Below are 49,475 nucleotides of genomic sequence, written 5' to 3'. Positions count from 1 at the left end.
GCCTCCGCGTTTCTTATTGTCTAGTTTCGCCTCCTAGAAACTCCGAAACTTCAACTCCGCCGGCAGAAGCAAAAAGCGCTTCTTTGTCGGAGTCTCCAGTTTCTGCGTTTCTGGGCAGTCGGCTATACTTTTCGTTTTCGGGGCTGAACGAGGCGCTTGCGCTTTTTGTTCTTATCCAAATTATTTTGCAAGCATGTCCGCTGAGCCCGTTACATCACGGATCGCTCCACGGTCGTATGTAAGACGGCTTCCATCGCCACACTTAATGACAACAGTTCCTTCGTCAATTGCATCGACGATACCGTGCAAACCGCCGATCGTCACAACCTTGTCACCCTTTTTAAGGTCGCTCTGCATTTGCTGAACCGCTTTTTGCCTCTTCTGCTGAGGGCGGATCAACAAGAAATAAAACAATGCAAACATTAGCAGCAGCGGGAATACTGTACCTATTAGTCCTTCCATTCATTTCCCCTCCTTTCAAGCCTGAAAACAGATCATTAGAAATTTTTAGCGTTAGGCTTGTTGAAGCCATATTGCTCAAAGAATTCATCCCTGAAGTCACCGAGGCGGTCTTCGCGGATCGCCTGTCTGACCTGCTCCATTAAGTTTATCAGAAAATAGAGATTATGGTAAGAAGTTAATCTAATTCCAAAGGTTTCATCCGTTTTGATCAGATGGCGGATATATGCCCTGCTGTAGTTTCGGCAAGTGTAGCAATCGCAATTTGGATCAAGCGGTCCGAAATCCCTTGCGAACTGCGCGTTTTTAACTACAAGCCTTCCCTGGCTTGTCATCAATGTGCCATTACGGGCAATACGGGTTGGCAAAACGCAGTCAAACATATCGATTCCGCGGATGGCGCCATCAATCAATGAATCCGGTGACCCAACTCCCATTAAATACCTCGGCTTATCAGAAGGAAGCCAAGGAGTTGTAAATTCAAGAACCCTGTTCATGACGTCTTTTGGTTCCCCGACGGATAATCCGCCAACGGCATAGCCTGGGAAGTCCATTGATACCAGGTCCTTAGCACTTTGCTTTCTTAATTCTTCATATTCACCGCCCTGGACGATGCCGAATAATCCCTGGTCCTGCGGACGCTTGTGTGCAGTCAGGCAGCGCTCAGCCCAGCGGGAAGTCCTTTCCACTGATTTTTTCATATAATCAAATTCAGCTGGATACGGCGGGCACTCGTCAAACGCCATCATAATATCGGAACCAAGTGCATTTTGGATTTCCATCGCTTTCTCAGGAGACAGGAACAGCTTGTCCCCATTTAAATGATTGCGGAAGTGGACACCTTCCTCCTCGATCTTCCTGAACTCACTCAAAGAAAACACCTGGAATCCTCCAGAATCAGTAAGAATAGCGCGGTCCCAATTCATGAACTTATGCAGGCCTCCAGCCTCCTGGACAATTTCATGCCCTGGTCTCAGCCAAAGATGGTAGGTATTGCTGAGAATGATCCCGGCTCCCATTTCGACTAGCTCTTCAGGTGCCATCGTTTTGACAGTAGCAAGAGTCCCTACTGGCATAAAAACAGGCGTTTCAAAGGAACCATGAGGCGTATGGACGCGTCCAAGCCTTGCTCCGGTTTGCTTACAGGTTTTAATTAATTCGTATCGTATTGCTGACAATAGTTATATGCCCCTTCCATTGATAAATCATGGCAGTATTTATAAAAAATATTTACTTCTAGAGATATATGTTGATTTCCAATCCAGGCGCTTCGCTTTCCTCTGAAAAATTATGAAAGCCCAATTGCCGGCTTTTTCAAGAGCGAACTTTTCTTGGGGAGTCCGGTGAGCCTACTCGTCGCTTTGCTCCTGCGGGGTAAATTGGCCCCTTCTTTCGGGCCATTCCTGCCTAGGTCTCACCTGTCCCGCTGCATCCCGAAGGAGTCTGCGCGCCTTCCGCTACTATCAACGGTTTTACAATCAACATCTATAACTGAGCCCTTTTATTATATCGCAGTGTTAAAATAAATACCTACAACAAACTATAATATCAGCATTGCATCGCCAAAGCTGAAGAAACGGTATCTTTCCTGGACTGCTGTATTATAGGCATGAAGGACATTTTCACGTCCTGCCAGTGCACTTACCAGCATGATCAATGTTGATTTCGGCAAATGAAAATTTGTGATCATTCCATCAATCGCCTTGAATTCATAGCCTGGATAAATGAAAATATTGGTCCAGCCATTTTCCGGGACGAATTTGCCATCATTTGCTGTCGCGATTGTCTCAAGCGTCCTCGTTGAAGTAGTCCCAACGGTAATAATTCTGCCGCCTTCTTCCCGGACCTTGTTCAAAAGCAAGGCAGTTCCTTCTGTTACCTGGTAAAACTCCGAATGCATATCATGTTCTTCAACAGAATCAACACTTACCGGCCTAAAGGTCCCAAGGCCAACATGCAAAGTGATGAAGGCAATGTGGATTCCCGATTCCTTCAGCTCTTCAAGCAATTCTTCGGTAAAATGAAGTCCCGCGGTTGGAGCTGCTGCAGAACCCCGCTCCCTGGCGTATACAGTCTGATACCGGTCGCGGTCATCCAGCTGCTCCTTGATATACGGAGGGAGGGGCATTTCGCCAAGCTGCTCAAGAACCTCATAAAATATTCCTTCATAAGAAAACTTCATGGTCCTTCCCCCATGATCCGCTTCCCCAGTGCAAACTGCTGTCAATAATCCATCGCCGAAGACAATTTTTGTTCCTTCCTTGATCCGCTTTGCAGGCTTGACAAGCGTTTCCCACTCATCTTCTTCCCCCTGTTTCAACAAAAGGACTTCAATCTTTGCGCCTGTGTCTTCCTTTAAGCCAAATAGTCTGGCAGGAAGCACCTTTGTATCGTTTAAAACAAGGCAATCCCCCGGCTTAAGATATTCTTTGATATTTTTAAATGTACTGTGTGCAATATTTCCCGATTGTTTATCCAAAACCATCAGTCTGCTTTCGGCCCGCTGTTCAAGCGGAGTCTGAGCAATTAATTCCTCTGGCAAATGAAAATCAAATAATTCTACCTTCATGATGTCACCCTTACTTTTATTCAGTTTCAGCGAAATCTGCCAATAAAATAGAAAATCGCCGATAATATGATGCTTACAACAATAGATGTAACGATTGGGAAGTAAAATGTGGCATTGCCCTTCTTGATGACAACATCGCCAGGCAGCCTGCCCAAATTGATGAATTGCATGATAAAGCCAATGATAAAAATGACCACTCCAGCAATCATGATGAACTTTGCCGCACCTGTCATTCAGGCACCTCCATCTGGAAATGTCGATATACAGCCTCCGTTACTATCCTTCCCCTTGGCGTGCGCTGCAAAAACCCGATCTGCAATAAATAGGGCTCGTACACATCTTCTATTGTCTGGGATTCTTCACCGATCGTAGCAGCGATTGTATCAAGCCCGACTGGCCCTCCCCGGTATTTTTCAATGATCCCTTTAAGTAATTTATGGTCAATATGATCGAGCCCTAAACGGTCTACCTGCATCAATTCAAGTGCTTCTTTTGTCAGCAATTCCTCGATAGAACCGTTTCCCCGAACCTGGGCAAAGTCACGTACCCGTTTCAACAGGCGGTTCGCGATCCTTGGCGTCCCTCTTGATCTCCTGGCCAGTTCCTGTGCTGCGAGCCAGTCTATATCCGTTTCAAGCAGGTCAGCAGTCCGGACAACAATGTCCGTCAACTGCTCTTCATTATAGTATTCCAGCCTGCTAAGGACTCCAAACCTGTCTCTCAGAGGAGCTGATAATGAACCTGCCCTTGTTGTAGCCCCTACCAGTGTGAACGGCGGCAAATCCAGCCGGACAGAACGCGCGCTTGGCCCTTTACCAATAACGATATCCAGGCAGAAATCCTCCATCGCAGGATAAAGAACTTCCTCGATCGTCCTTGGGAGACGATGGATTTCATCTATGAACAGGACATCGCCCGGCTCCAGTGCTGTCAAAATTGCAGCAAGGTCCCCAGGCCTCTCGATTGCAGGACCAGAAGTTGTCCTAAGGTTTACACCCATTTCATTCGCGATGATAGCAGCCAGCGTCGTCTTCCCCAAACCAGGCGGACCGTATAGCAAAACATGGTCCAGCGTTTCACGCCTCATTTTCGCAGCTTCTATAAACACCTCAAGATTAGCTTTCACCTTGTCCTGTCCTATATACTGCCTGAGTGTCTGCGGACGCAGGCTCTGCTCAAAGGAAAGATCCTGGTCGCCCGCTTCGCTGGAGATGATACGTTCTTCCATCTGTAGATCACCCTTTAATCAAATAATTATTTTAAAAGCTTCTGCAGTGCCAGCTTGATATATTGATCTGTTGATAATGATTCCTTTTTCAATTCAGGTGTAATCTTGCGTATTTCCTTCTCGGAGTAACCAAGTGCCTGGAGAGCAAGAATAGCTTCATCAAGCTCATTCGAAGCACTGACTGCTGCAGCCACCTCATCAGCATTGAATAAATTAGGGAAAAAGTCAGGAACCAAATCATGCAGTTTCCCCTTCAAATCCAATATCATTTGTCTTGCTGTCTTCTTTCCGACACCAGGGAATTTTACAAGGAAGGCTTCATCTTCATTTTCAATCGCCTGGACGACCTGGTCAGGCACTCCAGAAGCAAGAATTGCAAGCGCCCCTTTTGGGCCTATTCCAGATACATTCAATAATCTGGTGAAGAGTCCCTTTTCTTCTCTTGTCTTAAAACCGTAAAGCGCTATCAAGTCCTCACGAACATAGTGATATGTATAGACACACACTTCCTTGCCAGATTCCTTTGCAAACACGAATGGGTTTGGTGTCATGATCTGATAACCAATCCCGTTATTTTCAAGAACTATATATTCAGGCCCGACAAAATCCACAGAGCCTTTGATGAATTCGTACAATACACTCGCCCCTCTAATTTGCTGTACCTCATTTTAACATACAATTTTTAATGGGACGTACTAAAATATCTAAAAATGCGAACATATGGTTTATTTTAAAAAAACCATTTTGCTATATCCTTAAACCAAACAAAAAAGGACCCTCAATAGGCCCTTCAATGTTCTTCCTGCAGAGTATATGGTTTGAAAGTCTCAAGGACTTCTTCATAGCATTGTTTATTCCGGATCGGAATGCCTTTTTTCAGCTGATCACGCTTGATGCTTTCAAGTCTGCCGAGATCGATTTGAAAGAAGGATTGGATAATATTTGAGCCTTCTGGCCTTCCATTGAATATGGTTAACACTCCCTCATCGGAAAGTCCAAAATAGCCATTCGCCTTAAGCAGCGGTGAAATATCATCTATACCCTGGCGAAAGACGGCTTTATCCTTTTCAATATCGACCAGCTGCCATTTATCGTATTTAGCCCAGAAATCCTCCATGGACCAAATCGTTTCCGTAACTCTTTCCTCACTCATTTCTCCATCGAGATAAAATCTTTGCAAAATGATGGTCACTTCTAATGGTTCAGTCGTCTCCTGGCTCGTGGCTTCCGGCTTCTCAGCAAAAGCAGGTTCTGTAAAAAGTGCCAAACCATAGCCTGATAGACTGATGAGCACCATTGAAACGACGAAGGATAATTTCAACATAAATTTTGAACCCATTGCTGTCCACCTCTCTTCTTATTATGTTGCCATAGATAGAGTATGTTTACCTCTTCACTAATAGTTTAGCCAAAAATTATTCATTTATCCTCCAATAGAAAACCAGGTAATGAAATTGGCAAAATGCCAAGCGATTTTATTTAATTATGATTGTTGAGATTAGCATTAACCGCGTAAGCAGCAGGCTCTTCGACTCCTTTAAGAGAAGACTGAGTTTGATTTCTTCATAGTGATAATACGCTGAACATTGTATTTGTTTAGTCGATCACAATGCATCTCAGGGGTGAAAATATTAAAAGAAGTGTATTGAGGGAGCCTCATTGCATTTCAAAGACAACTGAGGTGTATTGAGGGAGGCTCTCATTGCCTTTTCAGATGTAAAAAGTCCAGCTGAACTGTATTGAGCCTGACTCTCATTGCCTTTCAGATGTGAAAAATCATGCTGAAGTGTTTTAAGCAAGGCTCTCTTTACATTTTCAAAAAAAAAATCCGATTGAGTTGCAGTGAGTGCCAACCCTTCCTTTCATGGAGGGAATCGCAGCCAAAATACTTGTTATCACCAGTAATGATCTTAATGTAAAAAAGAAGACAAAGCCGCGCTTTGCCTTCCATGTTCCAAATTAATTAACATTTATACTTTCTTCCGGATTCCCATTCTTACGGTCATAGTCAATATTTCTTGGTCTGCTGAAAGTCCCTTCGTCCCTGATGATTCTTAATACTCGGCCTTCTAGATATGGTCTGACAGCTTTTTCGATTTCTTTTTTCGTCTGTTTCTCGAGTGACTTATCTTTATAGCTTACAGCAATTTCCACTTTTTTTCCGAAGAGAATCGATCTTACCTTATCGACATTGTCTACAGAAGCAGCAGCATTCTTCACCTTGCGTGCAAGCTTTTCATCCTGCTCTGTATTTCCGTATACCCTTGCCTTCCCGCTGCCCCTTTTATCATCCAAATGGCCGTGATAATTCAAGTCTCCGCGGCTGTATCGGTTATCCCGCTGAAAAAAGTTATGGTCATGGTCAGCTCTTGGGACGGTAGGATTAGGCGGGTTGCCGTTTTCATCCTTTGACTGGAGCCGCATTCGTTTCTGTTCCTCAGCAACTCTGCCTTCTTTTCCGAAGTTATGGTCAAAGATCTCAGTCAAAGGACCTTCGCGGTCATCCATGACATCTACTTCATTGCCCTTTTCATTGGAATAATAACCTAAAGGCTGAGCAGCATTTGTGTTCTGCGTCCGAACCCCTGCCTCGTCATCTCCATTGCACGCAGCCAGGCCAATCACTAATAGGGATGTTAATGGAACCAGCTTTATTCTTTTATCCAATAGAAAAACCCCCATGCAGCCTATTTATGAGCATGATTCTGCTCATTATTAGGGTGCGGCTGGGGCTGCTTTTTCATTCTGTCAGAAAAGCCCAATCACCTCAGGGAAGCAATGCTCTTATTTCCTGATGGAATTGCTGTCTTTGCTGTAATTGGCCTATCGTCATCTCAACAATTGGTGCGGTTCTGTAGGGATTTGAATGATTTCCCTCTCTGATGATCCTGTTCCATTCCCTAAATAAATCGGCAGGGTATAATAAGCCATATAGAAACGCTTCAGAATCAAGCCAGTTTCTCAGGAGTTTGATTTCAGCCAGCTCATCAAGCTTCCAGCCGGTAAATGGCAGGATCCGGTTGGCATATTGAAGCAAATCATAAGCTGGAGAACCAATGCTGATCAAATCAAAGTCAATTAAATGCAGTGTTCCATCCTTTGCCCTTAGGAAGTTGTGGTGAGCGACATCACCATGAAGTATTGCCTGTGGTTCATTATCAATCGAGCTTTTTAATTTTATAAAACCAGCCAGGGAAAAATCTGCCCACTTTATGAATTCATCAGTAATTTCTTTGCCAATGTAATAATTGACCTTAGGCAAGTTATGGACAAATTCATTTTTCCGTTGATGCCATTTCCTTGTTAAGTTTACTTTAGGTATTAATGAAGAGTAGGAAGAGGTTAAATTCTCCGTTTTTGAATGGAACAATTCTAACAGATCAATTCCAGCTGTTCGGTCGTTCTTATGTTCATAATGAAAAGGCTCTCTTGCTGGTTCAATAAATTCCATTATCCCTAAGTATTGATCCTCGCAGTAAAGGGGATCATTGGGGTTTGGATAAAAAGTATAAGAATAAGGAAAGCCTGTTTTTCTTAATGAAGAAGCGAATGCTTCCTGAACTTTGAGCTTCCTTAAATCCTTATAGCCTTTTACGATGAATTCCAAATTCTCAGTCTTTACAAAATAAACATTTCCCCTTAATTGCTTCAGTTCAATGATATTCAAGCCGAGTTTTTTTGATAAATAAGAGAAGAGACGATTATTGTACAAATCGTCTCCCCCTTTCTTGTTGAGATTAATATTCATTGCTTTCGTCTTCAAAACGTGCAGGCATTGCATAACCAGGGCCCATTGGTCCTGCTCCATAAGGATTCATGAACCCTCCAGGTCCAGGTCCAGGTCCCATACCCATTCCCATTGGATAGACATGGTGCGGGTGCATGTGGTGCATTCCCGGTCCTCCTGGGTAACCTGCTCCCATCATTCCATAAGGAGTGCCCATCGGTCCTCCTGGGTAACCTGCTCCCACCGGTCCATATGGAGTGCCCATTTGCCCTCCACAGCCACAATCACTGCCCATTCCCTTTACGCCTTGCTTAGGAAGCATTGGAGGCTGCATTGCCCCGCCTACTTGCGGCGGCATATTGTTATCCATCATCCCGCCTACCTGCTGCGGCATCATTGGCATATTGTTATCCATCATCCCGCCTACCTGCGGCATCATCGGCATATTGTTACCCATCATTCCGCCTACCTGCGGCTTCATCGGCATATTGTTACCCATCATTCCGCCTACCTGCGGCATCATCGGCATATTGTTACCCATCATCCCGCCTACCTGCGGCATCATTGGCATTTGATTATCCATCATTCCGCCTACCTGCGGCATCATTGGCATTTGATTATCCATCATTCCGCCTACCTGCGGCATCATCGGCATATTGTTACCCATCATCCCGCCTACCTGTGGCATCATTGGCATTTGGTTATCCATCATCCCGCCTACCTGCGGCATTTGCGGCATATTATTTTCCGTCATTCCGCCTACCTGCGGCATTTGCGGCATATTATTTTCCATCATTCCGCCTACCTGCGGCATTTGCGGCATATTGTTTCCCATCATTCCGCCTGCCTGCGGCATTTGCGGCATTGGCATATCAGAGGATTCATCATCCATCATCCCGCCTACTTGCGGCATCATCGGCATATTACTTTCCATCATTCCGCCTACTTGCGGCATCATTGGCATCTGGTCCTGCATTCCGGCTACCTGCTGCGGCATCATTGGCATCTGATCTTGCATCATTCCGCCTACCTGCGGCATATATGGCATCTGTCCATATGGCGGACACCATCCTGGACCAGGCAATACAGGTGAAATCGGGATGCCATAAAAGGTTGGCCCTGTCATCTCCGGCGAAACCTGTGGCTGCATATTCGCCGGCATGTTTTCAGCTGCAGGGCTCAGAGGCATCTGCATATTTTCTGCAAATGAGGAGCTTTCCATTTCTCCCATGCCAGGCATCATTCCCGGATATTGCATTGCACCCTGCACCTGAGGATATGGCATCATTCCAGGGTACTGCATAGCCCCTTGTACCTGAGGGTATGGCATCATTTGCTGCGCTCCAGGATAACCATAACCAGGACCTGTCATTGATGGAGCTCCGGGATAGCAAGGGTGTGGATAAGGAATCATAGGCTGCTGGTAACCTCCTTGAGTCATAGGCATAATTGATGGTGATTCATCCATGTAATCATTCTTTTCAATTTTTATTCCAGGTTTGATTTCAGATTTAACACTCGGTTTCACTTCTGCTTTTGGCAGCGGCTTTACCTGTGGCTTCACTTCTGCTTTCGCTTGCGGTTTCACTTCAGGTTTTACTTGCGGCTTCACTTCAGGTTGCACTTGAGGCTTGACTTCCGGGAAAATATTTTCTGGCTTCGGCGGGAGCTGCGGTTTTAGCTGCGGTTTTGGCTGTGGCTTAGGCGGAAGCTGCATATTAGACATATTCAGCATATAATAATTGTTTATGTCAATTTCAGGCATGATCTGCTTCGGCATTTTAGGAGTATATGGTTTTACTGCTTCTTCTTTCTTAATCGGTTTAGGCGCCTCTTGCTTTGGCATTTCCATTTTTGGCATTTCCATTTTTGGCGCTTCCATCTTTGGCTGCTCCTTGACTGGAGCTTCCTTAGGCACTTCTTTTACCGGCGCCTCTTTCTTCACTTCTATAGGCATCTCTTTGGCAATTGGCTGTTGAGCGATCGGCATCTCTTTTTTGCCACCCATATTGATTTTTGCCATTCCACCGATTGGAGCTTCTTTCTTTACATTACCTCCAGCGGTTGGAACTTTTATTTTCATACCGGGCATAATCATATCAGGGTTGCTGAGCTGGGCATTCATCTTTTTCAGCTCTTCAAAGTTCACGCCGTACTTCTTGGCGATCTTCCAAAGAGTATCCCCTTTCTGTACGATATGGAGCTTCATTCTGATTCCCTCCTATGGCATAAGTCCATATATTGTATGTGGGTGTGGGCATTTTGCTAACATTCTTCAAAAAAACTTATGCATTACTCTAAATAAATATGTTGTAACAAGCTTTAATAAGCTTTTCCTAAAATAAAAAATCCTCCCTTGTCTGGGAGGACTATTAATTATGAAAGCTGCAGCATTCGGTCAAGTGCGAGTTTGGCATTTCCTGCTGTCTTTTCATCAACCTTGATGATGTTCAATTCCTGTCCCTGCTGGATGGAGTCGAGGCTCCAGGCAAGGTGCTGGAGATCGATTCTGTTCATCGTCAGGCATGGGCACATATGTGGATTCAATGAAATGATATGCTTTTCTGGATGCGCAGCAATCAAACGGTTAACAAGATTCATTTCAGTTCCAATCGCCCAGGCTGACCCTGATGGGGAGGCTTCTATGGCATCAATAATATAATTGGTAGAACCCGCCATTTCAGAGAGCTCGACTACTTCCCGGCGGCATTCCGGGTGGACAATTATTTTCATATCAGGATGGGCTTTACGGACATCCTTGATATTTTCCACGGTAAAATTCTCGTGGACGGAGCAATGCCCCTTCCAGAGGATGACCTTCACTTTTTCAAGCGGTCCGTCAAATTCCAGGATATTTTCATTTGGATTATAAACAGCCATCTCATCTAAGCCAATTCCGATATTGAATGCCGTATTCCTGCCTAAATGCTGGTCTGGCAGGAACAGCAGCCGATCCTTTTTTGTAAAAGCCCACTTTACCATCTTTTCTGCATTTGATGAAGTCACTGTTGCACCGCCATTTGCTCCTACAAAAGCCTTGATTGCGGCTGTTGAATTCACGTATGTTAATGGAAGGATTGTATCACCAAATAATACCTGCAGGAATTCCCAGGCACGTTCCGTTTGGTAGATGTCGGCCATATCTGCCATGGAACAGCCTGCCCTCATATCAGGCAAATAGACTTTCTGGTCTTCTCCGGTTAAAATATCAGCCGTTTCCGCCATGAAATGGACTCCGCAAAAAACGATATGTTCAGCTTCTTTATTATCAGCAGATAACTGGGCCAGCTTTAGTGAGTCGCCTGTTGCATCAGCAAACTGGATTACTTCATCCTTTTGGTAGTGATGTCCGGGAATAAATAATTTTTTTCCCATCTTCGATTTAATATCCTGAATCATGACCTCTAATTCCTGTACGGACATATTCCTGTATTTTTCAGGGAGCATTCCGGATTTCGCATCAAGTGCTGCCAAAATATTCATTTCAGTTTCCCCTTTCTATTCCGCAATTACCTTTGCGCTTATATCCAGTGACTTGACAGAATGGGTGAGGAAGCCCAGGGAAATGTAATCCACGCCGCAGTCACGGTAGCTGTGAAGATTTTCGAGAGTAATTCCGCCAGAAGCTTCCGTTAAAAACCCTTCCGGAACCATTCCAATCCAATCCGCGATTTCTTGCGGAGTCCGATTATCAAACATAATACAGTCGACCCTTGCATCGATCGCTTCCTGAAGCTGGGCTTTAGTTTCAATTTCCACTTCAACCTTTACCATATGGCCAAGATTGGATTTAACCGTTTCAACTGCATTGGTGATGGAACCTGCGAATGAAATATGATTGTCCTTGATCATGACCGCATCATAAAGCCCATACCGGTGGTTGAAACCTCCTCCGCATCTGACTGCATATTTTTCAAGCATCCGCAGCCCAGGTGTCGTTTTCCTTGTATCACAAATCTTCGTCTTGCTGCTTCCGAGGACCGCCACAGCCTCATTTGTCTTAGTCGCAATGCCGCTCATCCGCTGGACAAGATTCAGCACGACTCTTTCCGCTTTTAATAAAGAAGAAATACGTCCTGAAATCGTCGCGAGCTGCTGGCCTTTTTCGATTCTATCGCCATCCTGTACCTTCATACTGACCTGGCATTCCTCATCCAGGAGGCGGAAGCCTGTATTGATCACTTGCGCTCCACAAAAGATGCCATTCTCCTTGGCAAGCAATACAATGCTTCCTGACTGATTACTGCCAAAAATCAATTCACTCGATACATCCCTGTCACCAATATCCTCTATAAAAAATTGTTCAAGTAGCAAGCGCAGCTTGATTGTATTCATGCTTCCCATCCTTTGCAGTTTTTCGTTTACGGATGATTTGTTTTTTCATCCAGTTCGCATTATCTTCTTTCGGAAAATCAAGGCGGTAATGCCCTCCCCTGCTTTCTGTCCGTTCAAGCGCAGATTCTGTTACAAGGCAGGCTGTTATATATAAAAATAATTGACTGAGTTCATCAGGAGTAAGATCGTCGAGAGAGCTGCCAAGCCAGGCCTCGAACCCGAACTGATCCAGCCACTCCTTTTGTGCTGCCAGAGCGTGCTTTGTACGGACAATTCCCGCCCCATCCATCATCGTCCGTTTTAATAAATGGACTTCCGGAAGGTTTGCAGGTGCTATATTATACCTTTTCTTGGGAACAGCGCTGTTTGTTCCTGCTTTAATGTCCGGATTGCTGTTCAGCCATTCTGCAAGTCTGCGTCCGATGAAAAGGCCTTCCAGCAACGAGTTGCTTGCGAGCCGGTTCGCACCATGAATTCCGGTGCAGGCCACTTCGCCGATAGCATACAAACCTTCGATCGTTGTACGGCCAACCAAATCTGTTTTTACTCCGCCCATGATAAAATGGCTTCCGGGAACTACCGGAATCAGCCCTTTATCCAATCGGACTCCATGATCTTCACAAAGCTTGCTGATTGTCGGAAAACGAGTATAGAATTGTTCGACTGAAGAAATGTCTAAATAAATTTGGGTCCCGTTTTTCAAAAAATCATAAATGGTTTGAGAAACAATATGCCTCGGAGCTAAATCTTTTAATGGATGTACTCCCTCCATGATTCTAGTTCCGTCCCCTGTAACTAGCACGGCACCTTCTCCCCTGACAGCTTCGGAAACCAGTCCGCATGTTTTTCCATCCACAAAAAGAAGAGTCGGATGGAATTGAATGAATTCCATATCCGCCAGCTCCGCTCCTGCCATATAGGCCATTGCCATGCCATCACCCGTCGCAGTGGCTGCATTGGAGGTAAATGAATAAAGCTGCCCGCAGCCGCCGGTCGCCAGGACGACATGGTCAGCATAATAATGCTCAATCGTGCCGTCAGGAAGCTTCCCTTTAACGCCGACACAGATGTCTTTCTGCTCATCGAGAAGCAATTCATACGCCTGGACAGAATGTTCCACACATATATTCCCAGCCAGATTTGCCAGCAGGAAATCAACCATATGCCTGCCAGTCGCATCTCCACCGCTATGCACAATCCTGTTTGTGCTATGTGCCCCCTCCATGCCCAATAGCAGTTCTCCGTGCTGATTCAAATCAAATCGACAGCCCGACCGCCAGAATGATTTTATTAATTCAGGAGCTGCCTTTGTCATCGCCAGCACGGCTTCGGCATTATTGTGATGGGCTCCTGCCTCAAGAGTATCGAGATAGTGGCAATAAGGGTCATCCTTCAAGTCAACAGCAGCCGCAATACCGCCTTGGGCCATATATGAATTGCTTGTTGTTAACTCTTCCTTTGTGAGAATCATCACATTCAAGCTCTTTGATAATGTATTGGCCAATTGCAATGCCGCAATCCCACTGCCAATAATGATTATATTTGCTTGTTTCATAATTTAATTGCCTCCTGGGTTAACAGGTGTCTTGACATCTATATTTACACAGTTTTACACTGTTGACAAGAACTTTTCATTACCGGGCTATTTTACTAGCCTTATAGATACTTTTACTCTGGAGGACAGAAATGAAATATTTTGATTATGCTGCAACAACGCCGCTCGACCAGGACGCTGCAGATCTATATGTAAAAGCCTCAACTGAGTACTTTGGTAATAGCCAGAGCCTGCATGACACCGGAAGCAGCGCTGCGAATCTTTTGGAGAGCTGCAGGAATGAATTCTCCCGCCTGCTTGAGATAGATTCAAAGGGGATTTTTTTTACCAGCGGCGGTTCTGAAGCTAATTTCCTTGGGATCATGGCTCTATTATCTGCTAAGAAAAAGCCCGGAAAGCATATCATTACCGGAGCTGCGGAACATTCATCTGTCTATAATCTGATGAAAAAGCTGGAGCTGGAGGGCTGGGAAATCACCTTTCTGCCATTAAACCAAAATGGGCTAATAGATCTGCCCACGCTCGAGGAATCCGTGAGAAACGAAACGGTGCTTATATCCCTGCATCATGTGAATCCCGAAATTGGAACCATTCAGCCTATCGAAACAATCGCTGATTTTTGCAAAAGAGAAGATATCCTGTTTCATAGTGACTGTGTCCAGTCATTCGGAAAGCTTCCAATCCAGCAAATTGCAGCAAAGGTTGACGCGCTTTCAATTTCTGGGCATAAGTTTTATGGCCCAAAAGGAACCGGTGCAGCTTATGTGAATCCTCGGATTGCCTGGAAACCCTACATACCTGGAACAGCACACGAAGCTGGCTTCAGGCCAGGTACCGTGAATGTCCCTGGAATCGCTGCGATGACTGCTGCGGCCCAGAAGGCCTATGCAAATTTAGAAACTGATACGAAAAGAATCGAGGAACTGAGGGCCGCATTTATTGAGACATGTGCTGGAGCACGGGATATGATTAAGATTTTTGGCGGGAACGGCCCTGCTCAGCTGCCGGGTATCATGGGAATGGCCATCACTGGGATAGAAGGACAGTATGTTATGCTTGAATGCAACCGCAAAGGCTTTGCCATCTCGACCGGATCTGCATGCCATATTGGGAAGCAGGCACCTGCAAAAACAATGGCGGCAATGGGCATTAGCGGAAAAGAGGCAAAGGAATTTTTCAGGATATCATTCGGGAAAGGGACAAAACACGATGATGCTGTGGAACTTGGGAAAATACTGACAGAATTACTCGTTCATTCCTCTTCGTTTTAAATTGTCTACCTTTTATGGTAAAATTCACGAATGAATAGTAAGAAGGAGAGGATCGGATTAATGAGTGAACCTACTAAAATCCTCGGGGATGAGCGCCGGGCATTTATCCTTAACCGCTTGAAGGAAAGCAGGGAGCCGATTACCGGCAGCGAGCTCGCATCCATCGCCAATGTCAGCAGGCAGGTCATCGTGGGAGATATCACGCTGCTGAAAGCCAGGAATGAGCCAATCATCGCGACCAGCCAGGGATATTTGTACATGAACGCTTCCAATCCGACGGCAGCAGAACGAACCATCGCCTGCTCACATGCCCCGGACCGGACTGAGGAGGAGCTGATTCTCCTGGTAGACCACGGAGTGACAGTGAAGGATGTAAAAATTGAACATCCGGTATATGGGGATCTCACAGCCTCCATCATGGTAGCGAATCGTTACGAAGTAAAACAATTCACGGAAAAAATACGGGCAACGAAAGCTGCTTATCTATCAGAGCTGACCGACGGCATCCACCTCCATACCCTTTCAGCTCCATCCGAAAAAGTCCTTGATGAAGCAGAAGAAGCATTGAGAAAAGCCGGATTCCTGATTGATCTAGAATGATAATAACCCCTAAAAAACAATCTCCGATGGTTTTGCCGCCTTGGATTGTTTTATAGGGGTTATTTTATTTTTATCACAATTGTCTTGAGAGGCACTGTTAGAACACTTCGTTTCGGGTTTCTGCTTTTGAATTGTCTTGGGAACACCTATTAGAACCATTCGTTTCGGGTTTCTGCTTTTGAATTGTCTTGAGAACACCTATTAGAACAATTCAGCGGGCTTTTCTGCTTTTGAATTGTCTTAAAAACACCTATTAGAACCATTCGTTTCGGGTTCCTGCTGTTGAATTGTCTTGGGAACATTTATTAGAACCATTCGTTTCGGGTTTCTGCTTTTGAATTGTCTTAAGAACACCTATTAGAACCATTCGTTTCGGTTTTCTGCTTTTGAATTGTCTTAAGAACACCTATTAGAACCATTCGTTTCGGTTTTCTGCTTTTGAATTGTCTTGGGAACACCTATTAGAACCATTCGTTTCGGTTTTCTGCTTTTGAATTGTCTTAAGAGCATCCATTAGAACAATGCTCATCATTTTTGAGCTGCCGAGTTGTCCTAAGCCTTTTGAAATGGTTGTTAGAATCCAATAAAAAAATCCATCAACTGATGGATTTTTAAACTTCGTTACTAGAATAACTCCCAAGCATTCTGACACTGCAGCCGAGGGCTTCCAATTCGGCAATGGCTCCGGGAATTAAAACATCATCCATTTTTTCGGCAATGTCGATGATGAAAAAATATTTGCCAAGACCTGTTTTCATTGGCCGGGATTCTATTTTTGAGAGATTGAGCTTCCGCCAGGAAAAGGCAGACAGCACCTGATGCAAAGCTCCCGCCTGGTCTGAGGGAAGCGTGATTACTAAGGTTGTCTTAAAGTCACCGGAAGACTTCAATTCGATTTTGTGTTCTTCTTTTGAAAGAATCGCAAAAACTGTATGGTTATAGCCATAATCATGGATGTTTTCCACCGCTTTGATCAGGCCATATTCTTCCGCAGCCAGGCTGTTAGCGACAGCAGCAATGTTCATTTCCGGATGGTCCTTGACGTACTTTGCTGCTGCCGCAGTCGAAGCCATGTTTTCCTGAGGAATACCTTTAAATTCTTTGTGGAGAAATTTATGGCATTGAGCCAGTGCGTGAGAATGACTGCAAATCATCTCAGCCTTCTGCCAGCTTTCAGCATTCTCAGCATGGACGAGCAAATGCTGCCTGATCGGTACGACTGCTTCGCCGATGATCGATAGCTCTGACTCATGGACTAAATAATCAATCGTGATGTTCACAGAGCCTTCAATTGAATTTTCCAGCGGGACTATGGCTGCGTCTATATCACCTGCGGCTACGGCGTCCATACATTCTGGAATACTTACAAACGGGATCCTGTCAGCATCAAGGAATAAATGGCGTGCAGCCATATCGGTAAATGTCGCTTTAGGTCCTAGATATCCAATTTTCATGCCAAATCCTCCCCTGAAGCAATCCTGTCTCTCTATGCGCCCGAACCGAGCACTTCTACTTTTTCAATGAACTCAAGCCTTCTCAGGCGAGCAAGCATTTCATCCATTTCAACCTTCATTTCCGTTACATTCAAGCTCAATGTCACGTTTGCCCGGCCCTGAAGCGGGATTGTTTGATGTATCGTCAGCACATTGCAGCCAGTGGCCGCAACAGTACTAAGCAGCTCTGACAATGTGCCTGAACGGTCTTCAAGCTGGAAAAACAGCGTGATGATCCGTTCTTTTACGACTGTATGAAACGGGAATACAGTGTCGCGATATTTATAAAATGCACTGCGGCTCAAATCCACCCGCTGGACTGCATCCCAAACCGACTCTGCCTTCCCTCGTTCAATCATTTCCTTTGCTTCGAGCGTTTTTTTCATCGCTTCCGGCAGCACATCTTCCCGGACGAGGAAAAACTTTTTATCCATTTGATTTTGTTTCATGATTCCACCCCATCAGAAGTGCGCTGTCGCCGTGTTAAAAAAGTACTCAAAAAATGGAGGTTCCCCCTCACTTTGGGGATTACTCAACAAATTCGAATTCGTACTCAAGAAGCTTAACTGTATCTCCGTCTTGTGCTCCTCTTTCACGAAGCGCATCATCAATACCCATGCCTCGCATCTGGCGCGCAAATCTTCTTACTGATTCCTCTCTTGAGAAGTCGGTCATCTTGAAGAGTCTCTCTATGCTGTCACCAGAAATGACAAATGATCCATCCGGCTCACGGGTAATTTTAAATTCTTGTTCAGCTTTTTCATGCTTGTACATAACACGATTAACTTCACTTTCAGCTTCCACTTCTTCTTCGATCAGCGGGAATTCTGGCGTATTTTCCAGTAAATCCGCTACTGCGAATAACAACTCACGAAGACCTTCACGCGTAACTGCGGAAATCGGGAAGATTGGATAGTCATCGCCAAGCTTTTCTTTAAATTCCTTAAGATTCTCTTCTGCATCTGGCATGTCCATTTTATTGGCGACAATTACCTGCGGACGTTCAGTCAATCTCAGGTTGTATTCCTTCAATTCATTGTTGATTGTCAAATAGTCTTCATAAGGGTCGCGTCCTTCTGTCGCTGCCATATCAATGACATGGATGATGACGCGGGTCCGTTCAATATGGCGAAGGAATTGATGGCCAAGTCCGACACCGGAATGCGCTCCCTCAATCAATCCTGGAAGATCTGCAAGCACGAAGCTTCTGCCGTCCTCTGTCTCGACCATTCCCAGGTTTGGCGCAATTGTCGTGAAGTGATATTCAGCAATTTTCGGCCTTGCCGCTGATACGACAGAAAGCAGGGTTGATTTTCCGACGCTTGGAAAACCGACCAAACCTACATCAGCCAAAAGCTTCAATTCCATAATAATGTCTCGTTCCTGGCCTGGCTCGCCCTTTTCAGACAGCTCTGGTGCAGGGTTTGCCGGCGTTGCGAAACGGGAATTCCCGCGTCCTCCGCGTCCTCCACGTGCAATAACAGCCTGCTGGCCATGCTCAACCAGGTCAGCAATGACTGCACCTGTATTGGCATCGGTTACGATTGTCCCCGGTGGAACTTTGACAATCATATCCTTGGAATTTTTGCCGTGCTGGTTTTTAGACATTCCGTGCTCTCCGCGCGGTGCCTTGAAGTGGCGCTGGTACCTGAAATCCATCAATGTGCGGAGTCCCTCTTCTACCTGGAAGACGACATTTGCGCCATTTCCTCCGTCACCGCCAGCTGGACCGCCCTTTGGCACATATTTTTCACGGCGGAAAGCAACCATTCCATCGCCGCCGTCGCCGCCTTTTACGTAAATTTTTACCTGATCGACAAACATTATGTCATAACCACCTGTCTGATTTTTTTATTCCCTTTGAACATGGCATCTTACCTCATCTTAATACAAACGATTGCCACTCAGACACCGGACTTTCTATACCTGCCCAGCCCAATGTCTTATTTAAACCGCATTCCTATGATTCCCTACAGAGAATCCATAAAAACTTCAATCGTCAATTCACCCTCGGCAACTCCATCGGAAATGACCCGGAAGCCCTTTCCTGGCTGTTGCGCCAAAAAGCTTTCTATACGATTTTTATCATTTATTATTCCGCTAAAATCAAAAAAGAACCCAATTCCGTTTTCCTGTGGATCAATTGTTACGGAAAGATGATTTTCCTGATAACGTTCAATTGAGGAATCGAGTGCTGCAAACAGCTCTTCGGTCCAGCCGGCAAGCTGCTGATCATTCAATTTGTGGAAGTTTTGGGAGTCCATCACTTCATAATCAAGCTGAAAAAAATGATTCTCCCAATTGCAGGTTAACAACTTAGAGGCAAATTGAGGAAGATGTAAATTGGACAGCTTTGCATCCTGCCTTGCTTCCATGATAATTTCTTCAATGATATCTTTAACCCGATCCACTTTATTCAGTGCCAGATTGCCTTTAATTAATTGAAGCTGATTCATCCAATCATGGCGCGCATGGCGCAAAACCTCGATTGTATCCCACTCTTTTTTCATATCCATGCTCCTACTCATAAAACTGCTTGGTGTAAGTATAACAAAAAAGCTGAATCACTGTGTAAGTTATTATGTATATGTTTGGAAAAATGAAGATTAGTTCATTTACGCTCTCATGAACAGAATAACAAAAACCAGGAGCTATTGCGAAGAATAAAAAAACAAGAAAACCCTAACCGCAGTGGTTAGGGCTTCTCTTTGGCTTACGCTTCTTGAGCTGCAGGATAAACACTTACTTGCTTGCGGTCACGGCCAAGACGTTCGAATTTAACGACGCCATCAACCTTAGCGAATAGAGTGTCATCTCCACCTTTACCCACGTTTACACCTGGGTAGATTTTAGTTCCGCGCTGACGGTAAAGGATAGAACCACCAGTTACGAATTGACCATCTGCACGCTTAGCGCCAAGACGCTTTGCGATTGAGTCACGTCCGTTCTTAGTTGAACCTACACCCTTCTTAGAAGCGAAGAATTGAAGATCTAATCTTAACATTTGTTCCACCTCCTACTGTTTGAAGGTTAATTTTATGTGCTTTCCGTACTCTTTTTCCATCGATTGCAATGTAATGACCATGCTTTCGAGGAGCAATTGAATTTTCTCCTGTGTATCCTCGGGCAAATTGTCCGGGACTTCACAGCGGAGAAAACCATCTGCACCCTGTTCAATGTCCGGGGTGATTCCTGTCAAAACGATGATGGAATTGACAGTCCCTATCGAGATGGTCGAAACACCTGCACAGACAATGTCGCTGCCATGGGCAGCATACCCAGCGTGGCCGCTGATTGTAAACGACTGGATGCGTCCGGATTTTGTACGATTAATCGTTGCACGAATCATGGTAATCCGCCTAAATTAAGCGTTGATCTTTTCGATCACAACTTTAGTGTAAGGCTGACGATGACCTTGCTTCTTACGGTTGTTTTTCTTCGCTTTGTACTTGAAAACGATGATTTTCTTTTGACGGCCGTTCTTTTCAACTTTAGCAGTTACAGTTGCGCCTTCAACTACTGGGCTTCCAACTTTAACGTTATCGCCACCTACAAAAAGAACCTTGTCAAAAGTTACAGTTTCGCCTTCAGCAGCATTTAGCTTTTCAATGTAGATTGCTTGTCCTTCTTCTACCTTTACTTGCTTGCCGCCAGTTTCGATAATTGCGTACATTCCAGTGCACCTCCTCATTAGACTCAGACTCGCCATCAGCAGGCGTTTGCCGAAGCAAAACTTGTGGACCTGATGTGTGCGGTTGTAGCACGGGTGCTACAAACAATAACATTAAAATACTATCATATGCCAAGCGATAGTGTCAACATAATAATACGTATTGATTAATGTTAACTGACAGCTGTATTTTTTGTTAAAAGTGCCTGGTTGAAGCACCGAATCTCAGTATATCATAAAAAGGTTTCTCTGAATGTGTTATTTCGAAATTTATCCGTAAACCTAATGCATCCTCGATCCTGGTTTTATGGCTGCCATCCCCGCCTGAAAAATGGCCTGCAACCTCTTCAGTTGTGGAAATCCAGACGGCATCATGATCTCCATTGCGATATTCCCACAATTCCCGTTCAAGGCGGTAGGCGATTGTTTCGGCACTGAGCACCTGGCCTGAACCGCCGCATGTTCCGCAAACAGCAGTCAATGACTCAGAAAGCGACTGCTTTGTCTTTTTCCTCGTTAGCTGCAGGATTCCTAGTTCGGTAAAACCAACAATCCGGGTCCGGCGTTCATCTTTAAGGATTTCCTTGCGGACAATGTCAAGGACCATATCGCGGTCCGTGTTTTCCTTCATATCGATAAAATCAATAAGGATGATCCCCGCAAGATCCCTGAGCCTGATTTGCCGGGCTGCCTCCGCCGCTGCCGCCATATTCGTTTTTACTGCCGTATCGTTTAAATTGGTTTTTCCGGAAAATTTACCTGTGTTCACATCTATGATTGTAAGTGCCTCTGCCTGGTCAATCACCAAATAGGCACCCTTTTCAAGCCAGACAATCCGTTTGAGCAATCGTTCAATCTCAGCCTCTATTTTATAATGAGAGAAAATATTATCTTTCCCATTGTAAAGCACGACAGAATTCCTATCTTTTTGCTGCAGCTCAAGCTTCTGTTTCAGCTCGAGGCTGTCAACGATAATACTGCCTCCAGACATGAGGGAAATAATTGAGGCAGCTTGTTCGTAAAACGTATCTCTAAGGTATATAATCCCTGGCTTTTTCATGACTTGAGCAGCTTTTTGCAGATCCATATACTGGGCACGCAGCTCATCCAGTTCACCAGTAATGGCTTCTTCCTGCTGGCGAAGGCTTTCTGTGCGGAATATCAGCCCTTCCTCCGGAGTTTTGGCTCTCTGGGCAAACTCCCGCCATCGGTCCCTGATTTCGGGAGTTTCCGCTTTTTTCGAGACCGCCACGTATTTTCCCTTGGGCATATAGACAAGATTTGAGCCCTGAAGCTCAATGATCGCAGTAAGTCTTGCCCCCTTGGTGCCGGCAGCATCCTTTTCCACCTGAATAAGGAGACGCTCGCCCTGATGAATAAAGGCAGATATCGGACGATTTGATTTATTATCTTCCTCTGAAAGAACAAATCCCGGAACCTTGTCCCTGGACAGGAAGCCGCTCATCTCCTCCCCAAAATTGACAAAAGCCGCATTCATGCCCGGGATGACCTTCTCTACGATTCCAAGATAAATATTGCCTACTAGAGACTGCTGATCAGGCTGTTCTATATGTATTTTTTCCACATTGCCATTCCTGATCAATGCTAAGCGTTTTTCTCTCGATATGGTATTAATAATCAGTTGTTCCATGATTTCTCCCCATGTAAAAAAATGCAGCAGGAACAGGGTCCCGCTGCATTTATTATCCTATTTCAATATGTGTAAAGCAAATCTCCTATTTTGGCAGTCATCAGTTTTTCGGTGAAAAATGCGTGAAGCAGTTCATTCTCATCCATAACGAGTTCTTCCCCGTTTTTTTGTTTTACAATGATAGGATGCTTGCACCCGCGCTGGAATTTTTCAAGGACATTGCCTACCAGATCATTTTCTGCCACATTGATCGGTTTTAGCTCCCGAAAATCACTTTGTTTTCCATAATGCCTTTCCATTAAGAAGCGCATGAAAATAAATCGCCTTTGCTTCCATTCATAATACAGGGAGAAGCCCAAGAAACCAATGATCACCCAGACATTCAATGTTAATGGAGCCAAAATCGTTATGCTAAGTGAAAAGATTGCCAGAGCCGCAATCGATAAAAAGATCGTCCTTGCATGCGCCTCCTGGAAGGATGCACTCAGGGAAAACAGGATGAATACAAGCTTGCCGCCATCCAGCGGCCATATTGGCAGCATGTTAAAAACCAGGACCATTAAATTGTACTCAATGAAAAGCGAATGCCATTTTTCCGGAAAAATGCCAGCCAGATATAACATATAAGCGAGTCCCATCATCCAAACATGCTGAAGCGGCCCGGCAAGCACAACATACAGCTCTTCTTTGAGAGGACGATTGCCGTGCTCATCCATTTCAGCAACTCCTCCGAACGGCAGCATCGCAATTTTTTTGATTCTCCATGAAAAAAAAGAAGCTGCTGCACCATGTCCCATTTCATGAACAAAAATTATCAGCAGCACCATCATCAATTCAATAAAATGCGCAGTTGCGACAGCAAGGGCAATAACCAGCCACAGCAAAGGATGAATCTGGATTTTACGAAGCAAAGAAAGAGTTTTATTCAAATTTGATCACCTGGACCGGGTCTATGAAGTCATTCCCTTTTTTAATCGCAAAATAAAATGAACCTTTCGTACCATCCGTGCTGTCCATGGCGGTTCCAACCTTCGTTCCTTTCGAGATGTACTCGTAAAGATTCACATCGATGCCATCAAGATTCCCATACCATGTTTCACTTTTATCAGCATGCTGGATGATGACCGTCTTTCCGAATCCATCCTTCATACCCACAAAGTGGACAAGACCTTCATCCATCGCTTCGACTCCTGCACCTTTTCCTGTCTCAATCATGATCCTCTGGCCATTATCGCCAAAATCCTCAAGGATCTTTCCAGACGCAGGAAGAGCATATTCCGTATCTTCTGAAAGCTCCTGTTTGTCAGTGTCTCCAGTATTTTTTACCGGAAGAAGCGCAAGCGGCTTTCCGAACTGATCTTCATACCAATCTGAAACAGCCGCAAACTGAAATTCCTGTTCCATCGCATGCTTCACATAATTTTGAACCGTAACTGCTTTTTCAGCAGGGCTCCTGAACAGAATCGCGACAATCAATACAAGACACGCTGAAGCCAGGATCTTGAACAAGAAAACTTCCTTTTTGAATAATGGATGGTTTCCATCGCCAGGACCAATATCGTAGGACGGAACCCTGTCAAAGCCATGCCGCTCCTCCTCAGAAAATAAGAATCGCCCCTGGTCCATTTTCTCCATTCTTTCCCGCTCTTTTTTCCTTTTCATCATTCTTCTGCGAACATCATCCGCTCTTGAGCTCATGAAATCCCCACCAATCCCCTTGTACTCTAAGTTAGTACAAGTTTATGACCTGTCCAACAAGAGTATGACAATAAGAGATTAAAACTCCTGTTTAATCTGGCCGTTGATTTCCATTCCAGGCGCTTCGCTTTCCGCGGGGCTGGCGCTGAGCCTCCTCGTCGCTTTGCTCCTGCGGGGTCTCATCTGTCCAGCTGCGCCCGCAGGAGTCTACGCACCTTCCATTACAATCAACAGGATTTATATACCCATTGTGCATTAACAAACCTTTGACATACCTAATTTATAAGAGTGTTAGCGAAATGAAAAAGGCACCTGCGAGATAAGAATGAAAATACTTATCGGCAGGTGCCTTATCTTATTTAACGTACTCCGAAAAACTTTTTGATTTTCGAGAATACGCCTTTGTTTTCGTTATCAAGCTGCTGCAGTGGAACTGATTCACCAAGGATCCTTCTGGCGATGTTCCTGTATGCAATCGATGCCTTGCTGTTTGGGTTCAGGGCAATTGGCTCGCCGTGATTCGAAGCCTTGATTACTTCGTCATCATCCGCGACAATCCCAATCAGGTCGATGGAAAGATGCGTCGTGATCTCATCGACATCAAGCATATCGCCATTTTTCATCATATGGCTGCGGATACGGTTGATGACAAGCTTGGGCGCTTCCACATTTTCTTCCTTTTCCAGGAGCCCGATGATCCTGTCGGCATCTCTGACGGCAGAAACTTCTGGAGTCGTTACAACAATCGCCTTATCAGCCCCAGCTACCGCATTTTTGTAGCCTTGCTCGATGCCGGCCGGGCAATCGATAATGATATAATCATAGTCCTGCTTAAGTTCGTTGACCAGCTTCTTCATCTGCTCCGGCTGGACAGCTGTTTTGTCACTCGTCTGGGCAGCAGGAAGCAAGTAAAGATGGTCATCGAAGCGTTTATCTTTAACAAGTGCCTGATGAATTTTGCAGCGGCCTTCCACTACATCCACAAGATCATATATAATCCGGTTCTCAAGCCCCATGACAACGTCCAAATTGCGCAGGCCGATATCAGTATCGACAAGGCAGACTCTTTTGCCTTGAAGGGCTAAAGCTGTCCCAATATTAGCCGAGGTGGTCGTCTTGCCGACTCCGCCTTTTCCGGATGTAATGACAATCGCTTCTCCCATTTTAGAGGCCTCCTTCAAATCTAGTTAAATTAGGTCTTTTTTTCATTAAAACTTGCAATCTATCAACGACAATCTGTTGATTATCCGATATGTACGCGCATTCCATTACCCGATTTTCTTCATCCGGAAGCAGGTCGGGTGCCCTATTAAAACAATCGCTGATCCTCAGCTGTGATGGCTTCATGACTGAGGCGGCGATCACTGCCTCTTCATTCCCCTCACAGCCGGCGTGGGCAATTCCCTTCAGTGTTCCCATGATGAAGATATTCCCGGTTGCCTTAACGGTACCGCCAGGATTGACATCTCCAATCAGGAGCAAATCGCCGACAATTTCAAGCACCTGTCCCGAACGGATCACCCTTGCAACGGAGACAATTTCTGTTTCCCGCCGTTTCCGCTCAGCTTCTTCCCTGGTAATCACATTCGTCTCCAGATCCTCGACAATCAGGTTGCGCTTCTGTCGAATCAGGTCCTTCAGTTCTTCCTGCTGCTCCTCGGTTAGGTAACGATTGCCTGCCTTAACCTTAACGGAGAGCAATTGCTCCTCCTCCTGAACGCGCGAGGAATTAGACAGCTTCCTGTCGAGCTCCTTTTTCAGTTCCTCGTAGGAGCATGTATCATCCAAATGGAGGGTGAGTCCATCTTTTGTCCCTTTAATTGTCACATTTTGTGTCTTCTTCATTCCGGATGTTCACCTCATAAGAAAAGCGCAAGCGCCTTGGTCAGGGCCGGCTCGAAGGCCAGGCGCTGCAGCTAGACAGTAATCCTCAATCAAGCTGGTTTTCATTTCTTTTACAAGAAATTCGACAAGCATATCTGAAATTCCTTTATTTGAATAACCGTGCACATGAAATTTCTTAATCGTGACGCAGCCTGTCAGCAGCGTTCTCGAACTGCCGTTTGAATGGAAGGGCAGCAAGGATGATGAATGCGAGATTCAAAATCATAGTAGGTGCCAATCTGATTTTTGCATAGGTCGAAAAGTCCAGATCTGTCACATGGATCAAGTGCATCATTTCATATGCGCCAACTTCAAGCATGGCAATCCCCAGGAGGGACATTAATGATACGATGAAGATATTTGACTGCAGAACCCTTAGCATATTTGCAAAAAGATAGGCAATGAATGGGAACATGAAAAGGTAAATCCCGATTATTTCAGTATAGACGACATCATACAGAAGACCGAAGATGAATCCATAAAGGATTCCACGCTTCGGACTCAAATAGGCAGTCAAGAATAAAATGCCGGCCATCAAAAAGTGAGGGGCAAAAATCCTGTCACTGTTAAATAACTCTGCTGGAATTAGCTCTACAAACAGACTCTCCAGGATAAACAGAAAAGCGAATAGTGCTGGAAGCAGGAAACGAATCAATTGCCCTCCTCCTCGCCTTCTTCACTCTCTTCAGTAAAATCGACAGAGGCCATCGCTTTTTTCACAACCATGACGTGCTCAAGGTCATACAGGTCGGCTTCCGGTTTAATGTAGGCCGTTTGGTTGAGGCCAAATTCATCAGGAACCACCTTTACAACCTTGCCGATTGGCAATCCTTTTGGGAATACGCCTCCAAGGCCTGAAGTAATAACATTCTGATCCTTTTCTACTTTGGCATTGTACGGAAGTCCCTTCAATAAAAGAAGCTCCTTCTCCTTATCGTAGCCGTTGATTGTTCCGTGAAGCTCTTTTTCCCCCTGAAGCAGCGCTGAAATCCGGTTTGTTGAATCAAGCGCGCTCACCAGCTGTACAGTCGAGGAAAACGGTGTCGTGCTTTTCACCTTGCCAATCAAACCTCTGGCGGTAATGACTGCCATGTTTTTCTCGACTCCATTGGCTTTTCCCTTATTGATGATGATGAGCTCATTCCAGCGATCCGGGCTGCGTGCGATCATGACCGCCTGGATAGGCTCGAAGTCTGCAAGGGATTCTTTTTTATCTAAAATTTCCTGAAGCTCCTCGTTGTCTTTCTCAAGGGAATAAACCTTAGCTTCAAGTCGGGCCATATCATCAAGGCGTTTCTTTAATTCTTTGTTTTCCTGATATGTATTCTGCAAGTCTTGAAGGTTTCCAAACACACCCGCAATATAATGTGCAGGCCTTGATACAAGGGATTGAACCCAGCTTGTCGAATCCTTCACAAACTGCTCCGGCCAAGTCAATTCTTCCCTCTCCCTTAATGAGAAACCAATCAATGCCACGAGGACAATAATGCTCACCAGCAGCATTATCAGGCGTTTATTGAAAAAGAACTGTGGCATGATTTACACCTCTTCTGTATAAAAATTGTAATGACAAGAGAGCAGGGAAGCCGGCTATCATCCGCTTCCCTTCTTTTTTGGCCTCTCCGTCAATTTTGATGAATGATCTATGGGTAATCTTATTATCTTGATTCTTTTGCTTTGTTTTTAAATAGGTCGATATGATCAAGCGCTTTTCCGGTACCAATTGCAACACAGTCAAGCGGTTCCTCGGCAATCAGCACTGGCATTTTTGTTTCCTCGCTGATGACCTTGTCCAAATTGCGCAGCAAAGCGCCACCACCAGTCAGGACGATGCCTCTGTCCATAATATCTGAAGCAAGTTCAGGCGGAGTTTTTTCCAGTGTAAGCTTAACAGCATCGACAATTGCGTAAACTGTATCATTAAGCGCTTTGGCAATCTCGGCTGCTGTAATTTCAATAGTTTTTGGAAGGCCAGTCAAAAGGTCACGGCCGCGGATTTCCATGTTTTCGATCCCTTCTGGCTCACCAGCAGAACCGACTTCCATTTTGATCGTTTCAGCTGTTCTCTCACCAATCATCAGGTTATAAGTCTTGCGGATATAATTGATGATCGCATCATCCATCTCATCGCCTGCGATACGCACGGATTGGGATGTAACGATTCCGCCAAGGGAAATAATCGCGACTTCCGTTGTTCCGCCACCGATATCCACAACCATGCTGCCGGTAGGCTCCCAAACCGGAAGATTCGCACCGATCGCTGCTGCAAACGGTTCCTCAATCGTGAAGGCATCCCTGGCTCCAGCCTGGCGAGTTGCGTCAATGACCGCCCGCTCCTCAACAGCGGTGATCCCAGACGGAACGCAAACCATGACATATGGCTTGCCTGAGAATAAACCTTTATTCTTAGTAGCCATTTTGATGTAATATTTCATCATTGTCGCAGTTGTTTCATAATCGGCAATTACTCCATCCTTCATAGGCCTTAAGGCTACGACGTTCCCCGGGGTACGGCCGATCATGTTCTTTGCATCATTGCCGACTGCGACGATGTTTTTTGTATCTGTCTGCAGCGCCACAACTGACGGCTCCCTTAAAACAATTCCTTTTCCTTTTACATATACGAGTGTATTCGCTGTACCCAGGTCAATTCCCAGGTCTCTCGTTCCAATTCCAAACATCGTTGTATCTCCCTTTCTGAACATAAATGCAATAAAAGAACAGGCAATCTATTTACAATCAAAATATGATTATTTTTTCACAGATTTTTGACAAAAAATTTAATTATGCCCGCAAAAATCATAAATTATATTATATCTCAACGTCAATCAAAATCCTAGTATCATACATACCCTTTTTCCTTTAAACTAACATATTTATTTTCGCCGATGATCAGGTGGTCCAGCAATTCAATGCCGACGATTTTGCCAGCTTCCGAAAGCCTCTTGGTCACCTCGATGTCCTCGCGGCTTGGCGATGGGTCCCCCGAAGGATGATTATGGACGCAGATCACCGAGGCAGCAGACCGGCGGACGGCTTCCTTGTACACCTCGCGTGGATGGACGATCGAGGCATTCAGGCTGCCGATAAAAATCGTCTGCTTATGGATAATCTGGTTTTTCGTATTTAAGTAGAGGCATACGAAATGCTCCTGGGTCAGGAAGCGCATATCGTTCATCAAATATTTTGCCCCGTCTTCAGGCGACCGGATCACATAGCGCTCATCAAGAGTATGATTGGCAATCCGCCTGCCGATTTCAACAGCAGCGAGGACATGAATCGCCTTGGCTTTGCCAATGCCTTTGATATCTGTCAATTCTTCAAGTGTGGCATCTTTCAACAGCCTAAGTCCCTCAAACTGGGTCAGCAGGCGATTCGCCAGCTGCAGGACGGACTCTTCCCTCGAGCCTGTCCCAAGCAGGAGGGCAAGCAGTTCGTGATTTGACAGACTCTGGGGACCGTTTTGGATAAAACGCTCCCTTGGCCGTTCATTTTGCGGGTAATCTCTGATCATCAATGAATGTGTAGACAATAGATCTTCCTCCCAGTCCATGATTATTGACGAGGGAAGTGTAGAAGAAGTTTCTGTGGTTTTCTTTTTAATAAGGAAGGATGTAACCGGTCTTTCGGAGTTCCCTGATCAGTCTTGAAACAGGCAGCCCCATAACTGTGTAATAATCGCCCTTGATTTCTTTGACAAGCATGCTTCCGAATCCCTGGATCCCGTAGCCTCCTGCCTTATCAAATGGCTCACCGCTCTTAATATAGGTGTCGATTTCTTCATCTGACAAATCCCAGAACGTCACATCTGTTTTTTCATAGAAACGTGTTTCCTTCTCTGGAGATAGGATGGATACTCCGGTATAGACTGAATGGCTTCTGCCAGACAGCTTCCTGAGCATCTCAAAAGCTTCCTGTTCACCTGCAGGCTTTCCGAGGATTTCCCCTTCATTGACAACCACTGTGTCTGATCCGATTACAAAACAATCCGGATAGCTTGCGGCTACTGTGGCTGCCTTGCGCGAAGCAAGTTCCATCACAGCTTCTGAGGGACTTAAATCCTCACTGAACGATTCATCAGCATCACTGCTCGAGATTTCAAATTCCAAGCGGAGGTTTTCAAGAAGTTCTTTTCGCCGTGGAGAAGATGAGGCTAAAATGAGGCGTTGCATAAAATCACCTTTCTTTTGTATTTGCATCAAAGGGAGATACAAGCTAATCGTATCAAACTTCAAGATTCCAAACAATCTTTAGTCCTTGTTTATGCAAAAAAAATCAGAGCCTGGCGCAAAATGGCGAAGGCTCTGTTAATTTGTTCAATTTCCCGGAAAATATTCGGCTGGCGGTTTCGGCGGGAATGCTCAGCTGCCGATCGCCTGATAGGCGGAAAGGAATGCCAGCAAATCAGCCTGCATGCTTGAAAGCTGAGCTGCATCCTTCGATTTTTGATAGTCTGCAAAAGCTTTGCTGGCTCTTTCAATACTTGCCTTTGCCTTTAAAACATTTTTATCTTTAATATTCTTGTCTGGCATCTCACTCAGCATGACCTGATATTCTACGATTTTTTTCTGGAGTTCTGGTGTATCTGCTTTTCCGCTGGAAAGGATCGAATAAATCCCAGGTGCCTGCTGCAGGAATTTTGCTGCATTTGCTGTTACTTCAGCTGCGGTTCCGCCCGCAATATCAACCTGTTTTGCAAATACCTCGACTCCCTTTGCTTTCAAGGCATTGCTGATTTCCTTTGCTTCCTCGATGCTGCCTGCCGTTCCCAGGTAAATCGCAAACTGCCCGTTCACAGGGAATACTTCCGCATTGATCCCTTGCCCGGAAAGTAAATTAATTCGCTCCTTCGCTGCTTCCTCTGTGGTGAAAATCCCATTTTGAACCACGAAAGCAGAGATCGGATTTAAAGGGACGGATGTTTTACCAGCCGCAGGCGTGTCCTTGTCTTTCTGTTCCGGCGTAACAGTCGTGATGGCTGGCGCAGCCTGGTCAGTTTCACCAGTTACAAACTTCAAAATGGTCACGCCAAAGGCAGTCCCCAGGAGGACAGCAAGAAATACGGTCACAAAGATGGTCGTATATAATCGATTATTCCGGGGTGATTTCTTATTCCACACCGAAATCCCAACTGACTTCTTTTGCTTCTTGTTATTCTGTTTCGGGGCAATTTTATATTCCTTGACCGGCTCCACTTCGGCCGGATCCGGTAATATCCAGTCAAAGTTATCCTCTGCCTGCTCCTGTGCGGCCGCTGATTCTGACATGGCCTCTTCTCTATCAATCTGGATATAAGAATTTTCTTCCTCCAACATTCCCGTATTTTCTTCTTTTACCGGCCGGTTCTTTCCATTTATCTTTATCGTAATGGTCTTGCCTTGCTTGTCCACTGCTTGTACCTCCTCCTGCCCGCCCTATTTTGCTTCATCCTATCATACAGACAAAAAAAAATAACAAGACTTTTGTCGTCTTGTTATAGAATGCTTTCGTCAATTTTTTTACTTAATATAGACTGTTGATTTCCGTTCCGGGTACTCGCTTTCCACGGGGCATCCGGTGAGCCCGTAGGAGTCGAGTACCCTCCACTTCAATCAACAGGTGCTATAAATCATTCTTCATTACTGTCTTCTAACATAGCTTCATTCGAATCAAGACTATCACCAGTTTCTGACTGGTCTCCGGTTACATTATCATCGGAATAGTCGCCGAATGTCGGGAATGGGTTCCGTTTGTTGGCTGGTTCCGGTGTTTCGATTTTCGGATTTTTATCCTTCAAATCCTCGAGTCCTGATAGATAATAGGAATTAATAGTAAGCGTCATGACAATTGGGTTTTCTTCATCGGAAAGTGAATTGATTTCCTCCGGGCCGCTGAACGAGATTGAATCAACTTTCACCAGACGTTTCAGATTTTCGAGTGTTTCGATGAATTTCTCTACTCCAAAATAATCATCAGCCTCAACCGTGATAGTAACAGCGGTTTTTTCAACGCCATCTGGGACTGCCAATGAATCCGTCTCTGTTCCTGAGTCTGTGTCAGTTCCCTCGTTTTCTCGTGTCTGAGCCGCTTCGGTAATTGCTTCACTTGCCTCCTGGCTGAACTCCATCGAGGTGATATAGCTGTTGGAAATGACTTCGGCTTTTTCAAGGTCGAGCAGAAGCTGTTCGATCATTGGGTCGACAGGCAGCATCTTTTGAAGCTCAATCGTACTGCCGGTGTCGTTTTTTGCAGCTGCCAGGCGGGTCTCAAAGGTTTCGCTGAGCTGCTGTTCTGACTTCAATTGATTCTCCTTCAATGCGAGGCTGTCCTTTAAAGGATTTATATACAAAAAGTAAGCACCTGCATACATCAAGGCTGCAAGAATGGCAGCAACGGCCAGTATCGTTATGTTTTTTTTCTCTAAACGGAGGTTCACGTTTCGTCTCCTCCTTTTGAAGCGACACTGCTATTTTTCATGAATTCATCTTCTTTAAAAATAAGCTCATATTCTGCTGTATAGCGGGGCATTATTTCCTCTTCCCTTTTCTCTGAAACAGCAGCATCGGTATTTGCTAGGGCAGTTTCCTCATTCTTTACAGCCACTACATTTAATAATGAGACCTCTTCAACCCAATCAGAACCTTTAAGAGAACTCAAATAATACGCAGCATCTCTTGAAGCATCAAACTGGATGGTAAGCAGGACAGAATTTGTGTTGCTATATTCAAAGTTTTTAACGAATCCTCGTTCAGGCAATTGGGAAATGACATTTCGGAGCAGCGGTACGGTCTCCATCGGGAACTGCTCGGCCCATTCTGCAGCTTCTTGCAGCTTCATCGCTGAATTGGCTGTATCTCCGTCGGCGATTTTTGCCTGCTGGGCTTCATTAAGCTTTTGCACACTCGCAATCTGCTTATCTACAGAAGCCATTTTCTTTTCATAGCTGTTTCCTTGTAGGAAGATGACCGACGCACTTGCTGAAAATAGCACCAGGATTAAAAGAGCGATCATGAGCGAGGAAGATTTCTTATGTTCTTTTTTAGGTAAAAGGTTAATCTCGACAAGCATCATTTACACCTCTTTCAATCCAAGTCCCAATGCAAGATGAAAAGCCTTCGGCAATTCTTCTGCTGCTTCTCCATGGAGCGGAACTCTCAGGGTATCAATCTGAATCCCGAATCGTTCTTTCATATCATTCAATATCCGGTCAAGCATAGGGTGGTCCCCGTTGACCAGGATCCTGGTGACTTCCCTTTTCCCTTGAGTCAATGAGTAGTGGTAGAAGTCCATCAATTTGGCGATATCACGATAAATATCCTCAAGCTGGAATGTCAGTTCGGCAACTTCCCCTTCATACACCATTTCCTGGCCTGAGAAGCGTCCCCTGCCGCTCTTTACCTTCCAGTTCTCCTGCATATCGCCGGGAATATGGCGCATGAATACAGGAATATGCTCCTCGAACACACACATACTGACAACATCGAGATCGAACTGGACAGTCAGCAGGATTTCCTTTTCACTCTTCAATGCCTGCTGATAATAAAGCCGGTAAATAGCGAGCGGCGAGATATCTGCGGCAATCGGTTTTAGGCGGGTGCCTTTAAACAAATCAGCATATTCAGTTACATATTTTTCTGGAGCTGCAAAAACTAGTATCGTTTGCTTCTGGTCCTCTATCCCAAGAGGAATGATATCAAAAACAGGGTCCTCAAAAGGAAGATGGATGGAGGTGCCCAGCTCCAAATACAAATAGCCATGGATTTCATCCTCTTTTACATCAGCCGGAATCGAAACCTTCCTGATGATGACAAGCGAATCCGGTACAGTAAAGCGAATTTCCCTTTTGCTGATCTTCCAGTCATCAATGCATTCATCAAGGATGTTCTCCAATGTGTCGAAGTCCTGGATTTTGCCATCCAAAATGATTCCTGGAGGCAAATATCGCTGCCCGTAATGAAGCGGAGTCGCCGGATTTCTTTGCTTCAATTCTACATAGCGGATTGAATGGTCATTAATCACGATATTAACAACCTTGCTTCTGCCGGAAAAAAGAGATAATGCCATGATCTGAAACTCCTTTATGAAAAAACCCTAAATTAATAGATTGAAATACCACTGGATAATCTTGCTTCCAAAAAAGTAGGCTGTCAGTGTACCGAGAGCTATAAAAGGTCCAAAAGGAATATGCTGCTTCCTTTTTAACAACCGTAAAAGCATCCCAGTTACACCGAAAACCGCTCCAAAAAATGTGGCGAAAAAGAAGGATAGCAGCATGGTCTTGAAGCCGACAGCAAAGCCAATCACTGCGAATAGTTTAATGTCGCCTCCGCCCATTCCTCCCCTGCTGACAATCGCGATCAATAAAAGGAGAAAAAAGCCTGATGCTGCCCCGGCCAATGAATCCCACCAGGGAGTAAGAGGAATGAAAATCCGTTCTACAATAAAAATCCCGGCAAACACCATCAGTACCTTATCCGGGATGATCATATATGACAGGTCAGAAACAGTAATGATGATCAGCAAGGAAATCAATGTAAGGGCGATGACAAGCTCCTTGTTCCAGCCTACTGCCAAAGGAGCAAGAGCAAAAAGCACACCAGTCAAAAGCTCAAACAAAGGATAAACAGGAGAAATGCCGACCTTGCACTGGCGGCATTTCCCCTTTTGGAATACATATGACAATACTGGTATTAATTCGAGTGCAGTCAGCTGGTGACCGCATTTTGGACAGGATGATCTTGGTGCTACGATTGATTTGCCTTCTGGGACTCTTAACGCGACTACGTTGAAGAATGAGCCAAGGAGGAGGCCTAAAAATAAAAGGCTTGAGATCAACATATTATTGAGCAGCTGTAATTAATTCTTCTTCTGTAAGTACAGCAGAAGCTGGTGTAGCTTTGTTTAGAGCAGTAGCTGCTTTTTCGTGAGCAGTAATTGTGTATTTATTTGTACCTGAATTATAATTCACTTCAAAATCTTTATCATCTGAGTTTGATAAATAATTAGCCAGCGCTGTTTCATCCCATGTAGCAACGTTTGGGTTAGCAGCATGCGCAAGTTTGGCCGCATTAATAATTTGAAGTGCATCACCATAAGCTGCATCTTTTTTTGAGTTCTCAATTATCTTACCAATACTCGGAATCGCAATCGCTGCAATAATCCCCAAAATAACGATTACAGCTAATAGTTCAATAAGCGTCAAACCTCTTTGATCTTTCAATTTCTTCTTCAATGCTTTAAACATTTTGAACTCTCCCTTTTTAGTAAAATATACCTATGACAAAAGAAATATGTAACTATCAATATTATAATGGGTAGATTGGAAAATTCATATAATTTTTTAGTAGTTTTTGTCTTTTTTTCGCATAGTTTAGTTCACATGATTGAAGATGTCGAACATTGGAACCATGATTGATGTAACAATCGTTCCAACAAGGCCCGCGAGCACGACAATCATGATCGGTTCTATCAATGATTTAAGCTGGTCGGTGCTTGTTTCTACTTCTTTTTCATAGAATTCGGCTACTTTCCCGAGCATCCCATCGAGCGAGCCTGTTTCTTCACCTATGGAAATCATTTGCGTAACCAGCGGCGGAAAGGCCCAGTGCTGCTTCATCGGCCCTGTCATCGATTGTCCTACTTCAAGTGCATCCCTTGATTGGCGCACCACACGTGAAATCACTTCATTTTCTACTACATTTTCAACGATGGATAACGCCTGAAGAATCGGGACTGAGCTCGTGAATAGCGAGCTAAGTGTCCTCGTCATCCTTGCGAGCACTGCTTTTTGCATAATTTTGCCGAACAGCGGCATCCTGAGCAATGCATAATCCAGATAATACTTTGTCTTTTTGTTTTTATTCATTGCAATGATAAAAACTACCACAGCGATTATGAATAAAATAATCAGCCACCAGAACTGTTGCATGAACTCACTGGCTCCAAGAACGAATTGCGTTATTGCAGGCAGCTCTCCTCCAAAATCCGCGAACATATCAACAAATGTCGGCACAACAGAAACGAGTAGGAAAATGACAACACCGATCGCTATGAACGCAATAACAGCTGGATATGTCAAAGCAGCCACAACTTTTTGGCGGGTGTTATGCTGTTTCTCATAGTGGTCTGCAAGGCGTTCGAGCGCTTCGTCCATATTTCCGCCTGCTTCCCCGGCCTTGATCATATTGATATACATCGGAGAAAATATCTTTGCATGCTTCGATGACGCCTGGGAAAGCTGGTTTCCCTCCCTTAGCTCTGCTTCGATATCCAGCAGCGCTTTTCGCAATGCCTTGCTATCCGTCTGGCTTGCAAGTATTTTTGTCGATTCAACAACTGAAACACCAGCTTTTAATAGAGTGGCAAACTGTCTCAGATAGATGACCAGATGCTGAAGCTTAACAGGATTTCCAATCGCAATATCCTTCGTTAATAGTGTTTCAGGCACCTCTACGATCTCGGTTGTCCTGATTCCTTCTTCACGGAGCCTTTCGAGCGCTTCACGTTTGGAGCCTGCTGTAATCGTGCCTGAGCGTTTTTTTGTCCGGTCCCGGCCGGAATATTTAAATCGTGCCATGTTACACCAACTTCTCCAATAAATATGGCCCAGCTGCTTCCCTGGAAACAATCCCCTTTTGGACGAGCTCATTGATGCTCATCTCGAGAGTGTGCATGCCATAAGCTTTCGATGTCTGCATGATGCTCATGATTTGATGGATTTTTTCATTGCGGATCAGGTTGGCTACAGCGGCATTATTGACGAGAATCTCTGTCGCTGCACGCCGACCTTGTTTATTAATCGTTGGAAACAGCCGCTGTGAGATGACTGATACCAGAACCGATGCTAATTGGATCCGGATCTGTGACTGCTGTGCTGGCGGAAAAACATCTATGATCCTGTTGATCGTTGCAGGGGCACTGGATGTATGAAGCGTCCCGAGAACGAGATGGCCTGTTTCTGCAGCGGTGATGGCCGTCTGGATTGTATCAAGGTCACGCATCTCGCCTACAAGGATGACATCCGGGTCCTGGCGGAGTGCTGCGCGCAGGCCATTGGCAAAATTATTCGTATCAAAGCCGACCTCCCGCTGGTCAATGATACAATTTCCATGCCTGTATAAATACTCGATCGGATCTTCCAGCGTGATGATGTGCTTCCTCATATTCTGGTTCATATACTGAATGACCGCCGCCAATGTAGTGGACTTACCGCTTCCAGTCGGCCCTGTGACAAGGATGAGTCCTTGAGGCTTTTCTGCCACCCTCTTCAAAATTGGCGGCAGTTCCAAATCTTCCAACGAAGGAATTGACGTAGGCACAACCCTGACTGCTAATGAAACACACCCTCGCTGATGATAGGCATTGATCCGGAATCTGGAAATTCCCGGGAGTCCATATGAAAAATCAAGTTCTCCCTTTGCTTTAAAGTCGTTCCACAATTTTTCGGGAATCAGCTGCTTCGCCATTCCTTCTGTTTCCTCAGGCAAAATACTATCGGTCCCGTATCTTCTAAGATCACCATTTATTCTCATAATGGGGGGGGTGCCGACTGAAATATGGATATCCGAGGCTTTAAGCTCAAATCCTGATCTGAGCAAGTGTTCAATTTTCTCTTTCATGCCCATTCCCCGCTTATTCTGTAATAGCTACCCTTAAGACTTCCTCTGTCGATGTAAGGCCCTGCTTTACCTTCAACAAGCCATCATCAATCAGGAAGATTGTTTTATTGCGTATCGCAATATCTCTTAAAACTGATACAGGCTCTTCATTCATGATCGCCTTGCGCAGCTCCTCATCGATGGCCAGCACTTCATGGATGGCAATACGTCCGCGGTAGCCTGTCATATTGCAGGACGAGCAGCCCCTGCCCTTCCAGACCGTTTCGATCTGGATCCCCCTTTTTGAGAAGATATCAACTTCCCGTTTGGTTGGCTCATGGGCTTCCGCACAGTCCCGGCATATTTTCCTGACAAGACGCTGTGCAACCACACCGCTTAATGAGGAAGCGACCAGGAATGGTTCGACGCCCATATCGATCATCCTCGTCACCGAACTGAGCGCATCATTTGTATGAATCGTGCTTAAGACAAGGTGACCTGTCAAAGAGGCCCTGACTGATACTTCGACAGTTTCCTTGTCGCGGATTTCACCGACCATGATGATATCCGGATCCTGGCGCAAGATAGAGCGGAGTCCGGCTGCAAATGTCATCCCAACATTCTGGTTGACCTGGATCTGGTTGATCCCCTCAAGCTGGTATTCTACCGGATCCTCAATCGTAATGATGTTCACTTCCTCACTGTTCAGCTTGTTAAGTGCTGCATACAGAGTTGAAGATTTGCCCGAACCAGTAGGACCTGTTATTAACACAATTCCATTTGGCCTTGAAATCATATTCATGAACCTTGATAGGTTGTGTTTATTGAACCCAAGCTTCTCGATATCATTCAGCGTGCTGCCCATGTCGAGTATCCGCATAACCACCTTTTCTCCATAGACAGTTGGCAAAGTGGATACCCGGAGATCGACTGGATGGAAGTCGATATTGACCTTGATCCTGCCATCCTGAGGCACCCTGTTCTCGGTGATGTCAAGGTTCGCCATGATTTTAACCCTGGCAATCAGGACATTCTGCATATGCTTAGGCAGCACACGCTCAGTCCTGAGAATGCCATCAATCCGGTAACGGATGACCACCTTCGTCTCCTGTGGATCGATATGGATATCACTCGCCTTGCTGGTAGACGCATTAGAAAGCAGCTGGTTGACAAGCCTTATGATTGGCGAGTCTACCTCATTTACTTTTTCTTCTTTAAGAGCCTCTGCGTTCAACGTATTTAAACTCATCAGCTCTTCAAAGCCTTCATTGCTGTCATAATACTTATTGATCGCCCTCAGGATATCATCCTTGGTGGCGATGGCCGTTTCAATATGGAAGCCTGTTGACAGCCGGAGGTCATCGACCGTGAAAAAGTCCATTGGATCGGCCATGGCGACAAATAGCTTGTCCCCTTCCTTTTTCAGGGGAATGACCAACCGTCTTATCGCCGTTTCCTTTGGTACTAGTGTGAACAGATTCGTATCGAATGGGTACCGAAAAAGACTGATATGCGGGATGCCAAGCTGGAATTCAAGGACCTCGATCAGCTGCTGTTCAGTTATGTACCCTTTTTGCAGAAGGGCATCGCCAAGCTTTTGCCCTTCCGCTTTATCGGATAAGGTGTTGTGCAGCTGCTCATCCGTTATGATTCCGGTCTCAACCAATAAGTCCCCTAGCCGCTTTCTTGTTTGTCTCATCTACAATCGCTCCATGTTCAATAGATTACTTAGGCTGTTCATTCGGCTTTCCCCAGAGTCCGCCTTCCGTATCTCCATCTTCAGCGGCATCCTCCTGGTTTGAAGAACCATCACTGCTTTGTTCTGGCGCCGTCTCATCCTGACCTGCCGGCACTCCCGGCAATGCATCCGGAGGTGTTTGATTTGTATCTGGCCCTGTAACAGCTCCAGGAAGGGTGTTTGCAGCTGTCCCGGTATCAGCACCAGGAGGGGTGTTTGGATCTGGAGCCGCTGGTTGGGCGGCAGGCTCAACAGGGACAATTTCCACCCTGTGCATTGGCGGATAAAAATCTTCAGAAATGAATTCTGATTCAAGGAGTTCCCCCTTATTTCCGTAAGTTTCACGCGAAACTGTAATCAGGAAACCAGGCTCTCCTTCTCTCTCAACCGACTTTTGCCCTGTGTTCAGAAGCGGAGAATATTGCTTAATGGTCCTTGGTTTAAATTCCTGCTTGTCAGAAGCTGTAAATTTATATTCATACAAAAGCGGTGCACCTGTAATCGTAACAAGCAATTCTTCATTCACGATCTCCAGCTTAATAGTGTAAGCTGTTTTATTAGGGTTAAAAAGCTTCAAATCAAGGTTTTTTGCAAAATCAACCTTTGACTCAAACCCAAGCTCAATATTTTCTGGCAGTTTAGAGCTGATATGCCTTTCGGCGATTGTAAAATTCGTCGAAAGGATGGCCTTATAAATCGCTGATGCAATTTGACTATATGCATATGCAGGCTTCTCGGCCAGATTATTTTCTATAGCATGGCTGGCCAAAGAAAATTGGGTTTCTGGAGCAATCTCAATTTTTTGAATAGCTTCTGCAAGTTCTTTAATCTCTGCGCTTTCTTCCGGCAGCACTAAAGATACTTTTGCAATCGTTACAGGCTCTTCTTCCGGAAGATACTTCTCAAGGCTGATTTCTGTTGCAAGAACCAGACTTTTAGCTGCTGCCTGCAAATCACTGCTCAGCAATTCTTTTTTCAGCTGGCCGGAAATGGTATCAGGCAATATCAAAGTATTTAAAGCTTCTTCCTTCAGTTCAACAATCAGTTCATTTTGTGCTCCGCTTTGTGCAGAGGCGACTGACTCCTCGATCAAGAATGCAAAATGTGATGGATCGATTGCAAAGGTTTCCCCTTTATAAAGCAAACTGATCTTGGCAGACTGCGTCCATTCGTTAATTTTTGCTTCAACCGCAGACTTTGCTTCCTCTTGTGTTTTATTTGAAACGTCCGTGTTTCCTATGTATGTATTTTCAGAGAATGGCTGATTAGTCGATGCACGGGAGCCAAATGCTGATGCTCCGAAATAGGTAAAGCTAAAGATAAAGATAGAAAAAACAGAAAGAATCAGCGAAAACTTCAGGATTTGCTGCTTTCTCACGTACTTGTCCTCCCGGCAGATAATGTATTAGTAGTTTTTAAGAGTGGGTGCTGGCATATGCCTTTTCATATTCATGATTAGCCAGCACATCATCCATTTCCATGCTGCCTGCTGGTTTAATCCACTCTACGTGAGGTATATGATCACCATTTCTTTGATCCAAAAATGATATATCATCATCAGCAAAGAATTGCGGATCTTCAACAAGCCCGGTTTTATTCTTTATGTCAGGATGAAGCTCTAACGCCGAAGGCTCCATTTTAACGGAAATGTCGTTCACGGAACCATGATTATCAAATGAATCCTCGTCGATATTGGTGTGTAGACGTTCTTTTAAAGGTGTTGAAACTTTTGGAGCAGAGAATCGATTCACTAGTATATAACTTGTACATGCCCCTAGCAAAACGATTAAAGACAGCACTTGCCATAATTCTGCAACCATCATTGACACTAGTCCGAAAGTCCCGATTATTGCCGCCATGATTATAACGATATTTTTTTCTTTCCTGGTCAACCCCATAGGTATCACATAAATCAAAATACCTGAAAAAACGATAGATATTAATAAAAATAACAGCTTCCCCATCCTTCCACTCCCCTGTTTCAACATATTTTGCGAGTTTCACAATTTTCTTTAAATCCAAACGTAAAGTCTCAAAATATGACAATTTTCACTTCTTTATATTGTATAATATAATTACTAGATTTAGAAGATAGGGGAAGAAAGTATTGGGAAAAAAGTTGCATAACCAAAATGGCCTGACACTGCTGGAGGTTTTACTGTCAATTGTGATCCTTACAATTGTTCTTGCCTCATTCGCTGCCTTTTTCAGCCAATCAGCATTATTCGTAAAGAAAAATGAAGAGAAGCTTTCCACCTCGCAAACTGCTCAGCAAATCATCAATTTAATTGAAGTGAACATTTCAAAAGGCCAGTTAGCAACCAGCACTGATTGCGCTGACTTTAGATGCACTTTAGATAAAGCTGGCTTAGAAGCCCTTTCAGGTCAAGCCATAAGCAGTACATATACTATATCGGCTGACTTCATTCCAAGTGTAGAAGAATTAGTCCAAGTAAAAGTAGTAATTTTTGACAATGACGATCCCGAGAGTTCTTCCGAAACTTTTACATATATAAGAAGGTGAACATGTGAATAACCAAAAAGGACTTTCCTTAATCGAACTTCTTGCTGCCATTGCCATACTCTTCATCGTCTCGGGAATCATCTACGGGGTGTTTTTTACGTTCAATAAAAATTACGATCGCATTTCAAATAAAAACAATATGGACCAGACAGCCAATCTTGTGCTGGCAACGATTAAAGAGTATCACCAGTCACATGATTCATACTGGATCAAGTATGATAGCACAAGCAAAAAGGCCTTCATTGGCAAGGATGCTGCCAATATATTGCTGGGAGATTCCAATTATAGGATGGATTTAAAAGTTGGATCTCCCGCAGCAGCTGCGATAACGGACACAAAAATAGATTCACATCAGCCACTTACAGTTGAATTGAACATTACGGACCAAAAAGGGCAGACACTTAAAGTTGAAACAACCGTAAAAAGGTATTAGGAGGGATTATGTTGAAGATAAGAAGTGAAGGAGGCTATGCTCTTGTCCTGGTTTTAGTGATTATCACAATCACTTTCACTCTGGCTCTCTCGATGAGCGGGATGGCTCTGTCTGCCCGGAAGCAGTTCAATAAGACGGATGGAGTCAACAAGGCAACTGATTTGGCAGAGATGGGAGTAGCTCACTATGAAACGCTGTTGGCTAAGATTGTCAGTGATTCAAATATAGCCGCTGATAAAGCAGTAGAAGCCGCGATAAATGGAGCAAATAAAAATGGGAAAAAAAATAGGAACTTACCCGAATATGACACTTACTTCTATCCCATCTTGAAGAGCAAATTAGATTTAACTGCTAATAAAAAGTTTTCGGTAATAGTAGAAAATAGCAATTCTTATTCAGTAAATCTTACATCATATACTTCTCCTGTAGATAAAAAAATCACTGTGAAATTTACTAGTGAAGGAAAAACAGACAAAGAATCGAAAATTTTAACCAGTACAGTTACCATTACGAAAAACTCGATAACCCGCCACGGGGAAGATGCACCCGATAAAAGCAAATTCTTGGCCATTGAAAATAATGCATTCGAGCTAATTGGGAATTACCCAACAAAGGTCTATTTAACCTCCACCTACTTTGAGAAAAAAATAGATTTACGTGGGAAGAATTTATTGACTGTAAAAGGAGATACATATTTTAAAGATAATGTATCACTTAAAGGTACAGATACTATTATCATTTATGGAGATGCAATCTTTTATAGCAATATTGATAACCCTTATGTAAACGGTAACTCTGCGTTTTGTGTCTATGGAAATACTTATTATGTCGAGAACAATAAGTTAGTTGAATACACACCATTTCCTTCCGGCAGGAAAGACGCCTGTCCAAGGCCGCTCGACGATGAGTGGTACATCAACCCAGATGAAGGTGTGAAGGTTCAATACTAAAGGCTGACCCATCCGGGTCAGCCTTTTTATTTTACATATTCCGCAACCCTGTTTCGGCCGGAACGCTTAGCTCCTACATATAATGCTCTGTCTGCGTGGCGGATCAGAGCGAGTGAATCGTCAGCGTCCTGCGGGGCGGTTGCTACACCGATGGATGCGGTGATATCCACGAGTACCAGTCTGTCTTCCAGATCCATGGATTGCAGGAGGGCGAAAGGCTCATTGGCAATCATTAGCCTGATTTGCTCGGCCAGTTTGAAGGCATCACCCTTCATCATATCCGGAATAAGGATGACAAACTCCTCTCCCCCATATCGGGCAACGGTTCCGATGTCTCCTATTCGTTCCTTCAGTCTGGCAGCCAGTTCAATTAAAATTTCATTGCCGCTTTGATGGCCGTATGTGTCGTTCACAGATTTGAAATGATCAATATCAAGAAGGATAAGTGACAGCAGCTCCCTCTCTCCCTTATTGCAGCTGCCCAAACTCACTTGAGAGCATGTTTTCAAAATAGCGGTAGTTATACAAGCCCGTCAGTGCACATCGCTCGCTATTCTCCTTTGTCTTTTCGTGATGCCTTGCATTTTCAACGGCAATGGCGAAATGGGAGCAAAGAATATCAACAATCATAAGCTGCGATTTTTCAAATGCTCTTTTTCTATTTGCAGCCAGAACAAGAACCCCGATTACCTGGTTGTTTCTTACAATCGGAACACTTAAAACGCTTTCGGCGTTTTTCGGTATGAATGCAGAGTGAATATGCTTCCACTCTTTGCGGGAGCTGAAGAGCATAGGCTTCTTTTCTGCCCAGACAAGTCCGCTTATTCCCTGGCCTTTTTTTAAAGACGCTTCATTGGGTACCAGTGTTTTCCCGAATTCAATTTTATGAATCAGTTTTAATTCCCGTTCATCTATTACATCCAAGACATAGGCATAATCAACCGGAAGCATTTCTATCAGCTTTTGGGCAAACAAATCAATAACTTCATCTGCTTTCAGCCTTTCTGCAAGCTGATGTCCAATTTCGGCTGCTTTCTGCAAAAACTCGTTTACCTTATCGCTGGAATAATAGAGACTTAGAATGATTGATAAGCTGGCAAATGGAATTCCAACAAACAGCAAGGAAATGACTCCCATTTCTCTGTATAGTTCATACAAAACAAATCCTATCGGGAAGGTTATTAAAGTCGTTACAACCTCCCAAATAAAATCCTTGCCGAAAAAAGGGCCTTTTTGCTTAGCTAAGACGGCCTGAATAAAGATGAGCAGAATGGTATTAATAGCGAAATTGCACAACCCATAAAGAATGCCAAGAACAATGATGAATGGTTCATTAGCGAAATCTGCTCCATGACTTCCCCCTAGTGCGTAAAATAGTAAACCACTTAGCAGCGATACTATGAAAAACATGAGAGAATTCAATGGGAATTTATATATATCCGCCTTCTGAAGCCTAAGCCTCAGCAAGAGAACCACTACAGATATCTGAATCAAAATCATTTCAACAAAAAGGCCATATGTTAGAAACACAGCCATCGAAACCCACTGGATCAAGAAAATCGGCGTATTGTTCACGACCATTGGCATGGATGCCACAACAGCAGTCAACAGGAGAAACGCCAATACATCTGCGATTGATCCCTGGATGGAGGGTGGATAGACCTCATAGGTTACCCAGATCCCAACAGGAACTACTAGCAGCCAGGCAAACCAAATAGCTTTTTTTACTGTGGCCGAAAGATTCATCTATCCACCCTCCTTTCATGAAATTACCGATTAGGTAAAAAGTCACACTTTTTTAATATTTTAGCAAACTTTTTGTACAATGTCATAATTTTCTTATTTATTTTCCAATATTTTTACAATAAATGGTTTTACTTCGGACAAAAAGTATAGAGAACCTGTCACAATCAGGATTTCATTTCCTTTTAAATCAACTATCTTGCTTTCAAGATAATTTTTATAATCTTGAGCGATTGTTTTCGTTTCGGATGGGCGGCCTGATTCCAAAAGCTCTTCTGCACTGGCCGCTCTTGGAAAATCAAAGGTCGTGAAGGTTAGGGTGTCCGAGACATCTTCCAGGATATTGATCATCCTGTCCAGCTTTTTATCCTTCAGTGCCGCAAAAAGGATACTAATCTTTTTATCGGCATATCGTGATTTTATTTCAGTGGCAAGGGCATTTATTCCTTCCTCATTATGCGCTCCATCGATCACAATATGAGGATGGTCACTGAGCACTTCAAGTCGGCCGGGCCAGTACGCTTTTTTGAGTCCTTCCCTGATGTGGGTTTCTTCTATAATGAAGGAATAGAACTTGCCAAGGATTTCAGCGGCCATGACAGCCAATGATGCATTATCCACCTGGTGAGAACCAATCATGGATGTCTCGAGATTCTCCAATTTGTTGAACATGCTTGAAAAAGTGAATCGTTCCCCGTCATTCAAGGATGTTTTTTCGCCTGCAAAAAATTGCTCTCCCAACTGATACAGTGGTGACTTCAGCTCTGCTGCCCTGCTGCGGATCATCTCTAAAGCCTCTGGCTGCTTCACTCCGGTGATGACACTTACGCCGTTTTTAATGATGCCGGCCTTTTCAAAAGCGATTTTTTCATATGTATCGCCAAGGATATTGATATGGTCGAGGCCGATGCTTGTGATGACAGAAAGCAAGGGATGGATGACATTGGTGGAATCGAATCTTCCACCCAAGCCTACCTCATAGATGACAACGTCGACCGGGTTTATTTTTGCAAAGAAATATAGAGACATCGCGGTGATGACTTCGAACTCCGTCGGACCGCCAAGCTCTGTTTCCTCCAGTTCATCGGCTAGCGGCTTGATGATATTGGCTGCCTGCACCAGCTCCTCATCGCTGATTGGCATGCCGTTAATGCTGATGCGTTCATTGAATTGCTCGAAGTATGGCGAGGTAAAAGTGCCTGTCCGGTATCCGGCTGTTTCAAGAATGGAGCGCAGGAATGTGACCGTCGAGCCTTTTCCATTCGTCCCGCCAATATGAACCGTTTTGATTCGCCTTTCTGGATTTCCCAGCCTTTCAAGCATCCATTCCATCCTTGCCAGTCCTGATTTGATTCCAAGTCTGAGTCTGGCATGGATCCATTCCACTGCCTCATTATATGTCTGAAACATGATAACACCTCAAATTCAAGATGAAGACGAACCAATACTGGTTCGCCTTCTGATGTAGTATTTATTTTTATCAGCCTTTAAGTTCATTGATGCGAGCTTCTACAGCTGCGCGTTTTTCAAGGTAATCCTTTTCTTTCGCGCGTTCTTCTTCAATGACCTTTTCAGGAGCCTTTTTCACGAAGCCTTCATTCGCAAGTTTCTTCTGAACTCGCTCAACTTCCTTATCCAGCTTCTCTTTTTCTTTTTGCAGACGGGCGATTTCTTCATCGATGTTGATGAGCCCTTCAAGCGGCATGATGATTTCAAGGCCAGTAACGACGGCTGTCATTGCTTTTTCCGGTGCTTCTACTTCAAGTCCGATCTGCAGGCTTTCCGGATTACAGAAGCGTACGATATAGCCGCGATTGCCTTCGAGAGTTTTTAACGTCTTTTCATCCTTAGCCTTCAGGAACATATCAACCTTTTTGCTAAGCGGTGTATTCACCTCAGAGCGGATATTCCTTACCGCACGGATTACTTCAACCAGAAGCTTCATATCCTCAGCTGCCTCATTGTCTGTCAATTCAGGGTCAGCCTTTGGCCAGCTTGCAATCGTGATTGACTCACCTTGATGCGGAAGGTTCTGCCAGATTTCTTCCGTGATGAACGGCATGAATGGATGTAGCAGGCGCATCGTGTTGTCAAGAACATAAGCTAAAATCGATCTAGTTGTCTTCTTGGCAGCTTCATCTTCTCCGTAAAGCGGCAGCTTCGCCATTTCGATATACCAGTCGCAAAGATCATCCCAGATGAAGTTATAAAGCGCTCTGCCTACTTCTCCGAATTCATAGCGGTCAGACAGCCTTGTAACCGTTTCGATTGTTTCATTCAGGCGAGTCAGGATCCATTTATCTGCGACAGACTTTTCGCCGCTCAAATCGATTTCTTCATACTTAAGGCCATTCATGTTCATCAATGCGAAACGGGAAGCATTCCAGATTTTATTAGCAAAGTTCCAGGTAGCTTCAACTTTTTCAGTGCTGTAGCGCAAGTCCTGGCCTGGTGAGCTTCCAGTTGTCAGGAAGTAGCGCAGGGAGTCTGCACCGTACTGGTCGATGACATCCATTGGGTCAACGCCGTTGCCGAGTGATTTACTCATCTTGCGGCCATCTTCCGCACGAACCAGGCCGTGGATCAAAACATCCTTGAATGGACGCTTGCCCGTGAACTCAAGTCCCTGGAAAATCATCCGTGATACCCAGAAGAAGATGATATCATAGCCTGTTACCAGTGCATCTGTTGGATAGTGTCTCTTATAGTCAGCTGCCTCTTCATTCGGCCAGCCCATTGTGGAGAACGGCCATAATGCGGAACTGAACCATGTATCAAGAACGTCATTATCCTGCTCCCAATTTTCGATATCAGCTGGAGGCTGGTGATCAACGTATACTTCCCCGGTTTCTTTATGGTACCAGGCAGGAATTCGGTGTCCCCACCATAGCTGGCGTGAGATACACCAGTCACGGATGTTTTCCATCCAGCGCATATAAGTATTTTCAAAACGCTCAGGAACAAAGTTAACCTTGTCTTCTTTTTGCTGAAGCGCAATCGCTTCATCGGCAAGCGGCTGCATTTTAACAAACCATTGAGTTGACAGGTAAGGCTCGACTACAGCTCCGCTGCGCTCTGAGTGTCCTACAGAATGCATGTGCTCCTCGATCTTGAACAATACACCCTGCTCCTGCAGATCCTTGACGATTTGCTTACGGCATTCAAAACGGTCCATCCCCTGGTACTTGTCGGCATTTTGGTTCATGCTGCCGTCTTCGTTCATGACAAGGACTCTTGGCAGGCTGTGTCGGTTTCCGATTTCAAAGTCGTTAGGGTCATGTGCCGGAGTGATTTTCACTGCCCCGGAACCGAATTCCATATCAACATAATCATCGCCGACAATCGGGATTTCACGGCCAACGATTGGCAGGATGACTGTCTTGCCAATCAGATGCTTGTAGCGGTCATCCTCAGGATGGACAGCAACTGCTGTATCGCCAAGCATTGTTTCAGGGCGTGTCGTTGCGATTTCAATATGGCCTGAACCGTCAGCAAGCGGGTACCTCATATGATAGAATGCACCCTGTACATCCTTATGGATAACCTCGATATCGGAAAGAGCTGTTTTTGCAGCCGGATCCCAGTTGATGATGTATTCGCCGCGGTAAATGAGGCCCTTGCGGTAAAGAGAAACGAATACTTCTTTTACAGCGTCTGACAGACCTTCATCAAGAGTGAAGCGCTCGCGACTGTAATCAAGCCCCAAGCCCAGCTTTGACCATTGCTTGCGGATATGCTGTGCGTATTCATCTTTCCACTTCCATGCTTCTTCAAGGAATTTTTCGCGGCCTAAATCATAACGGTTGATTCCCTGGCTGCGGAGTTTTTCGTCAACCTTCGCCTGTGTCGCGATACCTGCATGGTCCATTCCTGGAAGCCAGAGCACGTCGTAGCCTTGCATACGCTTCATTCGCGTCAGGATATCCTGCAATGAAGTATCCCATGCATGGCCCAGGTGAAGCTTACCTGTAACGTTTGGCGGCGGGATAACGATTGTGTAAGGCTGTTTCGTCTCGTCAGCCTTCGCTTCAAAAAACTTCCCTTTGATCCACCATTCATAGCGGCCCTGTTCGATTGTGGCCGGATCATATTTTGTCGGCATTGACAAGTTCTCTTCCATGATTTTTCCTCCTTATAGGCTTCGTTAAAGTGCTCAACACTGATCTTTTAACATTGCCTTTTGATAAAGGCTCTGTTTAACAAGTCTGTTGATTTTCGTTCCAGGCGCTTCGCTTTCCTCGGGGCGTGCGGTGAGCCTCCTGATATGAACGAAACGGTCAAGTTCCTCACTACAGTACCCGTTTGGTTTTGTTTTTAGGCACCTTTAAGAAGAGAAGCTATTTAAGCTTCTTTGCCTGGTTAGATATTCAG

The 49,475-nt window shown here is 44.7% G+C and carries 50 protein-coding genes and 1 other annotated feature; of the genes, 5 read left to right on the top strand and 45 right to left on the bottom strand.

The genetic code is table 11. From position 1 onward, the window contains the following. Positions 1-180: 180 nt before the first annotated feature. The 13 genes from yajC to nadB form a co-directional block, all read right to left on the bottom strand. Positions 181-462, bottom strand: coding sequence for a preprotein translocase subunit YajC (gene yajC, locus AC3EBE_RS18195; RefSeq protein WP_488596449.1), 282 nt, complete (start codon positions 460-462; stop codon positions 181-183). Between the two features lie 35 nt (positions 463-497). Beyond that, positions 498-1,637 (bottom strand): tRNA guanosine(34) transglycosylase Tgt, encoded by a 1,140-nt coding sequence (tgt, locus tag AC3EBE_RS18190; RefSeq protein WP_488596448.1) that lies wholly within the window; start codon positions 1,635-1,637, stop codon positions 498-500. A gap of 362 nt (positions 1,638-1,999) precedes the next feature. Further along, positions 2,000-3,028 carry a tRNA preQ1(34) S-adenosylmethionine ribosyltransferase-isomerase QueA gene (gene queA / locus AC3EBE_RS18185; protein ID WP_488596447.1) on the bottom strand — a complete coding sequence of 343 codons (1,029 nt, stop codon included), beginning with the start codon at positions 3,026-3,028 and terminating at the stop codon, positions 2,000-2,002. 26 nt (positions 3,029-3,054) lie between these two features. After that, positions 3,055-3,261 carry a DUF2905 domain-containing protein gene (locus AC3EBE_RS18180; RefSeq protein WP_488596446.1) on the bottom strand — a complete coding sequence of 69 codons (207 nt, stop codon included), beginning with the start codon at positions 3,259-3,261 and terminating at the stop codon, positions 3,055-3,057. Then, positions 3,258-4,256, bottom strand: a complete 999-nt coding sequence (gene ruvB, locus AC3EBE_RS18175) for a Holliday junction branch migration DNA helicase RuvB (protein WP_488596445.1) — start codon at positions 4,254-4,256, stop codon at positions 3,258-3,260. Before ruvB ends, AC3EBE_RS18180 begins: the two co-directional genes overlap by 4 nt. 26 nt (positions 4,257-4,282) lie before the next feature. Beyond that, positions 4,283-4,891 carry a Holliday junction branch migration protein RuvA gene (gene ruvA / locus AC3EBE_RS18170; protein ID WP_488596444.1) on the bottom strand — a complete coding sequence of 203 codons (609 nt, stop codon included), beginning with the start codon at positions 4,889-4,891 and terminating at the stop codon, positions 4,283-4,285. Positions 4,892-5,046: 155 nt separating this feature from the next. Then, positions 5,047-5,595 (bottom strand): BofC C-terminal domain-containing protein, encoded by a 549-nt coding sequence (locus AC3EBE_RS18165; RefSeq protein WP_488596443.1) that lies wholly within the window; start codon positions 5,593-5,595, stop codon positions 5,047-5,049. A 620-nt stretch (positions 5,596-6,215) separates the two neighbouring features. Continuing rightward, positions 6,216-6,923, bottom strand: coding sequence for a YhcN/YlaJ family sporulation lipoprotein (locus AC3EBE_RS18160; protein ID WP_488596442.1), 708 nt, complete (start codon positions 6,921-6,923; stop codon positions 6,216-6,218). 100 nt (positions 6,924-7,023) lie between these two features. Continuing rightward, a complete protein-coding gene (locus tag AC3EBE_RS18155) occupies positions 7,024-7,968 on the bottom strand; it encodes a phosphotransferase (protein ID WP_488596441.1) in 945 nt (314 codons plus the stop codon). Positions 7,969-7,993: 25 nt separating this feature from the next. Beyond that, positions 7,994-10,192: a SafA/ExsA family spore coat assembly protein gene (gene safA, locus AC3EBE_RS18150; protein WP_488596440.1), complete on the bottom strand. Its 2,199-nt coding sequence runs from the start codon at positions 10,190-10,192 to the stop codon at positions 7,994-7,996. 167 nt (positions 10,193-10,359) lie between these two features. Continuing rightward, positions 10,360-11,466, bottom strand: coding sequence for a quinolinate synthase NadA (nadA, locus tag AC3EBE_RS18145; RefSeq protein ID WP_488596439.1), 1,107 nt, complete (start codon positions 11,464-11,466; stop codon positions 10,360-10,362). Between the two features lie 15 nt (positions 11,467-11,481). After that, a complete protein-coding gene (gene nadC / locus AC3EBE_RS18140; RefSeq protein WP_488596438.1) occupies positions 11,482-12,318 on the bottom strand; it encodes a carboxylating nicotinate-nucleotide diphosphorylase in 837 nt (278 codons plus the stop codon). Further along, positions 12,287-13,873, bottom strand: a complete 1,587-nt coding sequence (gene nadB / locus AC3EBE_RS18135) for an L-aspartate oxidase (protein WP_488596437.1) — start codon at positions 13,871-13,873, stop codon at positions 12,287-12,289. Before nadB ends, nadC begins: the two co-directional genes overlap by 32 nt. 131 nt (positions 13,874-14,004) lie before the next feature. On the opposite strand from nadB, the gene AC3EBE_RS18130 reads away from it, so the two are divergent. Further along, positions 14,005-15,144: an IscS subfamily cysteine desulfurase gene (locus tag AC3EBE_RS18130; RefSeq protein ID WP_488596436.1), complete on the top strand. Its 1,140-nt coding sequence runs from the start codon at positions 14,005-14,007 to the stop codon at positions 15,142-15,144. 60 nt (positions 15,145-15,204) lie between these two features. Beyond that, entirely contained in the window at positions 15,205-15,744 is a 540-nt protein-coding gene (locus AC3EBE_RS18125) for a 3H domain-containing protein (RefSeq protein WP_488596435.1), read from the top strand. Positions 15,745-16,355: 611 nt separating this feature from the next. Here the strand turns inward: AC3EBE_RS18125 and pheA are convergent. The 28 genes from pheA to AC3EBE_RS17985 form a co-directional block, all read right to left on the bottom strand. Then, positions 16,356-17,198: a prephenate dehydratase gene (gene pheA / locus AC3EBE_RS18120; protein WP_488596434.1), complete on the bottom strand. Its 843-nt coding sequence runs from the start codon at positions 17,196-17,198 to the stop codon at positions 16,356-16,358. A 32-nt stretch (positions 17,199-17,230) separates the two neighbouring features. Then, positions 17,231-17,686, bottom strand: coding sequence for an ACT domain-containing protein (locus AC3EBE_RS18115; protein ID WP_488596433.1), 456 nt, complete (start codon positions 17,684-17,686; stop codon positions 17,231-17,233). Positions 17,687-17,765: 79 nt separating this feature from the next. Beyond that, entirely contained in the window at positions 17,766-19,061 is a 1,296-nt protein-coding gene (obgE, locus tag AC3EBE_RS18110; RefSeq protein ID WP_488596432.1) for a GTPase ObgE, read from the bottom strand. 146 nt (positions 19,062-19,207) lie between these two features. After that, positions 19,208-19,747 (bottom strand): Spo0B C-terminal domain-containing protein, encoded by a 540-nt coding sequence (locus tag AC3EBE_RS18105; protein ID WP_488596431.1) that lies wholly within the window; start codon positions 19,745-19,747, stop codon positions 19,208-19,210. Between the two features lie 203 nt (positions 19,748-19,950). Beyond that, the gene (gene rpmA, locus AC3EBE_RS18100; protein WP_079509900.1) at positions 19,951-20,241 is read right to left on the bottom strand and encodes a 50S ribosomal protein L27; all 291 of its coding nucleotides are present in this window, start codon (positions 20,239-20,241) and stop codon (positions 19,951-19,953) included. Positions 20,242-20,253: 12 nt separating this feature from the next. Then, positions 20,254-20,586, bottom strand: coding sequence for a ribosomal-processing cysteine protease Prp (locus AC3EBE_RS18095; RefSeq protein WP_488596430.1), 333 nt, complete (start codon positions 20,584-20,586; stop codon positions 20,254-20,256). Positions 20,587-20,601: 15 nt separating this feature from the next. Further along, positions 20,602-20,910, bottom strand: a complete 309-nt coding sequence (rplU, locus tag AC3EBE_RS18090) for a 50S ribosomal protein L21 (protein WP_023627147.1) — start codon at positions 20,908-20,910, stop codon at positions 20,602-20,604. Between the two features lie 15 nt (positions 20,911-20,925). Then, positions 20,926-21,004 (bottom strand) — a sequence feature (ribosomal protein L21 leader region). A 99-nt stretch (positions 21,005-21,103) separates the two neighbouring features. After that, positions 21,104-22,558, bottom strand: a complete 1,455-nt coding sequence (locus AC3EBE_RS18085; protein ID WP_488596429.1) for an Rne/Rng family ribonuclease — start codon at positions 22,556-22,558, stop codon at positions 21,104-21,106. Between the two features lie 62 nt (positions 22,559-22,620). Then, on the bottom strand, positions 22,621-23,487 hold the full coding sequence (locus AC3EBE_RS18080; protein WP_488596428.1) for a M50 family metallopeptidase: 867 nt from the start codon (positions 23,485-23,487) through the stop codon (positions 22,621-22,623). Further along, positions 23,480-24,256: a peptidoglycan DD-metalloendopeptidase family protein gene (locus AC3EBE_RS18075; protein ID WP_488596427.1), complete on the bottom strand. Its 777-nt coding sequence runs from the start codon at positions 24,254-24,256 to the stop codon at positions 23,480-23,482. The genes AC3EBE_RS18080 and AC3EBE_RS18075 overlap by 8 nt, the downstream gene beginning before the upstream one ends. Before the next feature lie 359 nt (positions 24,257-24,615). Further along, positions 24,616-25,419 (bottom strand): septum site-determining protein MinD, encoded by an 804-nt coding sequence (minD, locus tag AC3EBE_RS18070; protein ID WP_488596426.1) that lies wholly within the window; start codon positions 25,417-25,419, stop codon positions 24,616-24,618. A gap of 1 nt (position 25,420) precedes the next feature. Further along, entirely contained in the window at positions 25,421-26,101 is a 681-nt protein-coding gene (gene minC, locus AC3EBE_RS18065) for a septum site-determining protein MinC (protein WP_488596425.1), read from the bottom strand. 175 nt (positions 26,102-26,276) lie between these two features. Then, on the bottom strand, positions 26,277-26,795 hold the full coding sequence (mreD, locus tag AC3EBE_RS18060) for a rod shape-determining protein MreD (RefSeq protein WP_488596424.1): 519 nt from the start codon (positions 26,793-26,795) through the stop codon (positions 26,277-26,279). Next, positions 26,792-27,676: a rod shape-determining protein MreC gene (gene mreC / locus AC3EBE_RS18055; RefSeq protein ID WP_488596423.1), complete on the bottom strand. Its 885-nt coding sequence runs from the start codon at positions 27,674-27,676 to the stop codon at positions 26,792-26,794. The genes mreD and mreC overlap by 4 nt, the downstream gene beginning before the upstream one ends. Positions 27,677-27,798: 122 nt before the next feature. Continuing rightward, positions 27,799-28,821, bottom strand: coding sequence for a rod shape-determining protein (locus AC3EBE_RS18050; RefSeq protein WP_488596422.1), 1,023 nt, complete (start codon positions 28,819-28,821; stop codon positions 27,799-27,801). A gap of 161 nt (positions 28,822-28,982) precedes the next feature. Continuing rightward, complete coding sequence (gene radC, locus AC3EBE_RS18045) at positions 28,983-29,672, bottom strand: RadC family protein (protein WP_488596421.1); 690 nt, start codon at positions 29,670-29,672, stop codon at positions 28,983-28,985. A gap of 67 nt (positions 29,673-29,739) precedes the next feature. After that, a complete protein-coding gene (locus tag AC3EBE_RS18040) occupies positions 29,740-30,312 on the bottom strand; it encodes a Maf family protein (protein ID WP_488596420.1) in 573 nt (190 codons plus the stop codon). 189 nt (positions 30,313-30,501) lie between these two features. After that, on the bottom strand, positions 30,502-31,530 hold the full coding sequence (locus AC3EBE_RS18035; RefSeq protein ID WP_488596419.1) for an SPOR domain-containing protein: 1,029 nt from the start codon (positions 31,528-31,530) through the stop codon (positions 30,502-30,504). A gap of 218 nt (positions 31,531-31,748) precedes the next feature. Beyond that, positions 31,749-32,555 (bottom strand): pilus assembly protein PilO, encoded by an 807-nt coding sequence (locus AC3EBE_RS18030; protein WP_488596418.1) that lies wholly within the window; start codon positions 32,553-32,555, stop codon positions 31,749-31,751. Beyond that, positions 32,552-33,190, bottom strand: a complete 639-nt coding sequence (locus AC3EBE_RS18025; RefSeq protein WP_488596417.1) for a hypothetical protein — start codon at positions 33,188-33,190, stop codon at positions 32,552-32,554. The genes AC3EBE_RS18030 and AC3EBE_RS18025 overlap by 4 nt, the downstream gene beginning before the upstream one ends. Then, positions 33,191-34,183: a type IV pilus biogenesis protein PilM gene (pilM, locus tag AC3EBE_RS18020; RefSeq protein WP_488596416.1), complete on the bottom strand. Its 993-nt coding sequence runs from the start codon at positions 34,181-34,183 to the stop codon at positions 33,191-33,193. It abuts the gene before it with no gap. A gap of 27 nt (positions 34,184-34,210) precedes the next feature. After that, complete coding sequence (locus tag AC3EBE_RS18015) at positions 34,211-34,957, bottom strand: prepilin peptidase (protein ID WP_488596415.1); 747 nt, start codon at positions 34,955-34,957, stop codon at positions 34,211-34,213. Between the two features lies 1 nt (position 34,958). Then, entirely contained in the window at positions 34,959-35,363 is a 405-nt protein-coding gene (locus AC3EBE_RS18010; RefSeq protein WP_488596414.1) for a prepilin-type N-terminal cleavage/methylation domain-containing protein, read from the bottom strand. A 126-nt stretch (positions 35,364-35,489) separates the two neighbouring features. Further along, positions 35,490-36,695, bottom strand: a complete 1,206-nt coding sequence (locus AC3EBE_RS18005; protein ID WP_488596413.1) for a type II secretion system F family protein — start codon at positions 36,693-36,695, stop codon at positions 35,490-35,492. Position 36,696: 1 nt separating this feature from the next. Beyond that, a complete protein-coding gene (locus AC3EBE_RS18000) occupies positions 36,697-37,737 on the bottom strand; it encodes a type IV pilus twitching motility protein PilT (RefSeq protein WP_488596412.1) in 1,041 nt (346 codons plus the stop codon). Positions 37,738-37,750: 13 nt separating this feature from the next. After that, complete coding sequence (locus tag AC3EBE_RS17995) at positions 37,751-39,415, bottom strand: GspE/PulE family protein (protein ID WP_488596411.1); 1,665 nt, start codon at positions 39,413-39,415, stop codon at positions 37,751-37,753. Between the two features lie 25 nt (positions 39,416-39,440). Then, on the bottom strand, positions 39,441-40,832 hold the full coding sequence (locus AC3EBE_RS17990) for a VanW family protein (protein ID WP_488596410.1): 1,392 nt from the start codon (positions 40,830-40,832) through the stop codon (positions 39,441-39,443). A gap of 37 nt (positions 40,833-40,869) precedes the next feature. Beyond that, positions 40,870-41,418 (bottom strand): hypothetical protein, encoded by a 549-nt coding sequence (locus AC3EBE_RS17985; RefSeq protein WP_488596409.1) that lies wholly within the window; start codon positions 41,416-41,418, stop codon positions 40,870-40,872. A 143-nt stretch (positions 41,419-41,561) separates the two neighbouring features. Here AC3EBE_RS17985 and AC3EBE_RS17980 point away from each other — a divergent pair, with 143 nt between their 5' ends. The 3 genes from AC3EBE_RS17980 to AC3EBE_RS17970 are packed head-to-tail and all read left to right on the top strand — an operon-like array spanning position 41,562 to position 43,361. After that, positions 41,562-41,978, top strand: a complete 417-nt coding sequence (locus tag AC3EBE_RS17980; protein WP_488596408.1) for a type IV pilus modification PilV family protein — start codon at positions 41,562-41,564, stop codon at positions 41,976-41,978. Positions 41,979-41,982: 4 nt separating this feature from the next. After that, positions 41,983-42,411 (top strand): PilW family protein, encoded by a 429-nt coding sequence (locus AC3EBE_RS17975; protein ID WP_488596407.1) that lies wholly within the window; start codon positions 41,983-41,985, stop codon positions 42,409-42,411. A gap of 8 nt (positions 42,412-42,419) precedes the next feature. Then, positions 42,420-43,361, top strand: a complete 942-nt coding sequence (locus AC3EBE_RS17970; RefSeq protein ID WP_488596406.1) for a hypothetical protein — start codon at positions 42,420-42,422, stop codon at positions 43,359-43,361. Positions 43,362-43,387: 26 nt separating this feature from the next. Here the strand turns inward: AC3EBE_RS17970 and AC3EBE_RS17965 are convergent, their stop codons facing one another. The 4 genes from AC3EBE_RS17965 to AC3EBE_RS17950 form a co-directional block, all read right to left on the bottom strand. Next, positions 43,388-43,852 carry a GGDEF domain-containing protein gene (locus AC3EBE_RS17965; RefSeq protein WP_488596405.1) on the bottom strand — a complete coding sequence of 155 codons (465 nt, stop codon included), beginning with the start codon at positions 43,850-43,852 and terminating at the stop codon, positions 43,388-43,390. Continuing rightward, positions 43,830-45,107 (bottom strand): GAF domain-containing protein, encoded by a 1,278-nt coding sequence (locus AC3EBE_RS17960; RefSeq protein ID WP_488596404.1) that lies wholly within the window; start codon positions 45,105-45,107, stop codon positions 43,830-43,832. The genes AC3EBE_RS17965 and AC3EBE_RS17960 overlap by 23 nt, the downstream gene beginning before the upstream one ends. A 93-nt stretch (positions 45,108-45,200) precedes the next feature. After that, positions 45,201-46,514: a bifunctional folylpolyglutamate synthase/dihydrofolate synthase gene (locus tag AC3EBE_RS17955; protein ID WP_488596403.1), complete on the bottom strand. Its 1,314-nt coding sequence runs from the start codon at positions 46,512-46,514 to the stop codon at positions 45,201-45,203. 70 nt (positions 46,515-46,584) lie between these two features. Continuing rightward, positions 46,585-49,224: a valine--tRNA ligase gene (locus AC3EBE_RS17950; RefSeq protein WP_488596402.1), complete on the bottom strand. Its 2,640-nt coding sequence runs from the start codon at positions 49,222-49,224 to the stop codon at positions 46,585-46,587. Between the last annotated feature and the right edge of the window lie 251 nt (positions 49,225-49,475).

The organism is Mesobacillus sp. (genome assembly GCF_057785455.1).
The sequence above is the reverse complement of the archived record's forward strand: the minus strand, read 5'-3'. Positions and strand labels throughout refer to the sequence as shown.

Coding starts and splice junctions, on each gene's coding strand:
- yajC (WP_488596449.1), bottom strand. CDS start 462: ATGGAAGGACTAATAGGTACAGTATTCCCGCTGCTGCTAATGTTTGCA.
- queA (WP_488596447.1), bottom strand. CDS start 3,028: ATGAAGGTAGAATTATTTGATTTTCATTTGCCAGAGGAATTAATTGCT.
- AC3EBE_RS18180 (WP_488596446.1), bottom strand. CDS start 3,261: ATGACAGGTGCGGCAAAGTTCATCATGATTGCTGGAGTGGTCATTTTT.
- ruvB (WP_488596445.1), bottom strand. CDS start 4,256: ATGGAAGAACGTATCATCTCCAGCGAAGCGGGCGACCAGGATCTTTCC.
- AC3EBE_RS18165 (WP_488596443.1), bottom strand. CDS start 5,595: ATGGGTTCAAAATTTATGTTGAAATTATCCTTCGTCGTTTCAATGGTG.
- safA (WP_488596440.1), bottom strand. CDS start 10,192: ATGAAGCTCCATATCGTACAGAAAGGGGATACTCTTTGGAAGATCGCC.
- nadA (WP_488596439.1), bottom strand. CDS start 11,466: ATGAATATTTTGGCAGCACTTGATGCGAAATCCGGAATGCTCCCTGAA.
- nadC (WP_488596438.1), bottom strand. CDS start 12,318: ATGAATACAATCAAGCTGCGCTTGCTACTTGAACAATTTTTTATAGAG.
- nadB (WP_488596437.1), bottom strand. CDS start 13,873: ATGAAACAAGCAAATATAATCATTATTGGCAGTGGGATTGCGGCATTG.
- AC3EBE_RS18130 (WP_488596436.1), top strand. CDS start 14,005: ATGAAATATTTTGATTATGCTGCAACAACGCCGCTCGACCAGGACGCT.
- AC3EBE_RS18125 (WP_488596435.1), top strand. CDS start 15,205: ATGAGTGAACCTACTAAAATCCTCGGGGATGAGCGCCGGGCATTTATC.
- pheA (WP_488596434.1), bottom strand. CDS start 17,198: ATGAAAATTGGATATCTAGGACCTAAAGCGACATTTACCGATATGGCT.
- AC3EBE_RS18115 (WP_488596433.1), bottom strand. CDS start 17,686: ATGAAACAAAATCAAATGGATAAAAAGTTTTTCCTCGTCCGGGAAGAT.
- obgE (WP_488596432.1), bottom strand. CDS start 19,061: ATGTTTGTCGATCAGGTAAAAATTTACGTAAAAGGCGGCGACGGCGGC.
- AC3EBE_RS18105 (WP_488596431.1), bottom strand. CDS start 19,747: ATGAAAAAAGAGTGGGATACAATCGAGGTTTTGCGCCATGCGCGCCAT.
- rpmA (WP_079509900.1), bottom strand. CDS start 20,241: ATGTTAAGATTAGATCTTCAATTCTTCGCTTCTAAGAAGGGTGTAGGT.
- AC3EBE_RS18095 (WP_488596430.1), bottom strand. CDS start 20,586: ATGATTCGTGCAACGATTAATCGTACAAAATCCGGACGCATCCAGTCG.
- rplU (WP_023627147.1), bottom strand. CDS start 20,910: ATGTACGCAATTATCGAAACTGGCGGCAAGCAAGTAAAGGTAGAAGAA.
- AC3EBE_RS18085 (WP_488596429.1), bottom strand. CDS start 22,558: ATGGAACAACTGATTATTAATACCATATCGAGAGAAAAACGCTTAGCA.
- AC3EBE_RS18075 (WP_488596427.1), bottom strand. CDS start 24,256: ATGAGCTCAAGAGCGGATGATGTTCGCAGAAGAATGATGAAAAGGAAA.
- minD (WP_488596426.1), bottom strand. CDS start 25,419: ATGGGAGAAGCGATTGTCATTACATCCGGAAAAGGCGGAGTCGGCAAG.
- minC (WP_488596425.1), bottom strand. CDS start 26,101: ATGAAGAAGACACAAAATGTGACAATTAAAGGGACAAAAGATGGACTC.
- mreC (WP_488596423.1), bottom strand. CDS start 27,676: ATGCCACAGTTCTTTTTCAATAAACGCCTGATAATGCTGCTGGTGAGC.
- AC3EBE_RS18050 (WP_488596422.1), bottom strand. CDS start 28,821: ATGTTTGGAATTGGAACGAGAGACCTGGGAATTGACCTGGGTACAGCG.
- AC3EBE_RS18040 (WP_488596420.1), bottom strand. CDS start 30,312: ATGCAACGCCTCATTTTAGCCTCATCTTCTCCACGGCGAAAAGAACTT.
- AC3EBE_RS18025 (WP_488596417.1), bottom strand. CDS start 33,190: ATGATGCTTGTCGAGATTAACCTTTTACCTAAAAAAGAACATAAGAAA.
- pilM (WP_488596416.1), bottom strand. CDS start 34,183: ATGGCATTATCTCTTTTTTCCGGCAGAAGCAAGGTTGTTAATATCGTG.
- AC3EBE_RS18015 (WP_488596415.1), bottom strand. CDS start 34,957: ATGTTGATCTCAAGCCTTTTATTTTTAGGCCTCCTCCTTGGCTCATTC.
- AC3EBE_RS18010 (WP_488596414.1), bottom strand. CDS start 35,363: ATGTTTAAAGCATTGAAGAAGAAATTGAAAGATCAAAGAGGTTTGACG.
- AC3EBE_RS18005 (WP_488596413.1), bottom strand. CDS start 36,695: ATGGCACGATTTAAATATTCCGGCCGGGACCGGACAAAAAAACGCTCA.
- AC3EBE_RS18000 (WP_488596412.1), bottom strand. CDS start 37,737: ATGAAAGAGAAAATTGAACACTTGCTCAGATCAGGATTTGAGCTTAAA.
- AC3EBE_RS17995 (WP_488596411.1), bottom strand. CDS start 39,415: ATGAGACAAACAAGAAAGCGGCTAGGGGACTTATTGGTTGAGACCGGA.
- AC3EBE_RS17985 (WP_488596409.1), bottom strand. CDS start 41,418: ATGGGGAAGCTGTTATTTTTATTAATATCTATCGTTTTTTCAGGTATT.
- AC3EBE_RS17970 (WP_488596406.1), top strand. CDS start 42,420: ATGTTGAAGATAAGAAGTGAAGGAGGCTATGCTCTTGTCCTGGTTTTA.
- AC3EBE_RS17960 (WP_488596404.1), bottom strand. CDS start 45,107: ATGAATCTTTCGGCCACAGTAAAAAAAGCTATTTGGTTTGCCTGGCTG.
- AC3EBE_RS17955 (WP_488596403.1), bottom strand. CDS start 46,514: ATGTTTCAGACATATAATGAGGCAGTGGAATGGATCCATGCCAGACTC.
- AC3EBE_RS17950 (WP_488596402.1), bottom strand. CDS start 49,224: ATGGAAGAGAACTTGTCAATGCCGACAAAATATGATCCGGCCACAATC.